Raw genomic sequence first — 57671 nt, forward strand, 5'->3', positions numbered from 1 at the left:
CGACCATATCGTGTCCATCGGGATGGCCGAGGCCGTGGGTTACCGCAACCTGCGCACTTACATGCAGGTGGCCAACCGCTGCCTGCACGACAACGGCTTTTTCCTGCTGCACACCATCGGTCTCAACTTTTCACGCACCTCCCCCGACCCGTTCATCGACAAGTATATTTTCCCCAACTGCCTCATTCCCTCGCTGAAGCAAATGAGCGGCGCCATGGAGAAGCTTTTCGTGGTGGAGGACCTGCATAACTTCGGCCCCTACTACGACCCTACCCTGCTGGCCTGGTTCCGCAACTTCGATCAGAACTGGGACAAGATACAGGGCGAGTATGGCGAACGGTTTTACCGCATGTGGAAATACTACCTGCTCTCCAGCGCCGGCTCTTTCCGTTCGCGCAACAACCAGCTCTGGCAAATTGTGCTCTCCAAAAAAGGCATGCCGGGCGGTTACCAGTCTATCCGGTAGCATCTTCTACTTCAGTTCCATACTTGTCTGAACCACGGCTGCAACGGCTACTGGTTTAGCCGCTTCCTGCGCCTGCCCTTACATTTCGTTTAGGATGATGCCCTGTGCGGTAGCATGGCGTAGCAGCACAGAAAAAGCCTTTTTTCAGCGGCCATCAGCCACTGCAGGAACAGCTAAATATTTATCCCCTAACGTCACAAAATAATACTAAAAATGATTATTTTAGAGCCTAATTTGGCTATGGGAGTTTTGTTGTGATATGTTTCCGGTAGATCAAAAGCTGAAGTCATCATGAAAAAGCATTACCGCTCCGATAAAAGCTGCCTGAACTGCGGCACTACTGTACCTGACAAGTTCTGCCCTAATTGCGGGCAGGAGAACCTGGAGCTGCATGAAGACTTCCTGCATGTGGCTATACACAGCGTGGGGCATTATTTTCACTTCGAGTCGAAGTTCTTCAACAGCATCGTGCCGCTTTTCACGAGGCCAGGCTATCTAACCAAAGAGTACTTTGCTGGCAAACGGGCCTCCCACCTCAACCCGATCAGCATGTACATCTTCATCAGCATCCTCTTCTTTTTTCTTTTTACCGCCAACTCTAATATGGGTAAGAAGGACATCATAGAAGAGAAGACTGCTGCTGAGGCAACGAAAATTACAGAGGCAACCAAACAAGACCTCACCAAGCTGCGGAAAGCGGTAGAGAAAAAGGCGATCACCGGAGAAGTATCCGATAAAGCAGCGACTTATACGTACACCATCCTTGATAATGCTGAGGCGGCTCTTGATACGGGCACAAATGACCACAACGATGCGATAATATTCACCAACCCTGTTGGAAAAAAGGGAGCTCTGGTTGAAAAGTACGACCCGGAGCAGCAAGAGCTGGTTTTAGCTTCAGCCGAAGAAAGTGCCGTGTTGCACTCGCTCGAAGTTAAGGCGAGAGAAGTGGCCGATGACGACTTGAAAGGCCAGCTTTTCATTAACAAGCTGGTGAGTCACCTGCCGAAGATCATGTTTATTCTGCTGCCCCTGTTTGCACTGATCCTGAAACTGGTTAACTACCGTTCCAAAACCAAATATTACGTGGAGCATCTGATTTACTCCATACACGTGCACTCGTTTCTTTTCCTGTTTGTCTCTATCCTGATCCTGATTAGCTGGATTCTGCCGGGCACCGCAGACTGGCTGCAGTTTATCGGGGTGGTAGTGTCGCTGTGGTATATTTACCGCTCCATGCGCAACATATACCAAAGCTCCCGCTGGCGCACGATCTATAAGTTCTTTGTACTGTTCCTGTCTTACGGGGTGCTGCTTGTGGTAAGCGGACTGATCGTGGTGGTGGTGACGCTGTACACGGTGTAGTTGATTCTGACTCTCCGTTCCCACTCCTCTCAACATGAAGAATTTATACCTGCTTTTTGTTCTACTCCTAGCTGGTTGTGTGCCGGAACAAAAATCGGATACCAGGCAAGTAGTCGAAGTAGAAAGCACGGTCAAGACAAAAGCTGAATGCGAAAAATGCCCTGCATCAAACTACGCAGGACCTGAGCCAGATACAGTATTTACCTTCTCCAACGGTAAAAAGCTCCTCATCTGTGGCTATTCCGAGATACTGGATAACAGAAAGGCATACTCTGAATTTATACTTTCCGAGTGCGGAAACGATAGCATCGTTGATTTCTGGGGCGCGGTAGAAGCGTATGAAGTGGAATATGCCTCAGACACGCTGCAGCTTCAAAAAATAGAGCTTCTCGCAGTTGGCGACAATCGTACACTTGTAAAAGAGAAATGGCTTACCGAATACTTCTACTATAAGGAGGACATACTTCAGCGGGAAAAGAAGCTGAATTCTAAAATAGGCTACAGTCAAAGCCAGATTGAGCAGACCTTGCAGGAGTATGAGCATACGCAATGGAAAACACAAAATGGTTCATCAGAAGCGTATACAGAGGAGAAGATGGAACTGGCAAACCGCCTGATGATTGCCGCAGCCTCAGGAAGTGGAAAAGCTGAAAGCTACTTCAAAAAATTCGACAGCGATTTCCAACCAGACGGGGCTTATGCTGAATGGTATCAGCAGATGGCAGACTTACTGGCGTTCGCGAAGAAATACAGAACGCAAGAGTAGGTAAATGCTCAGCCATTGTGTTGCGCAGGAGCAGGGATGTGAAAACTAAAGCACCCTGATACCTTATATAGAACTGCCCTAGCTAAACTTTACTGATCTCCAAACAACTTCCCCTTCGCCCAGTTCACAGCTCCGGAGGCTTTGTCGGCATACTCGTTAATCTCGTTTACCACCTCCCCTACATGATGCTTCTCCCATAAGGTGCCGAAGGTCTTACTGCGAGGCTTTGCGATGTTCAGAAATTTATCGGGTTTGGCCACACTTTTACCTTCATCCAGCCGAAAGCCTTTTACTTCTGTCAGCACGTAGTTTTGCTTGTTCAGGAGCACGTAAAACCGCTTCGCCTCCTCGGGCCGTACCTCGTAGGTGGCCGAGTCGATGTCGGTGTAAAACACCAGCTTTTCCTTCTGCCCGTTTACCTGTATGTGCAAAGAGTTCGGAGTGTACTCCGGCTTCACCGTCCAGAAACCACTCACGAAAACATCACCCACGCGCACGTTTACTTTGCTTGAATTTGCCTTTAGCAAGGGTAGCCCTTTGTAATTGCTTTGCCCCAGTGCCGGCGTTGCCAGTACTGCCAACAGAAGCAGGAAAGCTAGAAATAGGGACTTTTGCGTTTTCATGGCTTGATGATGGGGAATCAGATTCTTCTATAGGCCTTGGCAATCATTACATCGTGAATTTCCCTAATGAGAGGCACAACAGTAACTTGACAGCTTTCGGCACAGCAATTTAATGTTAAACTATTAAATTTTTTAAATATACCACATTAAATTTTGGCTAAACCATGTTTGCGCTATCGCAGAAGCATATGGTGACTAGGTATGGCTGAAGTGGATAAATCTCTTGAAAAGTACTGGCTAAAAAGCTGTCACATCTCAGCTTCGGATTGCTTATCTTTGTTTAATGGAAAATTTTGTAGTATCAGCGCGAAAATACCGTCCGACCACATTCGACAGTGTGGTGGGGCAGCACCATATAACGAATACACTTAAAAACGCTATCAGCAGCAACCACCTGGCACAGGCATTCCTATTCTGCGGGCCGCGCGGCGTGGGCAAAACCACCTGCGCCCGTATCCTGGCCAAAACCATCAACTGCCAGAATATTACCCCGGAGATTGAGGCCTGCAACGTGTGCGAGTCGTGCCGCAGCTTTAACTCCAACAGCTCATTTAATGTGCACGAGCTCGATGCGGCCTCCAACAACTCGGTAGAGGATATCCGTAACCTGGTGGAGCAGGTGCGCTATGCACCGCAAACGGGCAAGTACAAGATCTATATTATAGATGAGGTGCACATGCTCTCGAACCAGGCCTTCAACGCGTTTCTGAAAACGCTGGAGGAGCCGCCTTCCTATGCCATCTTTATACTGGCCACCACCGAGCGGCACAAGATCATCCCAACCATCCTTTCCCGTTGCCAGATATTCGACTTCAACCGGATTCGGATCGAGGACATGGTGCGCCACTTGGGCTCCATCGCCACAAAGGAAAGTATAGCAGCCGAGCCGGATGCACTGCACCTGATCTCGCAGAAAGCCGACGGTGCCCTCCGCGACGCCCTGTCTATCTTCGACCAGATGGTGACGTTCTCGGGCAGCAACGTGACCTATAAGGCCACAGTTGAGAACCTGCACATCCTGGACTACGACTACTATTTCCGCCTGACGGACCACCTGCTCGCGCAGAACCTGTCGGGTTCCCTGCTTTTGTTTGATGAGATACTGAAGAACGGGTTTGATGCCCACAACTTCCTGGTGGGCATTGGCGAGCACTTCCGCAGTTTGCTGGTGTGCAAAGACGCGCAGACGGTGCAGCTGCTGGAGGTGTCGGATAACATCAAGGCCAAGTATGCCGAGCAATCGCAGCAGGCCAGCGTGAGCTTTCTGCTGTCCGGGTTAAACCTGGTAAGCACCTGCGACATGCACTACAAGAGCAGCAAAAACCAGCGCCTGCATGTGGAACTGTGCCTGATGAAGATGGCGCACCTGAATGCCGCGCTCAGCTTTGCACAAGAAGGAGAAACAGCAAAAAAAGCTAAGGTAGCAGCGCCGGCACCCGCCGCTACCGGATCACCCGCAGGTGCCACTTCTTCGCCATCGGCAGCCAAACAACCGCAGCAGGGCGAGGTGCCGTCTGAAAAGATGCAGCCCCCGCATACCCCGGAAACAGTACCATCCGAGCGCCTGCAGCAACCAACACCCGACAGCGTGCCCTCTGAAAAGCTACAGCAGCCGCCCACGCCGCAGGAAGTAACGCCCGATGCGCATATTGCCCCGGCCACGCCGCAAACACCTCCCGGCTCAGGCCCGGAAAAGCCACGCTCAGGAGTGAACCTGCCGCCGCCGAAAAAGCTGGGTAAGCTGCCTAGCTTGAAAGATCTGCAAAACCCGCAGGCCGCCGTAGCCGAAGTGGCCGTAGCCGAGGAGGAAGAAGACGCATATGGTGTAGCCATACCTGTGGACCAGGTCCGCCTGAAGACGGTGTGGCATGCCATTCTGCGCCGTAAAAAGGCAGAGAACATGATGGAGTTCACGCTCCTGAACCGGCAGTACCACGTGAGCGACGAAAACGAAATTGTGCTGCACCTGGAGAACCACGTGATGATGGACCAGTTCACCAGCCTGCGCCCTGCCATACTTGGCGAGCTGAAGCGCGAGTTGGGCAACCGCGGCATAAAGCTGCGGGCGGAGGTTGTGGAGCTGCAGGACGAAGGGCGCAAGCTTTATACTTCGCAGGATAAATTCAACTACCTCGCCGAGAAATACCCGGTGCTCGTCGATTTAAAGCAGCGCTTTGGGCTGGATGCTGATTTTTAATCTAAAAAAATTCCTATATTTAGAGGTATAACCACAAACTCAAAACTATGGCTAGTAAAAGAGGTTCATCTCTGTTGCTGCTTGCGTTGGGCCTTACGTTCACGCAATGTAAAAACGAAACTTATCAAACGCAGTCTTCCCCGGATGCGCCCGCCGCAACCGCCACAGCTCCTGCCCAAAAGGAGTACAAGTATGAAACTGCACCCAACGATCCGCTGAATGCCCGCATCTATACCCTGGACAATGGCCTGAAAGTATACCTGTCGGATTATGAGGAGGCGCCGCGCATTCAGACCTACATTGCTGTTCGGGCGGGCAGCAAAAACGACCCGGCCGATGCCACTGGCCTGGCCCACTACCTGGAGCACATGGTGTTTAAGGGTACCACGGAACTGGGCACAGCCGATTGGCAGAAAGAGCAGGAGGAGCTGGCAAAAATCGAGGCGCTCTACGAGAAGTATAGAAGCACTCAGGACGAGGCTGCCCGCAAGCGCATCTACGCCCAGATTGACTCTGTTTCCGGCGTTGCCGCCACTTATGCCATCGCCAACGAATATGACAAGCTACTGACGGCCCTCGGCGCAAAAGGCACTAACGCCTATACCTGGGTAGACCAGACGGTGTACACCAACGACATCCCGAGCAACCAACTGGAGCGCTGGCTGGAACTGGAAGCTGACCGTTTCCAGGAAATGGTACCGCGCCTGTTCCACACCGAGCTGGAGGCCGTGTACGAAGAGAAAAACCGCACCCTCGATAGCGATGGCCGCAAAGTGGCAGAGGTCATCAACACTGAGTTGTTCCCGACGCACCAGTACGGCACTCAGACAACGATCGGAACAGTGGAGCACCTGAAGAACCCGTCGATCACCGCCATCAAGAATTACTTTGATAAGTATTATGTGCCGAACAACATGGCCATTGCACTGTCCGGCGACATTGACTTTGACCAGACCATCCGCCTGATCGACAAGTTCTGGGGAGGAATCAACCAGGAGCCGGTGCCGAACTTTACCGTAGCACAGGAGCAGCCAATCCAGAAGCCGATTGTGCGTGAGGTGCTGGGCCCGGATGCAGAGAACGTATCCCTGGCCTACCGCACGCCGGGTATCAATACCCGCGAAGCTCTGGTGGTGCAGATGATCAGCCAACTGCTATATAACGGTGCGGCCGGCCTGATCGACCTGAACCTGAACCAGCAGCAGAAGGTGCTGCAGTCGTACGCCTACGACACGCCAATGAAGGACTATGGCACGTTCCGCATGACGGGTATGCCGCGCCAGGGACAGTCGCTGAACCAGGTGCGCGACCTGCTAATCGCTCAGCTCGACATGATCAAGAAGGGGCAGTTTGATGAGAAACTCATGCAGGCCGTGGTGAACAACGACAAGATCAACACCATGAAAGCCTACGAAGACAACGGCAACCGCGCCGACGCCTTTGTAACCGCCTTCATCTATGATATTCCGTGGCAGCAGTACGTGAGCCGCCCGAACGAATATGCCAGCATCACTAAACAAGAGGTAGTAGATGTGGCGAACAAGTATTTCAACAACAACTACGTGCTGGTGTACAAGCGCAACGGCAAAGACCCGAACGCCCAGAAAGTAGAGAAGCCGCAAATTACGCCTGTAGCCGTAAACCGCGATGCGCAGTCTGATTACTATAAGGCTTTTATGGCGAAGGAAGTGGAGCCGCTGCAGCCCGTATTCATCGACTACAGCAAAGACCTGGTGGAGACGAAACTGAAGCAGGACATTCCGCTCATCTACACCAAGAACAAGGACAACGGCCTGTTCCAACTGTACTACATCCTGGACATGGGCACCAACAACGACCAGAAGCTGGGTATGGCGGTAAACTACCTCAAGTACCTGGGCACCGACAAGTATACCGCAGAGGAGCTGCAGAAGCAGTTTTACCAGCTGGGCACTTCATTTGACGTGTTCTCGTCAGGCGACCAGGTGTATGTGAGCTTAACTGGCCTGGATGAAAACTTCGAGCAGGGCCTTAGTTTGTTTGAAAGTGTACTGGCCAACGCCAAGCCAGATCAGAAAGCCTTGAACGACATGGTAGCCGGCACACTGAAGGCACGCCAGGACGCCAAGAAAAACAAAGGCGTGATTCTGCAGCAGGCCATGGTGAACTTTGCCAAGTATGGCCCGAAGAACCCGTTCAACACGGTGCTGAGCGAGAAAGAGCTGAAAGCCGTGAAGCCGCAGGAACTGGTGAGCATCATCAAGAGCATCCCAAGCTACGAGCACCGCGTGCTCTACTATGGTCCACGTGAAACAGATAACCTGATCGCAGCGCTGAACGCCGGGCACAACGTTCCGGCTAAGCTGAAGCCTGTTCCGGCAGAGAAGGTTTACGCCGAGATCGACTTTAAGGAGCCAACAGTGTATTGGGCAGATTACGACATGGTGCAGGCAGAGCTGCTGTTCCTGAGCAAGTCAATTCCTTACAACAAGGATATTGTACCGGTTGTGCGCCTGTACAACGAGTACATGGGTGGCATCGTGTTCCAGGACCTGCGTGAGTCGAAGGCCCTCGCCTACTCTACCTACTCCTACTATGGTACTGCTTCCAAGAAAGACCGCTCCAATTACCTGATGTCTTACATCGGGGCACAGGCCGACAAGTTGGAGGAGGCCATGGCCGGTATGCAGGCACTGCTGACGGAAATGCCGCTGGCGGATGCCAACTTCCAGAATGCCCGCGCCGCGCTGCGCAACAGCATCTCTACGGAGCGCATCACCAAGTCTGGCATTCTGTTCGATTATGAGCGTGCCAAGCGCCTGGGCCTGAACTACGACATCCGCCAGGACGTGTACCAAAGCGCCAACAGCATGACGTTTGACCAACTGAAAGAATTCCAGCAGAAGTATGTGAAGGCCCAGCCACAGGCTATACTTGTTATCGGCTCCAAAGACCGCCTGAACTTTAAGGCACTGGAGAAGTATGGCAAAGTGAAGCAGCTGGACCTGAAGACACTGTTCGGGTACTAGCTTAGATTTTAGACGCTAGTACTTAGATGCCAGACAATTGCAAAAGCGGCAGCCAAAGTATGGCTGCCGCTTTTTTATCGGTATGATTTTCGGTTTAGTCGAAAACTGGAGCAATGAGTGTATCTAAGAAGCTCATTTTTATTACATTAGTACAGGAGCAAATTGTCGCTATAAAATAAAGCTGCATATGGAAAGTATAACCAAACCCATGAAGTACGGCAAAGGCATGATCATGCTTTTGGCAGGTATAATTGCCCTCGCGGCATCCTTTTATTTTGGCGAAGATTCAGAAGCATACGGCTTCCTGATAGGTTTCGGCTACACTACTGCAGCAGGTGGTGTGATAGGTTTGCTATACTCTTATGTGAGGAATCAGAAGCTTAAGAAGCAACAGAGAGTGCAGCCGTGATAACACGCGCTAGTTGTCGCCTTGCTGCTTTTCCTGTTACGAGTTTTCCTGACTCTAAACCTGAGGCACCTATGAGTAACTAAACTTCACAAACAAAAAAGGCTACTCGATCACTCGGGCAGCCCTTCATTTTTAAACTTCCACAGATCAGCTAAAGCAGCTATTCCGTATCAGTGCTGGCAGGATTTGCTTCATCTCCTTTCAGATGTTCATTCAGGAAAGCGAGAATAGCGCTGTAGCCTTCAATCTGGTTTTCCTTCTTCACAAAACCGTGGCCTTCGTCATCGAACACCACATACTCTACGGGTACATTGTTCTTCTTTACGGCCTCAACAATCTCATCCGACTCTACTTTGAGCACGCGAGGGTCGTTGGCGCCCTGAAGCACCATTAACGGCTTCTTGATCTGGTGAGCAAAGAACAGTGGCGATTTGTTGTACAAGGCTGCTGAGTCTGTCTCCGGGTTGCCCAATTCCTTGTAAAGCGCTTCCCTGAACGACTCCCAGTAAGGAGGTATACTTTGAAGCGTGCGGAGCCAGTTGGCTACCCCAAATAGGTTTACCCCTACTGCAAATTCATCCGGCGTAAAGGCAAGGCCAGCCAGCACCATGTAGCCACCGTAACTGCCACCCATAATACCGATCTTATCCGCATCTACGTAACCGGTTGCAGCCAGGTACTCCTTTGCTGCTATACAGTCTTTCAGGTCCACGTCGCCATGCTTCAGGTCATCAGCTGCGAAGAATGTTTTGCCGTAGCCAGAGCTGCCGCGGTTGTTTACCGCCAGCACCGCATACCCGTGATTCACAAGATACTGCATCAGCGGGCTATAGTTCAGGCGCGTTTGCCCACCCGGTCCACCATGAATCCAAAGCACAGCAGGCACTTTGTTATCTGCGCTTGCATTCTTCGGCTTCATCAGCAGGGCAGGTATTTCCAGGCCATCATAAGATTTATACCGGATCACCTCTGTTTTCACCAGATCATCCGGGTTAATCTCCGGGTTCATGGTGTTGGTTAATTGGGTGGTTTTTTCATTGCGGAAGTCGTGTACGAAGAGATTGCTGGATGAAGTAGGGCTATTCACGTAAAAAGCCATCAGGTTCTCATCATCCGAAAAATTTACGCCGGTAATGTCGCCTGTGGGCACGTTCGGCAACTGTACTTGCTTGCCGGTGGCAGCCTCGTACACTTTTATTTCGATACGGGCATCGTTGTTGATAGATGTAACCCTATACTTGCCGTCGCGGGAGAAATATGTATTTGAGATGTCCCAGTTAGCCTTCTCTACATCAGCAATGTTACCTGTGCTGAGGTCATAGCTATTCAGCTCCATGAACTCACCTCCTTCATTCGTCAGGAAGTATAGTTTCTTGTTATCCGGTGTAAATGTCTCTGGCGAATACTTTACATCTTCTGTGTGATTGGTTAGCTTTTTCAGCTGTTTCGTATCTGTGTTGTACAGATACATGTCGTTGCTGTTTGTGTTTATACTTTTCAGCAGGCCGATGTGCTTTTTATCGCGGGAAATAGACACTACATCAAAGCCCTGCTCATTTTGCATCACCAATTTAGGTGTCATGGTTTGCAGGTCCATTTCATACAGGTCAAAATACCTCGGGTCGCGTTTGTTAGAAAGGAAGAAGAAGCTGTTCTGGTCGTGGCTCCAACCTGCAAACGTTGCCTTGGCTTTAGGTTCAGGGGTAAGATCCTTCGTGGTGCCATCGGTGTTGCGCACGAAAAGGTGCGTGATCTCGTCCCCTCCCTTGTCACTGGAGTATAAGATGCGCTCGTCTTTCGGGAAATAAGATATACTATACACCGAATTGTCAGTGGAGGTAGTGAGCTGCCGTGGCTCGCCGCCTGCTACCGGAACCTCAAAGGCATTGAATACACCGGTCTGGTTACTTGAATAAAGAATTTTAGAGTTATCAGGCGCGAAGTCATTTCCTGTGATAGAAGTGGTGTTCATGAACTGCTCAATGGTATAGGTCTGTACCACCGATTCAGCTGTCTGGTTTTCGCCAGACCTATTTTGCTGGCACCCGGCAAGCAGAGTTGCCACAGCAAAGGCAGCAGATGCCCAGGCGTAGATTTTTTTCATGATAGTTTGGTTTTAAGTGCGGTAAGAGCAAGTTAAACTAACGAAATTCTAAGTAGAATCAAATTACAGCTGGCGTACACCCAAAGGGATAGCGCTACAGGTTTATTCTGTTTATGACACTGTCCCCGCGTATAGCCACTTATCTTATGGTGCCATCAAAAAAGGCTGCCCAATTTCTCAGGCAGCCTTCTCTATATTTATACTTTATACTTCGCTTAGAAGTTCGCTAAAGCGTTGTTCAGTGTTTCGCTTGGGCGCATGGCTTTACTAGCCTTTTCGAAATCCGGGTGGTAGTAGCCGCCGATGTCGACAGGCTTGCCTTGGGCGGCAATCTGCTCGTCCACGATCTTCTGCTCGTTCTCGCCCAGTTCCTTCGCCAACTTCGTGAACCTGTCTTTCAGCTCCTGGTCTTTGCTCTGCTCGGCAAGTGCCTCTGCCCAGTAAAGTGCCAGGTAGAAATGGCTGCCACGGTTGTCGATGCCACCCACTTTACGCGATGGAGATTTGTCTTTCTCCAGGAACTCCGCGTTAGCTTTGTTCAGCGCCTCCGCCAGCACCTGTGCCTTCTCATTGCCTGTTTTCTGTGCCAGGTCTTCCAGCGAAACCGCCAAAGCCAGGAACTCACCCAGTGAATCCCAGCGCAGGTAGTTCTCCTCTGTGAACTGTTGCACGTGCTTCGGGGCAGAGCCACCGGCACCTGTTTCAAACAGTCCGCCGCCATCCAGCAACGGAACAATAGAAAGCATCTTAGCGCTGGTGCCTAGTTCCAGAATCGGGAACAGGTCCGTCAGGTAGTCACGCAGCACGTTGCCCGTTACAGAGATGGTGTCTTTGCCCGACTTAGCACGGTCCAGAGTATAGCGCATCGCCTCTACTGGCGACATGATTTTGATCTCAAGTCCATTGGTGTCGTGGTCCTGCAGGTAGCGCTCCACTTTCTTAATCAGGTTGGCGTCGTGCGCTCTTTGCGGATCAAGCCAGAAGATAGCCGGTGTGTTCGTGATTCTGGCTCTTGTAACGGCCAGCTTCACCCAATCCTGGATTGGCAGGTCTTTCGTTTGCGTCATTCTGAAAATGTCACCTTCCTCTACTTTCTGCTCCAGCAACGTGTTGCCTGATGCATCAACTACGCGTACCGTACCGCTTTCCTTCATCTCGAAAGTCTTGTCGTGCGACCCGTACTCCTCGGCCTTCTGGGCCATCAAGCCGATGTTCGGCACAGTACCCATAGTGGTCACATCAAACGCGCCGTTCTCTTTGTGGAAGTTGATTACCTCCTGGTAAATGCCCGCGTAGCTGCGATCCGGGATAATCGCCTTGGTGTCGTGCAGTTTGCCATCAGGTCCCCACATCTGGCCAGACGAGCGAATGGCAGCCGGCATAGAAGCGTCGATGATCACATCGCTTGGCACATGCAGGTTGGTGATGCCTTTGTCGGAGTTCACCATGGCCAGCTTAGGGCCATTCTCATAGGCAGCCTTCAGGTCAGCTTCGATCTCGGAACGCTGATCCTCTGGCAGGCTTTTGATCTTGGCGTATACATCGCCTAAACCGTTATTGGCGTCTACCCCAAGCTTCTGGAAGGTTTCGGCGTGCTTCTCAAACACATCCTTGAAGAAAACGGTAACAGCATGGCCGAACATGATAGGGTCAGACACCTTCATCATGGTTGCCTTCAGGTGCAGCGACAGCAGCACATCGTTATTTTTGGCGTCGGCTATTTCCTTCTCCAGGAACGAGCGCAAGGCTTTGCGACTCATCACTGCCGTGTCAATCACCTCGCCATCCTTCAGCGAAACTTTCTCTTTCAGTGTTCTGTTTGATCCGTCGGCGGCAACGAACTCGATTCTCACATCGCCGGCTTTCTCCACTACAGTTGATTTCTCGCTGCCGTAGAAGTCGCCTTCGCTCATGTGGGCTACGTGCGTTTTGGAGTCTGAGCTCCAGGCACCCATCGAGTGCGGGTTCTTCCTGGCGTACTGCTTTACCGCATCTGCCACGCGGCGATCGGAGTTGCCTTCGCGCAGCACAGGATTCACGGCACTGCCCAGAATTTTGGCATAACGCGTTTTTGCTTCTTTCTCCTCGTCGTTCTTTGGTTCTGCCGGGTAATCCGGGATGTTGTATCCCTGCTCCTGCAGCTCTTTGATGGCAGCGGTTAGCTGTGGAATAGAGGCACTGATGTTGGGCAGTTTGATGATGTTTGCTTCCGCTGTCTTGGCCAGGTCGCCCAGGTAAGCCAGGTCATCGCTTTGCTTCTGCCCGTCAGAGAGTTTCTCGGGGAAAGCAGCCAGGATACGGCCCGCCAGCGAAATGTCCTTTGTTTCTACTTCGATGCCTGCGGCCTTCGTGAACGTCTCCACAATTGGCAGGAAAGATTGCGTTGCCAACGCGGGTGCTTCATCGGTTATGGTGTAAACAATTTTAGCTGTTTTTGTTGTCATGTGCTTTGTTTGATTTAAGGTTATGCCACTTCCTGCCACGGAAGCCGCACATAGTTATAAGAACAAATATAAAGAGTCTTTTTGATATTGGTAGCCAGAATACCGGCTTTCCTAGCATACGTGCTCAGCAACGCGAAAGAGGAACTCAAACGCAAATGGAGTAAAGTATGGCGGTAGTTGTTTTCTGACCAGCGCTTGTATTTACGGCCTGAAACGCTAGCCGGAGAAGCCACACGCCAGACATCAGGCCTCCACTACTCCGCTATAACAGAAGCTAAAGATTACGGCTCCGCACCAACTACTCTTCCTTCTGTACGTTTAGGCAATACAAACCACTAAGCCCCACCCTATGAAAAACATACTTTGGCTCACCCGCCTGTTATCCTTAATCTGCCTGCTGTTCTTTAGTGTTACGTGCTCCATAACACCGGGCACGGCACAGTATAAAGTACTTACATTAGGCAATTCCATTACACAGGGCAACACGGAATTCCCCGGCTACAGGTACCCCCTTTGGAAGATGCTGGTAGACGAAGGCATGGACGTGGAACTGGTAGGCTCCCATGATACAAACGAAGGCGGCGACCCCGCCGTGAAAGGCACTGTGTATAACGGGAAAGTATACACCAACCGCAACGAGGGGCACTGGGGGTGGAGCACTGACGAAATCCTGAACGGTAGAGACATCATGACAGGCAATCTGGCCTCGTGGCTGGAAGACTATACCCCTGACATTGCGTTGATACACCTGGGCACAAACGACATGTTCCGGCAGTGCGGAGGCAACCCAAACTGCTATGAGGAAACAATTAGCGAGCTGCGGGAAGTGGTGCGCGTACTTCGGAATGACAACGCAAACATAAAAATTTTTATGGCCCAGCTCATTCCGGCTGATCCCCAGAAAGTCGGTCCTGCCATAGCCCAAAACATTGAGCGGCTGAATGCGCTTATCCCGGCACTGGTAAACGACTTGAACACGACCCGATCGCCGGTTGTGCTGGTGGATCAGTTTACAGGCTTTAACCCAACTATGGGAGTGGATACACATGACGGCGTGCACCCGAACACCAGTGGAGAGTTGAAAATGGCCAGTAAATGGTTTGCAGCGATCGAACCCAGTATTACGCCTCTGCCTGTAGAACTTTCATCCTTTACCGCCCGCAGCACCTCGCAGGGGTTTGTACAGTTGGCCTGGACTACCGCATCAGAGCAAGACAATGCTTTTTTTGAGGTGCAGCACTCATCGGATGGGACTACGTTTACTGCGCGCTCACAAGTAAAGGGGGCAGGCACTACCGCTACCGCACAGCAGTATACTTACACAGACTCGGTGGCAGCGAACGGCCCTAACTACTACAGGCTAAAGCAGGTGGATACTGACGGCACCAGCAGCTACTCTAAGGTGGTGCAGGTGGAGGTGGCAGAAAAAGCGCAGGCGCTGAAAGTTTATCCTACCAAAAGCAATGGCGCGGCACACGTCACACTTCATTTGCAACACAATGATCCCACGGCAGAAACGGCTGTAGATGTTTATACTTCAGAAGGCAGATTGGTGCACCGGCAGCAGGGGCTGCAAAGCCGGGGCAGCAGCTTGCTTACCCGCATTCCTATTAACCTACTGCATGGCGCCGGACTTTACTTTGTTCGGGTTATGACCGGGGGCAGCGTGTATACATCGAAGTTTATTGTAGAGTAGCGGCCACAGTATCGTCCTAAAGCCCGCTTGTTGCAACTCAATTGATGCAACCAAGTATGGCGCAGTTATTTAATGCTCGACCACACATGGTAAGTATATTTGAGCCAGGTACGGCTTAGTTTACAGAGTTGAAAGCAAACAGAAAAGGAGCGCCGTATAGCACTCCTTTTCTCATTAGGGCTGGTCCTGGTGCAGCGGGTGCTGCTTGCCTCGTTTCAGGTATTTCCTAAACCAGTCAGTTGCCAGCTGTGCCGCCATCTCGAGGGCACCGGGCTCCTCGAACTTATGCGTGGCATCGGGCACGATCTCTACGTCTTTTATAGTGAGTATCTGGTTCTGCGCCTGGATGTTCATTTCAAGCACCGATTCGTCTTTGCCGCCCACAATCATCAACGTTGGCACCTGCAGGTCGGGAAGCACCGCATCCGCCAGATCCGGGCGACCACCGTAGCTCACCACCGCCTGCGCAATTTCAGAGCCCTCCGCCGCAGCGGCACCAATGGCAGCGGCTGCGCCAGTATCGAACCCCATATAGCCGATGCCGAAGTTTTCTGTGCGCGGATCCTGCTGCACCCAATACGTTGTCTGGATGAGGCGCTGGGTCAATCTAACGATGTCGCGCTCGTTTTTAGCATCTTCACCCTCTTCCTCTGTCAGCAAATCAAACAACAGGGTAGCGAAGCCGGAGCGCTGCAGGTGCTCGGCCACAAAGCGGTTCTTCTCGTTCAGCCGTCCATTGCCGCTGGCGTAGGAAAAAATCACCAGCCCCAGGGCATCTTTCGGAATGGCCAGGTCGCCTATAAGCGCAGCATCCTCCATGTCTATGCGGACGCTTTCATTCATTTTATAGTTTGTCATAGCGTGGTAGTATAGTTCGGGCAGCCAAACGGCTGCTCTTTAGGGTACGACCTGCCTTGCCCAAAGTTCGGAAGTACAACTCCGGTAGCCCCTCCTGCCGTACAGCAAAGTATGGCTACCACACATTTTGCCCGCACCGGCAGTTGCCTTTTCCTGCTACTGCTTTGCCTCCTTGCCTCCTGCGGAAACGATGGAAAGCAGGAAGACACAACCCCTCTGACTCAAACAGATGCAATGGAGGCTGTGCAGGAAGAGCCGCTGCGCACAAAAGCGCCAGCCGTAGCCGATACAGCCAATTTTCAGGAGGCGTTCAACCAGTTCTTTAGTGCCCTGCAGGCCGGAGACACAGCCGCGCTAAATAGCTTTGTAGCTGAGAAAGCGGGAGTCTGGCTCATAGAGCAGCCAGGCGCAGTGCCAGCCTATACTCATTTTTCAAGTATACAGGCGGTGAAGCGCAGTTACCGGCAACTGCCCTTCACAAGTATAAACCAGCAGGTACAACAGTGCCAGCTGCAGCAGCGCCAGACGCTCCCCTCATTTGATTGCGCCAACATGGATCAGGGCAGCACCGGCTTTGCGGAGGACGGCTGCTTTTACACAACTGCCACTGAAGACTTCAGGAATACAGACATGTGGAAGTATGCGAGCCTCACAAAAGAGCAGGCGACACAGGTACAGCAACTACAGCAACAGGTGGATGTAACTGTGCTGCACACGGCTAGTTCCTACCGTTTTCACTTCGGCTACCGCAACGGCCGCTGGCACCTCCTGTTCGCCGACCTCCGCGTGCCCTGCAGCGCCTGATTTTAATTTTGAATGACTGAATGATTGAATTTTGAATGTGTGGTTGAGTGAATGGGCAAGTATGGCGAACTACGAAATCTGATGTACAAGTACAGCATTTCCTCCGTACACCATCATAATTCTTAATTCATCATTCATCATTAAAAACCATGGCCTATTACAGAAATTTTGATGCACCCCCACCCGATCCGGTTGTGCTGAAGAAACTGACTGAGCAGCAGAATGAAATGCAGCAGCGTATCATTCTCCAGAAGCCGGATTTCGACCTGAAACTGATTGCCGGCTGCGACTCGTCTTTTATTGGCGAGGATACCATTCTTTCGGCCTTTATACTTCTAAGCTATCCAGACCTGGAGGTGGTGGAGAAAGTATGGCACCATGGGCCGGTAGAACTGCCGTATATTCCCGGATTCCTGGCCTTCCGTGAGGCACCCAACCTACTCAAGGCTTACGAAAAGCTGCAACAGAAACCCGACCTGATCATGGTGGATGGCCACGGCATTTCGCACCCGCGCCGTCTGGGTATTGCCACGCATCTGGGACTGCACCTGAACAAACCTACCATGGGCGTAGCCAAGAAAGTGCTGGTGGGCAAGTATACCGAGCCTGCTGTCACCAAAGGCTCCGTCTCTCCGCTCGTCTATAGAAATGAGGTAATCGCCAACGTGCTCCGAACGAAGGACAAAGTGAAACCCGTTTTCGTATCGCCTGGCCACCTGCTGGATTTGGAATCGGCCACAAGTATAGCCATGGCTTGCGCCATCAAACACAAACTGCCGGAGCCTACGCGGCTGGCGGACCATTATGCAGGAGAGTTCAAGAAGCTTGTCTGAATCAGGATTTTCGGGATGTGTAAGGATGGACAGGATTTTCAGCACGAGTTATTTTAAGGATTTAAATTTTTAGAATTAAATGATGGAGTTGGATGAAGTAACTTATAAAGTAATCGGATGTGCAATGAAGGTGCATAACACTTTGGGAAGTGGCTTTCAGGAGGTGATTTACCAGCGTTGCCTGGCTATTGAACTGCAGCAGGCCGGACTAAATTTTGAGCGGGAGAAAGAGCAGGTAATTTTCTATAGTGGCATGGAGGTCGGTAGCAGGCGGGCAGACTTTATAATCGAGAACAGCATTGTAGTAGAGTTGAAAGCGCTAGTTAATCTTGAGGATATACACCTGGCGCAAGCTAAAACTATACTGTCGCCTACAACTTTCCGATTGGCCTGCTCATCAACTTCGGTGCCCTCAGCCTCCAATACAAAAAGGTGTTTAACAACAGCTACAAATCAATACCATAATCTTAAAACTCTAAATTCAACAATCTCATAAATACTATTAACTCTCACACATCCTTAAATTTTACACCTACAGAAATCCTGCAAATTCTTAAATATCCTGAAAATCCTGATTCAGACATTTTGTCCTAAAATCCCGAATTTTCTCAAAAACAACCTGACATAATTACATAATTCTCATCAAAAAGTACCATTGGAGCGTAAATTGAAGGTATGTCTATTGTAAGTGAAACCAAAGGAAAACAGACGAAGACATGAACTTTAATAACTATACCATCAAAGCGCAGGAGGCCATCCAAAAGGCCACCGAGATAGCAGGCGGCAACCAGCAGCAGGCTATCGAAACTGGGCATATTTTAAAAGCGATTCTCGCTACGGACGAGAACGTGACCAACTTCCTGTTGCAGAAGCTGAACATTAACGGCAACATTCTCAACAGCAAGCTGGACGAAATTGTAGCAGCCTACCCAAAAGTAACCGGAGGCGGCCCGTACCTGGCAAATGATGCCAATGCGGCGCTGCAGAAAGCCACCTCTTTCCTGAAGGAGTTTGGCGATGAGTATGTTGCCATTGAGCACATGCTGCTGGGGCTGCTGGCTGGTCGCGATAAAGTGGCTGGCCTGATGAAGGATGTAGGCTTTAATGAGAAAGACCTCAAAAAAGCCATTAAAGAATTACGCGGTGGCGCGAAAGTAACCGACCAGAACGCTGAGGCCAAGTATAACTCACTGAAGCGTTACGCGAAGGACCTGAACGAATTGGCGCGTGCCGGTAAAATTGACCCGGTAATTGGCCGTGACGAAGAAATTCGCCGCGTGCTCCAGATTCTGAGTCGCCGTACCAAAAACAACCCGGTGTTGCTGGGTGAGCCTGGTGTGGGTAAAACCGCCATCGTGGAAGGCCTGGCGCAACGCATTGTCTCTGGCGACGTGCCCGAGAACCTGAAGTCGAAGACGCTGATGAGCCTGGACATGGGCCTGCTGGTGGCAGGTGCCAAGTATAAAGGTGAATTTGAGGAGCGCCTGAAGGCAGTGATTAAAGAAGTAATTGACGCCGAAGGGGAGATTGTGCTCTTCATCGACGAGATTCATACGTTGATCGGTGCCGGTGCAGGCGGTGAGAGCGCCATGGACGCTGCCAACCTGCTGAAGCCAGCGCTGGCGCGCGGTGAGTTGCATGCTATCGGTGCCACGACGCTGAAGGAATATCAGAAGTATATCGAGAAAGATAAAGCGTTGGAGCGACGTTTCCAGGCCGTGATGGTAGACGAGCCAAACGTACCAGATGCCATTTCCATCCTTCGCGGTATCAAAGACAAGTATGAGCTGCACCACGGCGTGCGCATTAAAGACGATGCGATCATCGCCTCTGTGGAGCTGTCCAACCGCTATATTTCCGATCGCTTTTTGCCAGACAAGGCCATCGACCTGATGGACGAGGCGGCTGCGAAACTACGTATCGAGATTGATTCGCTACCCGTGGAACTGGATGAGATTCAGCGCCGCATCATGCAGCTGGAAATTGAGCGTGAGGCCATCCGCCGTGAAAACGACAAGGACAAGGAGACGGTGCTCTCTAAGGAAATTGCTGACCTGAGTGGCAAGCGCGATGATCTGAAAGCCAAGTGGCAGAACGAAAAGCAGATAATCGAGGGGCTGCAGAAGGAGAAAGAAAACATTGAGCAGTATAAGCTGGAGGCTGAGCAGGCCGAGCGCGCAGGTGACTATGGCCGCGTAGCAGAGTTGCGTTACGGTAAAATTCAGGAAGCCGAGGCACATCTGAAGCAGTTGCAGGAGCAGGTGCGCGAAATGCAGGGCGAGAACCCAATGCTGAAGGAGGAAGTGAATGCCGAGGACATTGCCGAGGTGGTAGCCAAATGGACAGGTATTCCGGTAAGCAAAATGTTGCAGAGCGACCGCGAGAAACTGTTGCACCTGGAACAGGAATTGGGCAAACGCGTAGCTGGTCAGGAAGAGGCAATTGAGGCGATTTCTGATGCCGTACGAAGAAGCCGTGCCGGTATGCAGGACCCACGTCGTCCGATCGGTTCGTTCATCTTCCTGGGTACAACCGGTGTGGGTAAAACAGAGCTTGCCAAGGCGCTGGCCGATTACCTGTTCAACGACGACAACGCCATGGTGCGCATTGATATGAGTGAGTATCAGGAGCGCCACGCGGTGAGCCGCTTGATTGGTGCGCCTCCGGGATACGTGGGATATGATGAAGGTGGCCAGCTGACAGAGGTTATTCGACGAAAGCCGTACTCTGTGGTGCTGCTCGACGAGATAGAGAAAGCGCACCCGGACGTGTTCAACATCCTGCTGCAGGTACTGGATGATGGCCGCCTGACAGACAGCAAAGGCCGTGTGGTGAACTTCAAGAATACTATCATCATCATGACCTCGAACATTGGCTCACACATCATCCAAAGTAATTTCGAGAATATGGATGAGTTTAACCACGACGAGGTGATTGAGCGCACGAAGGATGAAGTTTTCGACCTGCTGAAGAAGTCGGTAAGGCCGGAGTTTCTGAACCGCATCGACGAACTGGTGATGTTCCGTCCGCTGAGCCGTGGCGACATCCGTAAGATTGTGACAATTCAGTTCCGCCACATTCAGGAGCGCCTGGAGGAAACAGGCATTCAACTAATCGCTACGGACGAGGTGCTGGATTACCTGGGTGAGCAAGGTTTTGACCCGCAGTTTGGTGCCCGTCCGCTGAAGCGTGTGCTGCAGCGCCAAATCCTGAACGAGCTTTCGAAGGATATCCTGGCTGGCAGAATCAGCAAGGATTCCGTGGTGGAAGCCACGCTGGAAGATGGTAAAATCCGCTTCATAAACGTGGATGTGGAAATCCCTACGGGAGAGTAAGGAGTATAAAGTTAAAAGTTTAGTTGATGCAAAAGCCTCACCCTTGGTGAGGCTTTTTGTTTAGACTTATTTTGAAATCCTTTATATTTATAGAAAGCCCTGTAAGAATGAAGCATATAAACCAAATTATTCTCACTTATCTGTATAAGAATGACAATGGAGAATTCATAGATGTCACTCCTGCTTTCAAGAGCAAAATACCACCGAAGGAGAAATTAGATAATGCATTTTATAACCTCCAAAAATTTGTTGAAAGGGAGTTCGCAGATGTCATTATATGGAATTTAGGAGATCCTGTGCCTAATCGAGAAGCTGAACCCTTATCTAGAGTGCGTTTAACACAGGAAGGAAGAGATTATTTGAAAGATCAAGCACAGAAAGAAGAAACTTTAAGTTTAAGCAAAGCCTCATTGAAAATTGCAGCTGTTAGTGTCATTGTTGCCATCATTGCAATAGCTGTGGCTTATGCAACTTCAGGTTCATAAATTTGATAGAGGGGCTAGTTATAACATAATCAGTTTCAGTTGCTTCTATACAACACCGTTGGAGGCACACTTGCTTCTTTTCTGCTCATTATCAGTTATGTAATTCCATACTACTGATACTTAAGAAATCTCCCGCGAAGACCTCGCAGTGTGCGCAGCTCCTGCGAGCGTCTGGATGATGGAAAGGCTGTTGCTCCGTAGCGTCAGACGCTCGTGGGACCTTCGGACACCGCAAGGTCTTGTTGAACCTGTACAATTTTACCTCTATACCTCTTTAACCCTGAACTACTTATCTATCCTGTTAAATCTCCACAAGATTATACTTATCGTATATTAAAGTAGTACCTGCCTCCCCTCCCCAGCTTTAAAGGATTTTTTTACGTGCAGCTATACTTATGAAAGCGCTCTGTGTTCTCCTATTCCTCTGTCTGGCTGTTTGCACCGCAAACGCTCAGAACAGCGATGCCAAAATCGATTACCAGGTATGGGTACACGTGAAGGATAATCCGAGACCATTGAAAGGGGCCCTAATAGAGGTGCAGGACTCTGCCATACGAATTGTGCAACGGGTGTACATCCGGAAAAACAGCATTGTTTCTACAAATGCCTCTATGGTTGTGCCTGTTAGTTCTATCAGTAAAATTCAGGTCAGAAAAAAAGGTAAGGTGGCAAGAGGGGTCTTGCTCGGCGCTTTGGGTGGTATGGCAGTAGGCGCAATTGTGGGCTACGCCAGCGGCGATGACACCTGCCCCCCAGGCTCATGGTGCTTATTCCAGCTTTCTGCGGGGGATAAAGCCGTTATAGGCGGTGTAACCGGTATAGGCCCTGGAATGGCACTTGGTGCCCTGGCAAGCAGCGGCAAAAAGACAACCATCATCAATGGCGATCAAACCCTGTATACCAATGCCAGACATCAGCTACAAAGTTTTGTGAACCAACGGCAGTAGCAAATGATTTGAGCTGTAGGGAGTTTTCCAGAATACTCAGCTTCGGGGAGCGCCTGACAAGGAAAGTTTGTTGCTCCGCAGCACCAGCCGCTCGCGAAACCTTCGGACACCGTGAGGTATTTGTTTATTTTTCCTGCACCCACGCCATGGCCTCCTTCTTCTCCGATAGATCAAAGTAGCGTACGCCTTTCTTTTTAACGGGGCTGATAAGGTTGGCGGCCCACTCCTGCCACTTCTTCTCTCCTACCATGGCCACCCTGCCATAATCCAACCCGTGCACCACATCAAACATTCCGTTTTCTATGGCAGCCACAGCATTTACCTCCCCCAGGTCAAGATCTACCATTTCATAGTATAGATGTGCCTCTTTATACTTGCCCATCAGGTCGCGGAGCAGGTTGCGGTACTGGTCGAAGTCGGCAATGCTGAGGGCCTTGCTTACCCGTACAGCCAGTAGGTTATTGTGTGTTTCAGGTAATATCTCTAACATAGGGCATAAATTTTGACTTGAGTTTAAGTGCCAGCACCCGCAGTGGCATACCACCACTATAGGGGAGCACCTGGTTTATACTTACGGAAGCAAAAGCTGCAAAGTGCCAGAACTAAGGCGAATAACAGTACGTTTAACCTGTAGCCGTTGCGCCCAAAACATACCTGCGCGCACCAGTGCTGTCCTTTAACTCCATATACCTCATACCCTTTCCATGAAGCTGTACGTACCACTCCTCGCCCTGCTTATACTTACTACACTTGCCGGCTTTACCTTCAGCAGCCAGCAAAACCATTATTCTATTGTGGGGCAGTGGAAACTGGTGGACATGCAGATCGGCAACAACAAAAAGGCTAAAGCCAGGAGCGGCATTAAGAAGTCTATTGCCCAAAACGAGATGCGGCTGGTGTTTGAGGAGTCGGGGCAGTTTATGATGGCCCTGGATGCAGATGGCAGAGGCCTGCGCGGTGGCTACTACTACGACACCACCAGCCAGGTGCTAAGTATAACGTACGGCGCCCACACCGATACCGCCCTGGTTTCGTGGGAGGGCGCAAACCGCATGGTGCACTCCACCACAGACGGCCAGACCAAAACCATTATGGAGCGGGTAACAGAGTAGCGCTGCATGTTCACCAGCCGCTCTAGGTTACTTGTTCAAACACCTTTTTTGGCTGTACCAGTTTTAATATATTATAATTTCTTTATATTGTAGGACCATGACTTGTTCCTGTTCCTATGAAAATATCCTTTAACACCACCCTGCACTCCTTTTGGCACCGTGTGCTCATCTGGCTCTTCTGCATGGCTGCTGGGTTTGCCATTCCTTTTTTCTTGTTTCCGGATGGGCAGCTAGTGCCTTTTGCCTTAACGCTAATTAGTTTGTTGGCACTGGCCTGGTACTTGTCAGAACGCTTTTGCCGCGGCATTGTGCGCCTTAGCTTAACCGATGCTGGCCTAAGCCGCGCCTGGCTGAAGCAGTTTCCGATGCAGCGCCGACCGAACAGCACAATACAGTGGGGCGAAATAAAAACCTATACCATCATTAGTGGGGAGGAAGAGATCGTGAGCCAGTTAAAGTTAGAACTGCACAAAGGCAGGACCATCACCCTGGCTCATGATACGGCAGACATAAACCAGCATGGCTTTCTGGAGTTCCTGCAAGCGTTTGAAAAAGAGGTGATCATTCACAATAGCCATATTCAACAGCGGCAGCAAATCATGGCCGGCACACCGTTCTTCCAAACCAAAGCCGGCTTGGCCACCGTTTACGCCGTTGCCGCAGTTATACTTGGTACTTCCTTTTTCGTTTATGAAAGCCGTGTTACTTCTAATTATTTTATTCCTTTTATAGCTAGCTACCTGATTTACTGGGTTCACAACCAGGAAAAGAACACGCTACGCAATTGGTTTTAGCCAGTCTTAACAAAAAAGACCAGCTGTACTAGCTGGTCTTTTTTGTGTTTTACTTTTCCTGACGGAACACCAGGTTAACCGGTTTGCTCACTTCCACCTCCTGTCCGGTGGCGGTCAGTTTGCCGGTAGTCTTATCTATTTTAAAGGTAGTAATGCTGTTTGAGCGCTCGTTTGCCACCAGCAGCACACTGCCGCTTGGGTCGATGGCAAAATCGCGGGGCCAATCGCCGCCCGTTGACACGTGTTGCACCAGGGCCAGTTTGCCCGTGTTTTCATCAACTGAATAAACGACAATGCTGTTGTGCCCGCGGTTGGAGCCGTACACATACTTGCCGTCTGCCGACACCTTTACCGCGGCAGGCTGGTTGTTTCCCGTGAAATCTTCGGGTAAGGTAGGCAGTGTTTGTATCTCCGTGAAAGCGCCTGAGTCCGCGTTGTAGGCCAGGGCAGTCATGGTGGAGTTGAGTTCGTGCAGCAGGTACGCGTACTTGCCATTCGGGTGAAAGGCAAGGTGGCGCGGCCCGGATCCGGCCTCCGATGCATAGGCCACAGCTGGCTCGTTCGGAATTAATGTGCTTCCCTCCAGGCGGTAACCGAAAACCTTGTCAGCCCCCAAATCGACGGAATACACAAATTTACCGGAGGGGTCTGGCGCAATGTAATGGGCGTGCGGCGCCTCCTGCCGTTGCTGGTTAGGCCCGGTGCCTGCGTGTTGCAGCACCGAGGCAGCTTCGCCCAGTTGCCCGTTGTCCTTCACGGGGAAAGAAGCCACATTGCCCCCAACGTAGTTTGCCACCAGCACCGTATTTTCATCCACGGCCACATAGCAGGGCGCGCCGCCCTTAGAAGCCACTCTGTTCAGCAAGGAGAGCTCCCCGTTCTGCTGGTTCACCGTGAAGGCACTCACCGCGCCGCCCGGCTGTCCCTCATACTCCTGAGTTTCGTTCACCGCGTATAGGTGCCTTCCTGCCGAGTCCAGTGCCAGATAAGAGGGGTTCTCGCCGCCGCCAAAGCTGTTAACTTTTGTTAACTCACCTGTGCCCGGGTTCAGGCGATACAGGAAAATGCCCGGGGCATCTGCCACCGCATACGTACCGATGTAGACCATAGACGTTGATTCGCTTTCTGTTTCAGTTTCTGATACAACCGCATCAGTTTCCGCCTGCTCCGAGCCTGAGGAGTTACAGGCGGTAAACGCCATGGAAAACCCGGCCAGGGCAAGGGCAGCTATTTTTACAAAGCTGCGGCGGTTATGGTTGTCAACTGTTCTCATTCTTTTTTCTTGCTGATTGGGTGCCGCTTCTATTGGATGGCAAATAAGTATAATACTGAACCCAAAGTAACTATTCTTCTTATATTAGCCTAAGTAAATCCTTACGCGTGCGCAGCAGACCCGTTGCCCGTAAGCCACATACTTTCACTTATGATAAAAAGACGCTTACTCCTTCTGATCCTATCCCTCTTCTTTTTCGGTGCCAGCGCCGCCCAGGTAGATACGCTGGAAATTGCCAGTACAGCCATGGGCAAAACCCTGCGTGCCGGCGTAGTGGTGCCTGACTCCTACAAAAAGAAAAAGAATGGTCCTTACCCGGTTTTATACTTGCTGCACGGCTACAGCGGCGGCTTCAGAGACTGGCTAACCAAAACACCTGACAAAAACCTCGTGTCGGAGCTGGCAGATAAGTATCAAATGATCATCGTAACGCCCGACGGCGGCTACAGCGGCTGGTACCTCGACAGTCCGCTTGATAAAGCCAACCAGTATGAGACGTTCATCACGAAGGAGCTGGTGCAGCAGGTGGAGGGAAAATACCGCACGCTGCAGGATAAGAACAGCCGCTTTATCTCTGGCTTAAGTATGGGCGGGCACGGTGCTTTATATTTGTCTGCCCGCCACCCGGAGTTGTACCTGGCTGCCGGAAGCATGAGCGGCGCCGTAGACCTTTCTGCCATCGAGGGCGACATACTTACCACAGGCATAGCGCCGCTGCTGGGCCCGAAAGCAGAGAATATAGCGCGCTATAATGCAAGCTCGATAGTGTACCTGGTGCCACAGCTAAAAGCCAGCGGGGTAAAGCTCATCATCGATTGTGGCGTGAATGATTTCCTGATAGAGGCTAACCGCGAACTGCACCGCCGCCTGGTTTACGAAAAAGTACCGCACGATTACATGGAGCGCCCCGGCGCCCACACCTGGCCTTACTGGGGCAATGCGCTGGAGTATCACCTGCTGTTTTTCCAGAAGGCACGGGCAGCGGCTATGGCGGGGAGTTGATGATTGGTGTAAATGTGTTTAATCTTTTAGAGTGGTGTGTTTTGCTGCGGCTATATTTAGCGGCTGTTCAACTATCCCAAGCCATACTTCACATATTGGCGCAAGTCTTTAGACTTGTGTCTTGCTTTGATATTGATCTTGCAACTCGACTGGTTTGAAAAGCCATACTTGTTAGGCGGCGGCTATACTTGTTGCAGCCATCTTGCATAGCGGCTATACTTGCTACACTACCTGGCGCAAGCGTCCGCTTGTGCCGTCGATTGCTCCTGCTATACTTGCATAGTTTCTGTTAGCCGCATCTCCGAACAGGCTATCTTTCCTTGCTCCTGTTCACCCTACAGCTCCCAAATACCTACTGTTCCACTTCCTGCTTTGGAGCGCTCACGGCTGGGGTAGGGGCCCTATATAAGCAGGGCCCCGTCTTGGGGGTAGGGGCCCTCGATAAGGGTATCGCGCTGGGACCTTTTCTTTGCTCACTTCGCGTTGCAATCCCGCTCTCGCGGGACCGAAAAACTCCAAAGGCGCTCTTTTCGAGGGCCCCTACCCCCACCCAAGGACTGGAATCAGTTTAAATGGCCACTGCTAACGGAGCTTCGGCCAAGTCCCCCTTTGAAGGGGGTAGGGGGATGTTTCAGTACTGCTGATAATTCCCCTCCTCGGAGGGGTTAAGGGGTGGGTTCACCAGAATATCCTAAACCACAGCGCTTATACCTGAGGATCGGCAGTTACAAACTGCCCCTCCTTGGACAAGGAGGGGTTGGGGGTGGTTTGATACAGTACAGCAGCAGCACTCCCAACCCTGTTTTTAGGGGAGGGCTGGGGAGGGGTTACTCCTGCTGATTCACTACTCTTCACTTCGTCGACCTACAGACCATGTTCGTCTAATAAATGTTGCAACATCCGCTAAACTGAGCACCCTCCATCCTGCTGCTTTGCAAATGCGCCTGTTCCTGCTTAATTTGCAACTTAGCTCATACTATCATACTTCACGTTACGCTGTGCCATCTGTTTTCTCCACGTACATCGAATTAGGCTTCCATCATATTTTTGATTTCAAAGCCTATGACCACATGCTGTTTCTGCTGGCGCTGAGTGCCATCTATACATTAAACGACTGGCAAAAAGTGATTGCACTGGTCACCTGCTTCACCATTGGGCACAGCATTACGCTGGCACTGGCCACGTTCAAGATCATCCAGTTCGATTCCGCTCTGATTGAGTTCCTGATTCCCGTAACCATACTGCTTACCTGCATCACCAACTTTTTCAAGCTGAAAGGCGCTGCCGCCAAACAAGCCACTATCCTTTCGCTGCACAACCTGATGGCTCTTTTCTTCGGACTGATCCATGGCATGGGTTTCTCAAACTTTCTGCGCCAGATGCTGGGCCGTAACGGCAATATCTGGCAGCAGTTGCTGGCCTTCAACATCGGCATTGAGCTGGGGCAGCTGCTGATTGTAGGCATCATTCTTGTTGCTAGCTTCGTGGCTATGAACCTGTTCCATGCCAAAAAGCGCGACTGGATTATGGTTCTTTCGAGTGCCGCGGCAGGTGTTTCCCTGATTTTGATGATGGAAACAAATATTTTTTAGCGATTGCACACTATCTTTATAAATCTATACTTCAAATCTTAACCGATCTACCTTAACCACAACATAATGAGAAACCTAATTGCAGGGTTGGCGATGGTAAGCTTAGTGGCAGGCCCCCTGGCGGCGCTGGCACAGGATACCAAATTCGGCCAACTGGGCCAGGAATTGCCCACACCAAATACCTATCGCTCAGCTTCGGGCGCACCCGGACACCAGTACTGGCAGCAGCGCGCCGACTATAACATTAAAGTAGAACTGGACGATACGAACCAGTCGATCACAGGCTCCGAAACCATCAACTACACCAACAACTCTCCCGATGTGCTGACGTACCTGTGGGTGCAGCTGGACCAGAACATCTTTGAGCCAAACTCCATGAGTAACCTGACCCGTACAGCTGAGCTGAACGAAAAGGTGCCGCTTCGCGCCGTGGAGTACATGACGCGCGAAGAGTTTGATGGTGGCTTCAAGATCAGCAAAGTAACCGACCGCAACGGCAAGCCGCTGAAGTACACCATCAACAACACCATGATGCGTGTCGATTTGCCTTCGCCCCTGAAGCCAAACCAGAACTTTGCCTTCAACATCGACTGGAAGCACAACATCAACAACCAGAAAACACTGGGTGGCCGCTCAGGCTACGAGTATTTCCCGGGTGATGACAACTACCTGTACGAGATGGCCCAGTGGTTCCCGCGCATGGCTGTTTACGACGACGTAAATGGCTGGCAGCACAAGCAGTTTCTGGGCAGCGGTGAGTTTGCCCTGCCTTTCGGCGACTACAAAGTGAGCATCACCGTTCCTGCCGACCACGTAGTGGCCGGTACCGGCGAGCTGCAGAATGCTAGCCAGGTACTTTCTTCCACGCACCAGAAGCGCTGGGCACAGGCCGCCAAGAGCGATAAGCCGGTGGTAATCGTGACTCAGGAAGAGGCAACGCAGGCTGAGAAGAACAAAGCCAAAAATAAGAAAACATGGGTGTTCGCTGCCGATAACGTGCGCGACTTTGCCTGGGCCAGCTCCCGTAAATTCATCTGGGATGCGATGAACGTGAAAGTGGGCGGCAAAAACGTGCTGGCTATGTCTTACTACCCGAAAGAGGGTAACCCGCTGTGGGGCCAGTACTCTACTGAGGCCGTAGCCCATACGCTGGAAACCTACTCTAAGCGCACCATAGATTACCCTTACCCGGTGGCTATCTCGGTACACGGCCCGGTAGGCGGCATGGAGTACCCGATGATCTCCTTTAACGGCTACCGTCCTGAGCCGGATGGCACCTACTCAGACCGTACCAAGTATGGCTTGATCTCTGTGATCATTCACGAAGTGGGCCACAACTTCTTCCCGATGATTGTGAACTCGGATGAGCGCCAGTGGACGTGGATGGATGAGGGCCTGAACACCTTTATGCAGTACCTGTCGGAGCAGGAGTGGGAGCGCAGCTATCCGTCGCGCCGCGGAGAGCCACGGGATATTGTGGAGTACATGAAGAGCGCCAAAAACACGCAGGTGCCGATTATGACCAACTCAGAATCAGTGCTGCAGTTCGGGCCGAACGCCTATGGCAAACCAGCCACTGCCCTGAATGTTCTACGTGAAACAGTAATGGGCCGCGAGCTGTTCGACTACGCCTTTAAGGAGTACGCCAAGCGCTGGGCTTTCAAGCACCCGATGCCAGCCGACTTCTTCCGCACCATGGAAGATGCCTCTGGCGTGGACCTGGATTGGTTCTGGAGAGGCTGGTTCTACACCACCGACCACACCGACATTGCCTTGACAGACGTGAAATGGTATACGATTGACTCGCAGGACCCGGCTTTTGTGAACGCACAGCTGCGTGAGCAGCAAAACCAGGCACCACAGACCTTGTCGCAGCAGCGCAACCTGAAAGATATTAAGAAGACGCGCGTAGACGACAGGCCAGAGCTGAAGGATTTCTACAACAGCTACGACCCGCTGGCAACTACTGCAGCCGACGAGCAGGCATACCGCCAGTTCATGAGCAAGCTCTCGCCGGAGCAGAAGGAGACCCTTAATTCCGGGATGAACTTTTACGAGGTGAGCTTTGCTAACGAAGGTGGGTTAGTAATGCCGCTGATCGTGCGCATGAACTTTGAGGACGGCACAGAGGAAGTAGTGAACATCCCTGCCGAAATTTGGCGCTACAATAACGACGAGATTACAAAGGTATTCATCACTAAGAAGCCGGTAGTAAGCTTCGAATTGGACCCGTACCAGGAAACTGCTGACACGGACCTGTCGGACAACCAGTTCCCACGCCGTGCCGCGCCTTCTCGCTTTGAGATCTTCCAGCAGAAGAACAATGGCCAGAACCCGATGCAGAAAGAACGTGCCACCAGTAACCGCACTACTCCTGCTGGCAACGGTCAGTAATAGTTTTATACTTACTAAAACAAAAGCGCCCTCCGGAACTGTATCCGGAGGGCGCTTTTGTTTTTATTTAAGGCTACCGTTCCTGCAGACACTCGCAGGAGCTGCGCACGCGACGAGGCCTTTGCAGAGATCCCCTCACCTGGCAGGAGAGGGCTAGGGTGAGGTGGAGTGTTAGCCTATAGGACTGCCTTTTCTAAGAGCAAAATACCCCTCACGCTAGCCCTCTCCCCAAGGGGCGAGGGAACTTTGGCCATAGCACTTAACAAGCAGTCACCACTGTTTCAACAAAATGCCTAGCATCTAAAATCTAACTACTAAAGTTTAAGTTACTCCTCGCCATACTTGTTGATGAACTTGCGCTTGGCCCTGTCGCCTTTCCGAACAAATGGACGGATAATGAGGCGGGTGCCGTTCTCATAGGTGAAGAATTTATAGACCCAGTTGCTTAGCACCACCAGCTTGTTGCGGAAGCCCACCAGCGCCATCACATGCACGAACAGCCAGATGGCCCAGGCGAAGAACCCGCCGAAGTGCAGGTTTCCGGGCAGATCAGCCACGGCGCGGTTACGGCCGATGATGGCCAGCGAGCCCTTGTCTTTGTACTTGAATGGCTCCAGTGGCTCTTTCCGCAGGATGCGCTTCAGGTTTTTAGACAGTAGCTTGCCTTGCTGAATGGCTGGCTGCGCCACGCCCGGGTGCCCTTTCGGAAAATCCGGTGTTTTCATGAAAGCAATGTCGCCGATGGCAAATACATTATCATAGCCCAGCACCTGGCTGTAGTCGTTTACCAGGATGCGGCCACGCTCCACCGATGTTTCTGGCAGGCCCGGAATCAAGGCGCCTGCCACTCCGGCAGCCCAGATAAGCGTATTGGTCCGGATCTGCTCTCCGCTTTTAAAGGTGGCCGTCTCCCCGTCATAGGATTCCACCAACGTGTTCAGGCGCATCTCCACACCTAACTCCTTCAGGTATTTGTGCGTTTTCTCGCTTGCTTCCGCCGACATGGGTGGCAGCACGCGGTCCATGCCCTCCACCAGAATAATGTTCATCTGGTTAAAGTCAAGCCCGGGGTAGTCGGTGGGCAGCACGTGGCGCTTCATCTCTGCCAGGGCACCCGCCAGTTCCACTCCCGTCGGACCACCGCCCACAATTACAAAGTTCATCAGGCTACGGCGCGTCTCTGGGTTTTTCGACATGCTGGCCTGCTCAAAGCACTGCAGCATCTGGCTGCGCAAATTCAGCGCCTCCGGCACCTGCTTCAGCGGGAACGAGAACTTCTTGATCTGGTCGTTGCCGAAGTAGTTGGGTTTGGTGCCTGTGGCAATCACGAGGTAATCGTAGGAAATATCGCCGATGATGGTAGACACGATCCTGCCTTCGGGGTTGATGTTGGTTACCTTTACCAACCGGAAGTGGAAGTCCTCGTAATCGTCGGAGCCGAACATCTTGCGGAGCGGCTCTGCAATGGAATCAGGCTCCAGACCGGCAGTAGCCACCTGGTAAAGCAGGGGCCAAAAACCGTGGTAGTTCTGTTTATCAAACATAATTACCTGGAAATCTTTACCCGAAAGCTTTTTGGCCAGGTTTATTCCCCCGAAACCGCCTCCGATGATAATGACGCGCGGCTTGGTGGTATCAGGTATATTTAAGGAGAGTTGATCTGGTTCAAGCATAGTTTATGAGCTGTTTTGGGAATTGAGATAGCCTGCGGAAGCGGCACTGCACTCCGTCGGCGTACCTGCGTGGCAGCGTACGCGTGTGGCTACACTGGAAAATAACGCATTGCACGGTTGTTAGTTACCAATATAGCCCCGGCGCGTTAAATCACGGCCACAAATAGCCCTTTACCTGTTGCTGTACCAGCAGCAGGCAATACCTATACTAGTTTACTTGGGGAATTTAGTTTCCGCTTTTCTGCTTAAAATCGCCGTTCAGCAGCGACCTGAGCAATCCCGGAATGGCCATCATGTTAATCTGGGAGGGATACATGTAGCGCTGCTGCTGTTGCTGCATCTGCTGTTGTTGCCAGAACCGGAAGTTCTGCGCATCAGACATAGGCGTTATCCGGGCCATCTCGTCGAGCACCCGCGGGTCCAGGTTTTTGGTGATGATGGCGTTGCCCTTGTCCGGCAGCCGCACGTTGGCCACGGCCTCCTTAAAGTCGCGCTCCGTCGGCCACGGGAACACATCCACCGTCGGGAGTTCGGTTGGGTCTTCCTCCATCTGCATAATCACCGAGTAGCTCTGGTTCTCGAAGTTCCTGGGGATGATGAGGTACTGTGTTTTAAAACCCAGGGCGCTGAAAAGCACGCTGTCGCCGGCCAGCACCGGCATGGAGAAATAACCAAACTGGTTGGTGTAGGTGCCGCGATTTGTTTTGGGTACATACACACCTGCCCCGGTTACGCCGTACAGGCTATCGCCGGTGGCCACAAAGCCGGACAGTTGCACCACCCGCTGCTTGCTTTGCGCCTGCGCCTGGTCTGGCAGCAGCAAAAGCAGCAGGGCCAGCAGCGGCAGAAACAGCCATTTCAGTGTATTGGGGGAAGGCGTAAAATACGGTTTGGCAGCAAACGTCATAAGGTACAATTATACTTATTTATCTTTTATAATAGCAGCTTTTGCCTAATTTTGTTCAGACCGCCCACTATTAACCCATGAGACTTAAACACTTTAGCCTGACCTTTGGGCAACAGGTGCTAAAGGCACTGGCCGACGAATCCCGGCTTCGCATCCTCCACCTGATCCTGCACAACAAAGAGATGTGCACCTCTGACCTGGAGCAGGTGCTCGACTTTACGCAAACAAAAACATCGCGCCACCTCTCCTACCTGCGCAACGCCGGGCTGGTCATCAACCGCAAAACCGACCAGTGGGTGTACTATGCCATAAAAGACGAGGCAGCTGACTTTGTGACGCAGATACTCAACTACATGGAGCGCGATACTGTGCTGCAAAAAGACAGGGAAGTATACAACATCCTCTACTCCAACCGGGAGCTGGCGGCGAACAAACAGCAAACCCGCCGCTGGCCGGCCCCGTAACGGCACTTTATACTTAACTCAAATACAGCGCTTTTAGTATTCGCCTGCTTGTCCGCAGTTGCCACTCCTTTAAAACAACGCCGCCGCTCGCGCGTTGTATCCTTATCTAATCCTGAAATCAAGGCAAATGAAAACATATACCCACATCCTCTTCGACCTAGACCACACCCTTTGGGACTTTGAGAAGAACTCCGAAGAGACGCTTTATACTTTATACGAGCAGTTCGGGCTTGGCAAGCACGGCAGGTTCGACTGCAACTCCTTTTACAACAAGTATAAATTTATCAACACCCGCCTCTGGGACCTTTATAATAAAGGAAAGATCACCCAGAAAGAGCTGCGCGAAGACCGCTTCACCAAAACGCTTATAGGCCTGGGGCTGGCAGAGCATGAGCTGCCGCAGGGCATATCGGAGGCCTACACTTCCATGTGCCCCACCAAGACAGCCGTGTTTCCGCATACCTACGAGGTGCTGGAGTACCTGCAGCCCAAGTATGGCCTGCACATCGTAACCAACGGCTTTAAGGAGGTGCAGCACATCAAAATGAGCTCATCTAAGCTACACGACTATTTTAAGGAGGTGATTACCTCGGAGTGCTGCGGCTACAAAAAGCCTGACCGCCGCATGTTTGAGCACCTGCTGGATAAGCTGGAGATAAAGCCGGAAAACTGCCTGATGATCGGCGACAACTACGAGTGCGATGTGGAGGGTGCCCGTGCCGCCGGCATCGACCAGGTATACTTTAACCCGGAAAAGATAAAGGCCCGGAAGCACCCTCGGCCCACGCACGAAATCAGTTGCCTTAGTGAGCTGAAGCAGCTGCTGTAGTGCCTGTTCTTTACCCGGCAACAAGTATAAACCAGCGTTATGAGAGGCCAGTCCCCTGATGCGGCAAAATCAAAATATAAGCCTTACCTTTGTTAAGGAGCCCTCCTAAGAGGTAACTGAGTTAGAAAATCATTCTGAATCTGTAACTATAAAAAAATGGCAACCGGATTTTTCAAAGTACCAACACCTGTTAACGAGCCTGTAAAATCTTACGCCCCGGGCTCACCGGAGCGCGAGGAATTGCAGCGTACCTATAAAGCGCTGAAGTCGCAGCAACTGGATGTACCCATGTACATTGGCGGCGACAAAGTATACACTGATAACAAGCAGCCGATGCTGCAGCCACACGACCACCAGCACCTGCTGGGCCATTTCAGCTATGGCGACGCGTCGCACGTGGAACAAGCGATAAACGCGGCTTTGGCTGCGCACGAGGCCTGGGCAAACATGCGCTGGGAGCACCGCGCCAGCATTTTCCTGAAAGCTGCCGAACTGCTGGCTGGCCCCTGGAGAGCCAGACTGAACGCCGCCACCATGCTGGGCCAGTCAAAGAACGCCTACCAGGCCGAGATTGACTCTGCCTGCGAGCTGATCGACTTCCTGCGCTTTAACGTGCAGTACATGACAGAAATTTACCAGATGCAGCCGGAATCTTCTCCGGGCGTTTGGAACCGCATGGAGCACCGCCCGCTGGAAGGTTTTGTTTTTGCGCTGACGCCGTTCAATTTCACAGCCATTGCCGGTAACCTGCCTGCTTCTGCCGCTATGATGGGTAACGTGGTGGTGTGGAAGCCAGCCAACACTCAGGTGTATGCTGCGCACATGATCATGGAGCTGTTCCGCGAGGCTGGCCTGCCTGATGGCGTGATCAACCTGGTGTATGTGGATGGCCCGGAGGCGGGTGAAGTGATCTTCAAACACCCTGACTTTGCAGGTATTCACTTTACAGGCAGCACAGGCGTCTTCCAGAACATCTGGAAAACCATCGGCACCAACATCCACAAGTATAAAACATACCCGCGCATAGTGGGCGAAACAGGCGGCAAGGACTTTATACTTGCACACAAGTCGGCTGATGCAAAGGCGCTGGCCACGGCTATTACGCGTGGCGCGTTTGAGTACCAGGGCCAGAAATGTTCTGCTGCCTCACGCGCCTACATCCCGAGCAACCTGTGGGAAGAGGTGAAAGGCTATGTGATTGAGGACCTGAAGACGTTCAAAATGGGCGCTCCTGAGGATTTCTCCAACTTCATCAATGCGGTGATCGACGAGAAGTCGTTTGACAAGATCGCCAAGTACATTGAGGACGCCAAGAACAGCAATGAGGTGGAAATCATCGCGGGCGGCAACTACGACAAGTCGAAAGGCTACTTCATTGAGCCAACCGTGCTGCTATCGCACAACCCGACGTACATCACCATGTGCGAGGAGATCTTCGGGCCGGTTATTTCGCTGTATGTGTATGACGAGAACAACTTCGAGGATACGGTGGAACTGGTAAACAGCACCTCTCCTTACGCCCTGACCGGAGCCATCCTGAGCCAGGACCGTTACGTGATTGAGTATGCCATGAACAAGCTAAGCAACGCAGCCGGTAACTTCTACATCAACGACAAGCCAACAGGCGCCGTGGTTGGGCAGCAGCCATTCGGTGGTTCGCGTGCCTCCGGTACAAACGACAAGGCCGGCTCTATGCTGAACCTGCTCCGTTGGGTATCGCCGCGCTCGATCAAGGAAACCTTCGTGCCGCCGGTAGATTACCGCTACCCGTTCCTGGGCGAAGACAAGTAAGGAAAACTTGTAAAAGCATTCCTGTAACAGAGGCCACGTTCCGCAAGGGGCGTGGCCTTTTTGCTTGTAACAATGTATGAACACAGGTCAGAAACAACATGGACAGCAAAATATCATTCTCTTGTGTTTGTGCCTGCCTGGCCGCACATTTTACAAGCACTTTATACTTTTGATTGTTGCTGATTTATACCTAATTTTGCTGTCTAATTTAAGAGAGCACTATATAGTTATGGAACCAACTGTAAATCAGTACATACCATCCGACTACTTGCCCATCCTGATACAGTTTGCCGCGGCGTTGGGCTTTGTGATTTTTGCGCTTACGCTTACCCACCTGCTCGGCCCTAAAAGAGAGAGCGAAGTAAAGGGTGCCGCCTGGGAAAGTGGTATTGAGTCTGTGGGCGATGCGCGTACGCCTATCTCCTACAAGTATTTCATGACGGCCATCCTATTCGTGCTGTTCGACGTGGAAATTATCTTTATGTACCCATGGGCGGTTAACTTCAAAACCTTTGGCCTGGAGGGATTTCTGCAGATGCTGGTGTTCATCTCCCTGCTCATGGCAGGTTTCTTCTACGTGATCAAAAAAGGCATCCTGGATTGGGAATAAGGCATTAAACTTTTACAAGCGCATTTGTGTTGCATTTACGGGCGACGCACTGCCTGCATGTAAAAACAAACTATCCTTGAAATGAGCGATTCAAATAACGATATTAAGCTAGTAGACGCGCCAGACGGTATTTCCGGTGCAGGTTTCTTTGCCACATCATTCGAGAAGGTAATCGGTTTGGCCCGCAAGCACTCGCTTTGGCCTTTGCCTTTCGCCACCTCTTGCTGTGGTATCGAGTACATGGCCACCATGGGCTCCAATTACGATATTTCCCGCTTCGGTTCGGAGCGCCCAAGCTTCTCCCCACGCCAGGCAGACATTCTGATGGTGATGGGTACGATTGCCAAGAAAATGGGCCCTGTGGTAAAGCAGGTATACGAGCAGATGGCCGAGCCACGCTGGGTGATCGCGGTGGGAGCCTGTGCATCTTCCGGTGGTATTTTTGATACGTACTCTGTGCTGCAGGGTATTGACCGCGTGGTGCCGGTGGACGTGTACGTACCAGGTTGCCCGCCTCGCCCAGAGCAGATTCTGGACGGCTTGATGCGCGTGCAGGACCTGGCAGAAAACGAATCGCTGCGCCGCCGTAACTCTCCGGAGTACCAGGCATTGCTGGCCTCTTACAACATTAAATAAGCAAATGGAGCTTACGAACGAAAACGTACTCGGCAAAATCATCAGTAAGTTTGGGGAAGAGAACATCTGGGACGCTTTTAGCCCGGATGGCATCATGACGATCACCACGAACCGTGCATCGATCATCGAGCTGATCCAGTACCTGCGCGAAGACAAGGAGCTGGACATCAGTTTCCTGACTACGATGTGCGGTATCCACTATCCTGATTTCAAAGATAAAGAACTGTGCGTGATGTACCAGTTGCACAGCCTGCGCCATAACTACCGCATCCGCATCAAGGTGTTTATGCCTGCGACCGATGCCGTTATGCCCACGCTGACGAACCTGTACTCCGCCGCGAACTGGATGGAGCGGGAGACTTTCGACTTCTACGGCGTGCAGTTTACGGGCCACCCAAACCTGACGCGCATCCTGAACATTGAGGAGATGGAGTACCACCCGATGCTGAAGCAGTACCCACTGGAAGACCAGACGCGGGAAGACAAGATAGATACCTTTTTCGGACGTTAAGCCAGTTTGGCTGCCGGCACTTACCAATTGCGCGGCAAACAACCTAAGAAACTAAAAATGGCTACTGAACATAAAACCGCCGAGCTTACCGAGCTGGAGCAGTTCCGCAAAGACAACGGACTTGCCCTGCGCGACGAGCCGCAACTTACCACGCTGAACCTGGGCCCGACACACCCGGCAACGCATGGCATTTTCCAGAACATCCTGCAGATGGATGGGGAGAAGATTATGGACGCTGTGCCTACGATCGGCTACATTCACCGTGCCTTCGAGAAAATAGCAGAGCGACGTCCGTTCTACCAGATCACGCCGCTCACCGACCGCATGAACTACTGCTCGTCTCCCATTAATAACATGGGATACCACATGACGGTAGAGAAATTGCTCGGCATTACCGTACCGAAGCGTGCGCAGTACATCCGTGTGATCATGATGGAACTGGCCCGTATCTCCGACCACCTGATCTGTAACTCAATCCTGGGCGTGGATTCCGGTGCCTTTACGGGCTTCCTGTACGTGATGCAGGAGCGTGAGCACATCTATGATATTTACGAGGAAGTATGCGGTGCCCGTCTGACGACGAACATGGGCCGCATCGGGGGTATGGAGCGCGACTTGTCGCCGAAAGCCCTGCACCTGATCGACGAGTTCCTGAAGCGCTTTCCGAAAGTATGGGCAGAGTTTGAGAAAATGTTCACCCGCAACCGCATCTTTATCGACCGCACCACTGGTGTGGGTCCTATTTCAGCAGAGCGAGCGCTTAATTACGGCTTTACAGGCCCGAACCTGCGTGCTGCTGGTGTTGATTATGATGTGCGTGTGATGAACCCGTACTCGTCTTACGAAGACTTCGAATTCGAAATTCCGGTAGGCTCTAACGGCGATACGTATGATCGCTTCCTGGTGCGCAACGAGGAAGTATGGCAGAGTTTAAAGATCATTGAGCAGGCTTATAAAAACCTGCCAGAGGGATCTTACCACGCCGATGCTCCGCATTACTACCTGCCTCCGAAGAAGGAAGTATACACCAGCATGGAAGCGCTGATCTATCACTTTAAAATTGTGATGGGCGAGATTGACGCACCGGTTGGTGAAGTATACCACAGCGTGGAAGGCGGCAACGGCGAATTGGGCTTCTACCTCATCAGCGACGGTGGCAGAACGCCTTACCGCCTGCATTTCCGCCGCCCTTGCTTTATCTATTACCAGGCCTACACCGAGATGATCAAAGGCGGCCAGCTGGCTGACGCGATCCTGACCCTGAGTAGCCTGAACGTGATTGCTGGCGAGCTGGACGCTTAAACATTTATCATATACCATTCAACATTAATCCATACTTAAGGATTAGTGACAAATAAAAATGGCAGAGACACTAAACGAAGTAACGTTTTCTGACGCGGCGATGGCCGAGATACAGCGCTACATCAGCCACTACCCAGAGGGTCGACAGAAATCTGCGCTACTACCTATCCTGCATATCGCGCAGGCTGAGTTTGGCGGTTGGGTAAGCCCGGAGGTAATGGACAAGGTTGCACAGATCCTGGACATTCAGCCAATTGAAGTATACGAGGTAGCTACTTTCTATACCATGTTCAACCTGAAGCCGGTGGGCAAGCACGTGCTGGAAGTATGCCGCACAGGCCCTTGCTGCCTGCGCGGTGCCGACCAGCTCATCGAAACCCTGAAGCAAAAGCTGAACATTGAGGAAGGCGAAACATCGGCCGACGGCATGTTTACGCTGAAGCCGGTGGAGTGCCTTGCCTCGTGCGGAACAGGCCCGATGCTGCAGGTGCGTGAAGTATTTTACGAGAACATCGATAGCGAGCAGCGTGTGGATGAGTTCCTGGAGATGATGCGCAGCAAGGAGCACGAAACGCCAACCTGGGCACAGTAACATAGACATTGTGACAAAAGACCGGTAGACGAAAGACTTTTTTGACGAAAGACTTTTTTAGAGTCACTCTTTTGTCCTTTGTCACAAAATCCTTTGTCAATTAAACAGCTATACATCCTGCTACAATGGGACTGAAAATATTAACTGAACATATCAACGTACCCGGCATCGAAACGCTGGAAGTGTATCGTAAGCACGGCGGCTACAAATCTGTAGAGAAGGCCCTGAAAACGATGTCTCCGGAAGAGGTGGTGGAAGAGGTAAAGACCTCCGGCCTGCGTGGCCGTGGTGGTGCCGGCTTCCCGACGGGTATGAAATGGAGCTTTCTGGCCAAGCCGGAAGGTGTGCCGCGTTACCTGGTGTGCAACGCCGACGAATCAGAGCCGGGCACTTTCAAGGACCGCTGGTTCATGGAGAAAAACCCGCACGCACTGGTAGAAGGTATGATCACCTCCAGCTACGCATTGGGAGCCAATACTTCTTATATCTACATCCGCGGCGAGTTGATGTTTGTACTGCGCATCCTGGAGAAAGCTATCGCTGAGGCGTATGCTGCCGGTTTGCTGGGCAAAAACATATTCGGCTCAGGTTACGACCTGGACCTGCACGTAGCTCCGGGTGGTGGTGCTTATATCTGCGGTGAGGAAACTGCCTTGCTGGAGTCTTTGGAAGGCAAGCGTGGCAACCCGCGCAACAAGCCGCCATTCCCGGCGGTGAAAGGCCTTTTCCAAAGCCCAACGGTGGTGAATAACGTGGAAACAATCGCCTCTGTTCCCTGGATCGTGAACAACACGGGTGCCGAGTATGCAAAAATAGGTATCGGCCGTAGCACGGGTACGAAGCTGATCTCTGCCAGCGGCAACATCAACAAGCCGGGTGTGTACGAGATTGACCTGGGTGTGCCGGTAGAGGAGTTTATTTACTCTGATGAGTATTGCGGCGGCATCTGGAAAGGCAAGCAACTGAAAGCGGTGGTACCGGGCGGATCTTCCGTGCCGATTCTGCCTGCGGAGTTAATCCTGAAAACAGCAGCCGGTGAGCAGCGCCTCATGAGCTACGAGTCTTTATCAGACGGTGGTTTTGTGAGTGGCTCTATGCTAGGTTCCGGTGCCTTTATCGTGTTTGACGAAGACCAGTGCATCGTGCGCAACACGTGGAACTACTCCCGCTTCTATCACCACGAGTCATGCGGCCAGTGTAGCCCATGCCGCGAGGGTACGGGCTGGATGGAGAAAGTGCTGCACCGCATTGAGTACGGCCACGGCCATCCGCAGGACATCGACCTACTGGTAAGCGTTGCCAAGCAGATTGAGGGTAACACCATTTGCCCACTGGGCGATGCAGCCGCATGGCCGGTAGCCGCCGCTATCCGCCACTTCCGCGACGAGTTTGAATGGCACATCAAACACCCGCGAGAGGCAACAGCCCCGGGAGCGGTGTACAGAGGCCAGCTAGACGCGGTAACAGCGTAGTTTTAGACTTAAGAATCAAGACGTAAGACACAAGACTTTAGGCCTTCAAAGGCAGCTTTGATCTATCGTCTTCATTTATGCCATCTTCTTTATGTCATCTTTGAAAGATCTTAGTGGCGGAGCGCGACGGCAGTTGCGACTAGCAAACAAGGTCCTTTCAGTATGACAAATGAAGAAGGTTAATCAATATATAAGTATAGCTTAAATCGTTTGCTGTTCTGCTTTCATCGAAAAACGAACAACAAATAACGAACAACGATATCTAAAATGGCTAAAGTAACAATTGACGGCATAGAGATAGAGGTAGAAGACGGAACTACCATTCTCCAGGCTGCAAGAAAAATCGGAGGCGACATCGTCCCTCCTGCCATGTGTTATTATACTCCATTGAAAGGCAGCGGCGGCAAGTGCCGTGTGTGCCTGGTAAAAGTAACGCAAGGCTCCGCCAAAGACACACGCCCGATGCCAAAGCTGGTTGCCTCGTGCATCACGCAGGTGCAGGACGGCATGGTCGTGGAAAACACCACTAACGAAGAAGTGCTGAATGCCCGCAAAGGCATTGTGGAAATGCTGCTGATCAACCACCCACTGGATTGCCCTATTTGCGACCAGGCCGGTGAGTGCAGCCTGCAGGACCTGTCATACGAGCATGGCGTGAGTGCCGTCCGTTACGAAGAACAGCGCCGTACCTTTAACAAAGTAGACATTGGACCATACATACAACTGCACATGACGCGCTGCATCCTGTGCTACCGTTGCGTGTACACGGCAGATCAGATCACGCCTGAGCGCGTGCACGGTGTGCTGGGTCGTGGCGATGCTGCGGAGATCGGTACCTATATTGAGAACGTGGTGGGCAATGAGTTCTCGGGCAACGTGATTGATGTATGCCCGGTGGGCGCGTTGACAGACAAAACCTGGCGCTTTAAGAACCGCGTGTGGTTTACCAAACCGCTTGATGCGCACCGCGACTGCCCTACCTGCTCAGGTAAGGTAACGCTTTGGGCGCGTGGCGAGGAGGTGCTCCGCGTAACGGCTCGCAAAGACCAGTACAACGAGGTGGAAGAGTTTATCTGCAATACCTGCCGCTTCGACAAGAAAGAGATGAAAGACTGGACGATTGAAGGCCCGCGCCACATCGAAAGTAATTCTGTAATTTCGGCCAACCATTACGAACTGCCGGTGATTAACGTGCCGATCGTACCGAACTTACCATCATCTACCAAGAAAAACCTGCCGCAGGAATAACATATGGAGTCTGTAGACCTAGTATACAAGGGAATTTACATCCTGGCGATTTTTGGAGTAACGTTGTTGATAGCGACCTATTCCACCTACTTTGAGCGTAAAATAGCCGCTTTCATTCAGGACCGCGTTGGGCCTAACCGCGCTGGTCCTGCCGGTTTGCTGCAGCCGCTGGCCGACGCCGGTAAACTATTCTTCAAAGAAGACTTTATACCTGCAAAGTCAAGCAAGGCGCTATTTATACTCGGCCCAGGCATTGCGATGCTGGTGGCTACCATGTCCAGCGCTGTGATTCCATTTGGCGATGTGCTGTTGATTGACGGCCGTGAGCTCTGGCTACAGGCGATTGAGGTAAATATAGGTGTGCTGTATGTGTTCGGTGTGGTATCGCTGGGCGTGTATGGTCTGATGATCGGTGGATGGGCGTCTAACAACAAGTTCTCGCTGCTGGGTGCTATTCGTGCCGCATCGCAGAACATCAGCTACGAACTGGCTATGGGCCTTTCGCTGATAGCTATCCTGATGATGACGGGCTCCCTTTCACTGCGCGAGATCGCGGCGCAGCAGGCAGGTTTTAACTGGAACATCTGGTACCAACCGCTGGGATTCATCATCTTTTTGGTGTGTGCCTTTGCAGAGTGTAACCGTACGCCTTTTGACTTACCTGAGAGTGAGGCCGAATTGATCGGTGGTTACCACACAGAGTATGGCTCCATGAAACTGGGGATGTACCTGTTTGCAGAGTATATCAACATCTTTGTGGCATCTGCTGTGATGGCTACCTTATACTTTGGCGCCTACAACTTCCCGTTCATGTTTGAGTTGGAAGCCTGGTTGGTAGAAGCTACTGACAGTGTGGTGACAGCAAACAACATCGTAACGATGCTTGGCGTGGGCGCTATGTTCACGAAAATCTTCCTGTTCATCTTCTTCTTCATGTGGGTACGCTGGACGCTTCCGCGCTTCCGCTATGACCAACTAATGAAGCTGGGCTGGCAGATTCTGATCCCGCTGGCGATTCTAAACATCCTGCTGACAGGTGGCGGAATTCTGCTGAAAGACTATTTATTCTAAACTATAGTACCGAAATTTGAATGTTGCTGGCAAGTTACCTGTTATAGGGGAAATAGCTTTGCAACACGCATAATCGACATATAAATGGAACCACTATCCAATAGAAGAAAGAATATAGAGAAACTGCCGATGACATTCGCGGAGCGCGCGTATTTGCCTGCTATCGCCCAGGGACTCGGCATTACCTTAAAACACTTCTTCAAAAAGAAAGCGACCGTACAGTACCCGGAGCAAACCCGCGAGCGCAGCGAGCACTGGCGCGGCCTGCACGTGCTGAAGCGCGACGAGAACGGCGCAGAGCGCTGCACGGCCTGTGGTCTGTGCGCCGTGGCCTGCCCTGCCGAAGCCATCACCATGACGGCTGGCGAGCGAAAAGCCGGCGAGGAAGGACTGTACCGGGAGGAGAAGTATGCGGTAACATACGAGGTGAACATGCTGCGTTGCATTTTCTGCGGCCTTTGTGAAGAAGCGTGCCCGAAAGCGGCCATCTTCCTGCAGGACGATAAAATTGCCCCGGCCCGTTACGAGCGCGACGAGTTTATCTACGGCAAAGACCGCTTAGTTGAGCCTCTTAAAACCACTGAAACAAAATAACCCGATGACCGAGAGTCTTTTCTTCTTTCTTGCTTCGCTGACACTGCTTTGCGCCCTGATGGTGGTGATCTCCAAAAACCCGGTGCACAGCGTCCTGTTTTTGATCATTACGTTCTTTACCATCTCCGGCCATTATATCCTGCTCAACGCGCAGTTCCTGGCTGCGGTAAACATTATTGTGTACGCCGGGGCAATCATGGTGCTTTTCCTGTTCGTGATCATGTTCCTGAACATGAGTAAGGACTCTGAGAAAAGTGTTAAGACCTCCACCCTAAGCAAGTTTGCTGGTACCATTGCCGGTGGTTTGCTGTTCGTTATACTTATCGCTGCCCTGAAAGACACTAGTGTTATGGGCTATGATGCGGCTGTGTATGACTCGCAGGTGGGCATGGTGGAGAACCTTGGCTTTGTGCTGTACACGCAGTACCTGCTGCCATTTGAGCTCGCTTCGGTGCTGTTCCTGGTGGCCATGGTGGGCGCCGTGATGCTGGGTAAGAAAGAAAAAGGCGAAGCGCACTTCTAGCGTTCATCGTTATACTTAAAACAAAAGAGCCTGCTTTCATGAAAGCAGGCTCTTTTGTTTTATAAGGTTACTGCACCTGCAGTTGCACCTCCAGCAACTCGGAGTGTCCCAAGTCATCATCCGACACCACTACCACCTCATACTGCCCCTGCTCCTCTCCTGCCAGCACCACCAGCGACTCAGCCTTACCCAGGTAAGGAGAACCATCCGAGTTCTGAATCAGAACCGTTGGTACATTTAACGGGTTGTTTGAATCCGTGGCATACGGCAGCGCGTTCAGGTCGATTACCCCAATGTAGCTGCCCAGTACTTCGCCGTCTTCGATGGCGTTTGGTGTATCCTCGACGGAGGCGGTGAAAAAAAGGCGGTCCCCTGACGCATAAGCGCCAGAAAAGCTGGCTTTGTTCTGCCCCATAGCAGGCAAGGTAAAGTGGTATACCGCAGCGGCAGGAATCTCGGCACCTTCCATCACAAAACGCTTGAAAGCATCCGCATCCAGGCGAATCAGCACATTCGCGCCTCCCCCGGCAGGGCGCTGCAGCAGGTACACATAGGTTTTGTCGAGTGCCAGCCCTTCCAGATTCAGTTCTCCTTCCGTCTCCAGTTTCAGCACATGCTTCAGAAAAGTATAAAACCGGCTCATGTCCAGTTCCCGCACCGCGTTCCCTTCGGACAGGTTCACCAGAAAGCCCCTGTTCCGCGCTTCGCTGGCGCCGGAGCCCAGCAAAAGCAGCATTTCGTCACGGCCATAGGTAAAATGCGCCATACTTTCCAGGTCGGGTTTGGAGGCTTTGGGAATGCGGCCGGAGGAAAATTCTGCTGTATCGAACAGCGCGTGCTGCTCCAGCAACTGAAACTGCTCATTCAACTTGTACAGAAAGGGCGAATCATCTCCCATTATATAATAACTGTCCTGCACCCGTTCCACCCCCGAGGCGGATGGGATGTTCTGGTAAAAGTACTTGCGCTGTGTGGTGGCGGTTAGGTTCAGTGTTTTCATGCGTTCCAGGGCTGGGGCTGCGGTATCCGAAGTTTCAGGTACGTCTGTTTTGCAGGAGGGCAACAGAAACAACAGGCAGGCAAAGCATAGCAGGTAAGGATATTTCATGGTTTATGTAGCGTTCCATCCTAGCTACGCAAGGCTGGCTCAAAAGTATAAACGGGCAAGTTGGTGGCAGCAGGAAGCTTAGAGTGCCAAGGCCGCAAAAAAAGCCATTTTAAGCACAAAAAAGCATAAGTTGGGTACCAGTTGCCCCTGAATAAGAATAGGAAATATGTTATGGTTTTTAAGAAAATGGGGATAACTTTGCGTCTTGATTTTTGGACTTAAAGTAAAAGCGTAATTCGTTCAGCCCAACAAAATGAACAATATACCTGAGGTCATCAGAACCGTTCCTTTAGAATACTACCTCTTTTTTAGTGCGGCCTTATTTGTAATCGGTGTTATTGGAGTGCTCACGCGCCGCAATGCCATCGTTATTTTCATGTGCATCGAGCTGATGCTGAATGCTGTGAACCTGCTGCTCACTGCCCTTTCCGCTTACCGCGCGGATGCCAATGCACAGGTTTTCGTGTTCTTCATCATGGCCGTAGCGGCCGCCGAAGTATGCGTGGGACTGGCCATTATTGTGATGACCTACCGCAACATCCGCTCTACTGATGTACAACTGCTGAACTACCTGAAGTGGTAGCAGCCCTCCCAAAATCGACTAGCCTAAAAAACTTATACTGATGCAAGAGATTGTAATGCCGCTTAACAACCAGGGAATGGCACTGCTCTGTTTGCTTGTTCCGTTGCTGCCGCTTGCCGGCTTTATCATCAACGGACTGGGCAACCGCACGATCCCAAAGGGCCTGGTAAGCTTTATTGGCTGCAGCACTGTGCTGGCCTCTTTCCTGATCACCGCATATATTTTCCTCGACTTTACCGCAAACGGAAGCCGCGCCTATACTGTTGATTTCTATGACTGGATATCGGTAGGCAGCATGCAAATCGGTTTCTCGTTCCTGATTGACCAGCTCACGCTTTTCATGATGCTGATGGTAACGGGAATCGGCTTCTTCATCCACCTGTACTCGGCCGGCTACATGAGCCACGACGAGAACTTCGGGAAGTTCTTTTCCTTCATCAACCTGTTCATGTTCTCCATGCTGCTGCTGGTGATGGGCTCTAACTACGTGATGATGTTCGTGGGCTGGGAAGGCGTGGGCCTTTGCTCTTACCTGCTGATTGGCTTCTGGAACAAGAACACCAACTACAACAACGCCGCCAAGAAAGCCTTCGTGATGAACCGCATCGGTGACCTAGGTTTCCTGCTGGGCATTTTCCTGATCTTCATGACCTTTGGTTCTGTGTCTTACCCTCAGGTTTTTGCGGAGGCTGCAGGCTACACAGGTGGTATCGATTCTACCGTGATGATTGCCATTACGCTGCTCCTTTTTGTAGGTGCGATGGGTAAAAGCGCGCAGCTGCCGCTGTTTACCTGGCTGCCAGATGCGATGGCGGGTCCTACGCCTGTTTCGGCCCTGATACACGCGGCAACCATGGTAACGGCCGGTATTTATATGGTGGTTCGCTCAAACGTATTATACGCACTGGCTCCTACCACCATGGAAATCATTGCCATTGTTGGTGTAGCCACGGCAGTGCTGGCGGCTACCATCGGTCTGGCGCAAAATGATATCAAGAAAGTGCTGGCTTACTCCACCGTATCGCAGCTGGGTTACATGTTCCTGGCGCTGGGTGTGATGGCCTTCTCCTCTTCGCTGTTCCACGTACTCACGCACGCATTCTTCAAGGCGCTGCTGTTCCTGGGTGCCGGTTCTGTGATTCACGCCATGAGCAACGAGCAGGACATTCGCAGCATGGGTGGCCTCCGCAAGTACTTGCCTATCACATTTGTTACTTTCCTGATCGGTACGCTGGCCATTGCCGGTATTCCTCCTTTCGCGGGCTTCTTCTCTAAAGATGAGCTGCTGGCGCATGTGTGGGAATACAACAAAGTGCTGTGGGCACTGGGCATGCTGGCCTCTTTCATGACCTCGTTCTACATGTTCCGCCTGGTGTTCCTGACCTTCTTCGGTACGTTCCGGGGCACAGTAGAGCAGAAGAGCCACCTGCACGAGTCACCGATCTCTATGACGCTGCCGCTTATCGTGCTGGCGATACTTTCAACCGTGGGTGGTTTCTTGGGGATTCCGGCCGTGTTCGGTGAGAACAGCCATGTACTGCAGAACTACCTGGCTCCTATTTATACTTACGCCCGCGTAGCAAACGCCGCCGCTGTAGAACCGCTTCACCTGGACCACGCCACCGAATGGATGCTGATGGGCTTATCCGTGGGTGTGGCCGTAATCGCTGCCATCATTGCCTATGTCATGTACGTGAGCAAGAAAACAGTTCCTGCCACAGAGGGGACCAAGCTTGCCCCGCTGCATAACCTGGTGTACCACAAATACTACATTGACGAGTTATACAATGCCATCATTGTTCGCCCGATCATGTGGCTGTCGGGTGTTTTCCACCGCGTGCTGGATGTGGTGGTAGTGGATGGCATTGTGAACAGCTTTGGCAGGCTGACCATGCTAAGCGGCCGTACGCTTCGGTTTGCGCAGAGCGGTGCTATTGGTTTTTACCTGCTCGTGATGGTGTGCAGCATCGTGCTGATTCTATTTTTAAACTTCTTTATCGGATAAGGTTCCTAGCAGATGATCATTACAGCTCTATTACTTTTCTGGCCTGCCTTAGCCGCACTTATCGTGTTGCTCATAAAAGGACAGGGTGCTAAGAAAGTGGCTTTTGTAGCAGCGCTCGTTGAGTTTGCACTTGCATTGGTGGCCCTGACTAGCTTCAACACGGAACTTGGCACCACACAGCTTGCCCTTAGCACGCCATGGGTAGCAAGCGCCGGCATTAACTTCAGCATCGGCATGGATGGTATCAGCCTGCTGATGGTGTTGCTGACTACCTTCCTGGTGCCGCTCATCATTCTTTCCGCTTTCAAGCACGATTACAAGAACCCGAACGCTTTCTACGCCCTTATCCTGTTTATGCAAACTGGCTTGATCGGTGTATTTGTGGCGCTTGATGCATTCGTATTCTACTTCTTCTGGGAAGTAGCCTTGATTCCGATCTACTTTATCGCTGCTGTTTGGGGCGGGGCGAACAGAATTCGTATTACGTTCAAGTTCTTTGTGTACACCATCTTCGGATCGCTGTTCATGCTGGCTGCGTTTGTGTATTTATACTTGCAGACGCCGGGCACACACTCATCCGATGTAAACGCGTTCTACCAGTTGGCGCTTTCCAGCGAGTCACAAAGCTGGATCTTCTGGTTCCTGTTTATCGCCTTCGCCATTAAAATGCCGGTGTTCCCGTTCCACACCTGGCAGCCCGACACCTATACCGAGTCGCCCCCTCAGGCTACGATGCTGCTTTCAGGCATCATGCTGAAGATGGGAATTTACGGTGTGCTGCGGTGGTTGCTTCCGGTGGTGCCATTAGGAGTAAGCCAGTGGGATGAGCTGGTACTTGTACTTTCTATCATCGGTATAGTATACGCCTCCATCATCGCCATCCGCCAAAGCGATCTGAAGCGCCTGATCGCCTACTCCTCTATCGCCCACGTGGGACTGATTGCGGCGGGTATCTTCACGCTGAACGAGCAGGGCCTGCAAGGTGGCGTTATTCAAATGCTAAGCCACGGTATTAATGTGGTAGGCCTGTTCTTTATCATCGACATTATTTTCAGCCGCACACAGACACGCGAGATCATTGGTCTGGGAGGTATCACGCAAAACGCGAAAATGCTTTCCATCTTCTTCATGATCCTGCTGCTGGGCTCGGTGGCACTGCCGCTTACAAACGGCTTTGTTGGTGAGTTCCTACTGCTTTCCGGTGTGTTTCAGTACAACCCATGGTTTGGCGCTGTGGCTGGCTTAACGATTATACTTGGTGCGGTGTACATGCTGCGCATGTTTCAGGGTGTGATGTTCGGCACCAAATCGGAGCTGACGCAGCACTTTACAGACCTGACGCTGAACGAGAAGGCCGTACTGATTCCGCTGGTGGTGATGGTGTTCTGGATCGGTTTATTCCCGAATACTTTCCTGAGCATTTCAGAGCCCGCGGTAAATAACCTGCTGACCATCATTAACCGCTAGGCAGCTAAAGAGAAACGTTTTTACAGAAATACGACGACATGACTTCGATCATACTTCTATCTGTTTTCGGCATCATAAACCTCTTTGTAGGATTTATGAAATCAAAGAAGGTCTTACTGCCCCTGTCGCTACTGTTTTTAGTGGTGGTGTTTGGCGTAAACCTGCTGAGCTGGAACGATACGCAGAGCTACTTCAACAACATGCTCACCATCGATAATTACGCGGTGGCGTTTACAGGCGTGATGGTGCTTTCCACGCTCCTGCTTTTGCCTTTCTCCCAGCGCTACGTAGACAAGGAAGATGCGAACCTGGCAGAGTATTATACCCTGCTGCTTTTCGCGCTGGTGGGCTCTATCATGATGGTGGGTTACGAGAACCTGCTCATGCTTTTTATTGGTGTTGAGATTCTATCCATTGCGATGTACGTACTGGCCGGCAGCGACAAGTCGAGCCTGCGCTCGAACGAAGCCGCGCTGAAGTACTTCCTCATGGGCTCCTTCTTTACCGGCATCATGCTGTTCGGTATTGTGATGATTTACGGTGCAACGGGTACTTTTAACGTTGCCGAAATTGGCGCTGTGGAAGTGGCCGCTGATGGCTTAATGAGCACTATGTTTATACTTGGCATGCTGCTGCTGATCATCGGTATCTCGTTCAAAATCTCTGCCGCCCCTTTTCACTTCTGGGCTCCTGACGTGTACGACGGTACCCCAACCTTCTTCACAGCCTTCATGTCGACAGTAGTGAAAACGGCTGGTGTGGCTGCCTTTTACAAGCTGATGGTGGCCGCTTTCGCCGCTGCTTACATCACCTGGTTCCCAACGCTAATCGCCATTACGGTGCTGACGCTGATTGTTGGTAACGTGGGCGCCGTAGTACAGACAAGTATGAAGCGCATGCTGGCTTACTCCAGTATCTCGCACGCCGGTTATATGCTGATGGCGCTGATTGCTTTCAACCAACTGTCTGATTCCTCTATCCTGTTCTACTCTGTAGCCTATGCGTCGGCAACTATCGCTGCCTTCGGCGTACTGAAAATGGTACAGGATCAGCGCGGCAGTGCAGCATACGAGGCATTCAACGGCTTGGGCAAAACAAACCCGCTGCTTGCCTTCGCCATGACTGTGTCCATGCTTTCGTTGGCTGGTATTCCGCTCACGGCAGGATTCTTCGGTAAGTTCTTCGTGTTTACTTCAGTGCTGCAGAACCCTGACTTGCTGTGGCTGGTTGTTTTGGCTGTGATTCTGGCTGCTGTTGGTATCTACTACTACTTCCGGGTAGTGATTGCGATGTACATGCACCCTGCTGAAAACCGTGAAGTAATACAGGTAGGTAGCTTTACCTCCTTCACTCTTATCTTCATCACCATCCTGACTATTCTACTGGGCATAGCGCCTGCCCTGGTAAGCGACTTACTCTAGCATAACTACACTTCACAGGAACAGCGGCTGCCTTGCAAAAGGCAGCCGCTGTTGTTTTATAGATCAATCTCGTGGATCAGCAAAGACTTTGCGATATCCAAAGGTTACGCGAGTGTCCGGCTACAAAGCTACTCCACCAGACGCACGCAGGAGCTGCGCACGCTGCGAGGTCTTACCTACACTGCGCCTGCTCAAAAGACCTCGCGGTGTCTTTAGACCCGCGAGCGTCTGTAGGATCAGCTGTTCCGATTTCCTCCCATCCCGCAAATCCTAGAAATCCTGATTCGGATAACAGGTGCACGATTGGAAAGGTCGCGACCTGTCCCTACAAACTAATATCAAACGGTATTGCCATGCATTTACCCATCCAAGTATAAAAACTGTAGCACCAGTCATTCCCGCTACACAACCCCCAATCAACACCACTTATCCACATATCCACACTACTATAAGCAAAGCAGCCTAAAATGGTGGATAAAGGGCACTTTTATACTTCAATCCACACAGTTATCCACATTTTAAACAACAGCATGTATGAAATGTGGATGAAAAACAAAGGCCTGCCGCTGAAATCAGCGGCAGGCCTTCTATAGCTTGTGGAAAAACGACTGTTACCCTTTCGGAAGGTTTTTCATGTTTATGTGTAACTCATCGAGCTGCGCTTCAGAGATTGGGGCTGGTGCATCAATCATCACATCACGGCCGGAGTTATTCTTCGGGAAGGCGATGTAGTCACGGATAGAGTCGGAGCCACCGAACAGGGAGCACAGGCGGTCGAAGCCAAAGGCGATGCCACCGTGCGGCGGCGCCCCGTACTCAAACGCGTTCATCAGGAAGCCAAACTGAGCCTCTGCCTCTTCTTTGGTGAAGCCCAGTAAGCTGAACATTTGCGACTGCAGGGTGCGGTCGTAGATACGGATAGAACCGCCGCCTACTTCCACGCCATTAATTACCATGTCGTAGGCATTGGCACGAATAGCACCCGGGTTGCTCTCGATCAGGTGCAGGTCCTCCGGCTTTGGCGACGTGAACGGGTGGTGCATCGCGTGGTAACGCTGCGCCTCCTCGTCCCACTCCAGCAGTGGGAAATCAACCACCCATAGCGGAGAGAATACATTTTTATCGCGTAGGCCTAGGCGTGTGCCCATTTCCAGGCGCAGTTCATTTAACGCTTTGCGTGTTTTATCTGCTCCACCGGCAAGTATAAGTATAAGATCGCCTGGCTTTGCATTCAAAGCGTTTGCCCACTCCTGCAGGTCTTCAGGAGAGTAGAATTTATCAACAGATGATTTCACGCTGCCGTCTTCGTTTACGCGGGCGTAAACCAGACCAGTGGCGCCAATCTGCGGACGCTTCACAAAATCTATTAGTTCGTCGAGTTGCTTGCGGGTGTAGGAGGCGGCACCTTCAGCACAGATACCAACTACCAGTTCGGCGTCGTCAAATACTTTAAAGCCTTTGTTTTTTACCAATGGGTTCAGCTCCACAAACTGCATTCCGAAGCGCGTATCCGGCTTATCAGAACCGTAAAGGCGCATGGCATCTGCGTAGGTCATACGCGGCAGCTTCTCAATGTTCACGTCCTTCACCTGCGCAAACAGGTGCTTGATAAACCCTTCGAAGGTGTTCAGGATATCCTCCTGCTGCACAAACGACATTTCGCAGTCAATTTGCGTGAACTCCGGTTGGCGGTCAGCACGCAAATCCTCGTCACGGAAGCACTTCACGATCTGGAAATATTTATCGAAGCCCGACACCATCAGCAGCTGTTTAAAGGTCTGCGGCGACTGTGGCAGGGCATAAAACTCACCTGCGTTCATACGGCTCGGAACCACAAAATCGCGGGCACCTTCCGGCGTAGATTTGATCAGGTAAGGCGTTTCTACTTCGATGAAGTTCAGGCCATCCAGGTAGTTTCGGGTTTCGCGCATCATGCGGTGGCGCAACTCCAAGTTGCGACGAACAGGCGTGCGGCGCAGGTCCAGGTAACGGTAGCGCATGCGCAGGTCGTCTCCGCCGTCTGTCTCATCCTCAATCAGGAAAGGCGGCAGTTTAGCCGGGTTCAGTACCTCTATCTTAGTTACCTGCAGCTCGATGTCGCCGGTAGGTATTTTATCGTTTTTAGAATGACGCTCAATGACTTTACCAGTGGCTTGAATCACGAACTCACGGCCCAGGCTGCGGGCCTGCTGCATCAGTTCAGTGGCGGTGATGCCTTCGTCAAGAGACAGCTGTGTGATGCCGTACCGGTCGCGCAAATCAATCCACAGCATGCCGCCCTTGTCGCGGAGGCGCTGCACCCAACCGGTTAAAATTACCTCTTCGCCAACATTGGCCAGGCGAAGCTCGCCACAAGTATGAGTTCGGAACATAGTATGATGTACTTCTATAGTTTGATACAAAGGTAATAATCTTGCGCCGCGTTTGCTCCCTGGCGCTGAAAGAACTTACTCCAGCAGGTCACGTGCCGCAGCCACGTTGTCTACTTGAATGGCGTCCGGCTGCATGTTGATCATCTTGGCGATGCGGGAGCGGGACTTCCCGCCGAACAGCGCTACCTGCAGTCCCAAAGCTTTCGCCTGCTGCACCTGCGCTTCGCTCACGTTGCGTCCGTTGGCGCAAATACCCTGCAATTTATACTTCTGAATTGTCTGCAGCGCCTCGTCGAACGAGCCGCCGGTGTCCAGCATGAGCTGCGCCTGTGGCTCTACCTCACGAAAGGCCATCAGGAAATCAGGATTGGGCGAGATAAACACCAGCTGCTGCACCGGGTAGTTATACTTGCGGAGCATCGCCAGCAGCGTTTGGGCATAGTTTAGATGACGCTCCGGCTTCTGGTTGCGCAGGTCCAGGTGCAGGTACGGCAGTTCCGGATAAGTAGCAAAACGTTGCAGCATGGCTTCTAACGTGATGATCTCCTCGTCCTGGAAAAGATCGTAGCCGAAGCCGCCAGTATACTTCAACCCAATTACCTCATTAGCCGACAAATCATCTATAAAGCCCGTCGCGGCGGTACTGCTCTCCAGCGTTGGATCGTGGTACAGCACCGGCACCCCGTCCTGCGTCAGCTGCACGTCCACCTCCACGCCATCTGCGCTGTGCTCCTCCACCGCCTGCAAAATAGAGGCCATACTATTGGAAGGCAGCGGGTTGAACGGATTAAAGGGCGACATGAAGCCGGAACCGGCATGGCCAATCACCTGCACATCGGTATGCACTATCTTGTCGTGCCGGTACAGCAGCCAGCCACCGAGAGCCAGGCCAAACAGCACAAATGCCAGCACCGCGAGTTTTACCTTGCGCGGCACCTGCCGCTTCGACATGTGGTGTACAGTAGCCAATTGTAAAATTTATGATTAAACAACGAAGGTAACACAGAATCTTTATAAATACTCTTAATTTTGCGATCGCACAAACACAGCCAGATGTCCGGAACTCCGAAAACAACCTTCACCAAAATATTCACGGCAGACGCCGCCACGCTGGGTCAGCCGCAGGAGCGTTACCTTATTCCGCTTTCCACTGTTCTGCTAATTGCGCTAGCCATACGCTTGATAGCTGCTTTTTTCTCCAAGGGCTTTGCTTTCAGCGACGATCATTTTGACGTGATCACCATTGCCCAGGGATGGCTGGACGGGTTCCCGCTGTGGCTGAACGAGCCGATGCCGCCGCGCCACAGCATGCTCTACGTGCTGCTGCATTATGCGCTGTTTTACGTGATGGAGGCAATGGGCATTTTCAGCCCGGAGGTGAAGATGACGGTAGTGCGCCTGATCCACGCGGTTTATTCGCTGCTGGTAGTATACTTTGGCTATAAGTTAACAGAGCGGTTATCGAACAGGGCCAACGCGCGGCTGGTGGGCCTGATGCTGGCGCTGATGTGGTTTATGCCCTTCATGAGCGTGCGCAACCTGGTGGAGATGGTGTGTATTCCACCTTACCTGGCTGCCTTTTACCTGATGGTGCGCGAAGATCAATCGGAGCGGAAACGCGTGATGCCTTACTTTTGGGCAGGTGTACTGTTCGCGCTGGCATTCGTGTTCCGCTACCATACGGTGCTGTTCGGCGCGGGTGCCGGCCTGGTGCTGCTTTACAAGCGCCAGTGGCGCAAGGCCATAGCCGTTCTGGTTGGATTTGCCGTAGCCGCCTTCCTGATCCAGGGCACAATCGATATCATCTTCTTCGATTACCCTTTCCACTCCATTGTAGCTTACTTCCTGTATAATACCGAGCATGCCTATGGCTACAGCACGGGACCCGTTTACCGCTTTGCCCTAACCATACTTGGCTTCCTGGTGCCGCCGGTGAGCGCGTTCCTGGTGGTGGGTTATTCGCGCACGGCAAAGCTGGCACCGAAGCTTTTCTGGGGTGGTTTGATCTTTTTCGTGGCGCACTCGCTGTTCCCCAACAAGCAGGAGCGCTTTATACTTCCATTGCTCCCCCTCATCATGGTGCTCGGCGTGATCGGATGGCAGAGCTTTGTGCGCCAGTCGGCTTTCTGGAACAAGCGCCGCAAACTGCTGGCTGCCTGCTGGGGCTTTTTCTGGGTGCTGAACCTGCTGGCTACCGTGGGCATGGCTTTTACCTATACCAAGAAAAGCCGCGTGGCGCCGCTGGTATACTTATCAGACAAGCCTGACGTGGATGGCGTGGTGCTGGAGTTCGGAAACCACAGCGTCAAAACTCCTCCCCTCTTTTACCTCGGCCGCCCCAGCGTGGTGTATGATAAGTATGTAATCGATGAGGACATGGTGTGGGAAGAATACCTGCAGGGGCAAAAGCAATTGCCGGAAAACTTTGTGATGGTGTATACCCTGAACGAAGACAAGACCCAGCAGGAGTTCAACGAAGAAATAACGGCATCGCCCTACAAAGCAGATTATGTAGCAGTTATCGGTACCGATGACATGGAAGAGCGCATGGCCCGCCTCCACGAATTCTACCCCAACCTCAAGTTAGATCATACTATCTCTCCTTCCCTCTATGATAGGGTGCTGCACCTGCTCAACCCGCGTGTGCATAAGAATGAGGTGGTGCAGATTTATGAAGTGAAAGAGTAGAGGAAATTGTTTTGATGGGTGTACTGGCGCAAGTCTTTGGACTTGTGTCCTGGTATGATGTTGAGTTTGTAACTCTACTGGCTTGAAAAGCCACACTTTCATAGTTGCTGCTTATTACAACTAGAAACAAGCTATTTTTTCTAGCCACTGCTGATCCTCTAGCTCCCAAATACCTACTGTTCCACCTCTGGCTTTGGAGCGCTCACGGCCGCGGGGCCCTGTCCTCGGGCATCGCGCTGGAACCTTTTCTTTGCTCGCTGCGCTTTGCAATCCCGCTAGCGCGGGACCGAAAAACTCCATAGGCGCTCAACCCAAGGACTGGAATCGGTTCAGATGCCGATGGCTCATGCTATGCAACGAAGGCTAAGTCCCCCTTTGAAGGGGGCAGGGGGATGTTCCTGCTACTACAGGAACTCCCTTCCTTAAATAAGGAGGGGTTAGGGGTGGATTATTCAGAGCAACCCAAGCTACCGCGTTTATAGTTGCAGAATCTAGCACTCCCTCCCCTGTTTTTTGGAAAGGGCTGGGGAGGAATTATCGCACATACTTTAACTTCGCCTGAAACAACACTACTTATCATCAACCTCCTCCAGTATGGCTTTCAATTCTTTGGTTCTGTTCTGCGTCAGTTCTGTTTTGCAGGTATACAGCATCAGGGGCATCATGGAGCCACCTTCGTAGAACTGCTCGTACAGGCCGCAATGGCTGTCTCTTACCACCAGCCAACTCTGCTGCGCCATTACCAACAGTGTCTTTGCCTCTGCACTTAATTTTGGTATGATCGCGTTGTACACGTCGTTCAGCGCCTTATCTGCCTGCTGGTAGGCTTCGGCGGCACAACGGTTCATTTCCAGTTGCGTCTGCGCATTTCCACAGTCTACCACTGCCTTCGTCTGAGCGCATGCCGGCACACTTATACTTAACAGCAGGATTACAAGGAAGTTATACTTCATACAGGCCTACCGCGTGAACGTGTAAATATAATTGAGGGAAAAATTCCAGAAGAAAACGAGCACGATGGCGCAGAACTTGGCCACGTAAAAGTTAAGCCTGCTCCGCTCAGTGAGCAGGTAGATAATGAAGTTATTCAGCAGCAACCCTACCAGTGCCACCACCAGGAACTTACCGTACTGCATGCCTATTTCCGGGTCGGCGCTGTTGAAGGTCCAGATGCGGTTGAGGTAGTAATTGCTGGCGCTGGCCAGCAGAAAGCCTAAGCTGTTGGCCACGTACTTGTTCCAGCGCAGCTTCTCCTTGGCCAGGTACGTCACCCCAAAGTCAAGCAGCAGGCCGGAAA

General features: G+C 51.7%; 49 protein-coding genes (2 of these 49 running past the window's edge). 36 read left to right on the plus strand and 13 right to left on the minus strand.

Annotated features, from left to right (window positions below; genetic code table 11):
- From cfa to A0W33_RS05240, 3 genes are all read left to right on the plus strand, one after another.
- Nucleotides 1-466 carry the 3' portion of a cyclopropane fatty acyl phospholipid synthase gene (cfa, locus tag A0W33_RS05230; protein WP_068837185.1) on the plus strand. 656 nt of this gene lie to the left of the window's left edge, so only the last 466 of its 1122 coding nucleotides appear in the window; its start codon lies off the left edge, out of view; it ends in the stop codon at nucleotides 464-466.
- 291 nt (nucleotides 467-757) lie between these two features.
- Nucleotides 758-1831: a DUF3667 domain-containing protein gene (locus A0W33_RS05235; protein WP_068837186.1), complete on the plus strand. Its 1074-nt coding sequence runs from the start codon at nucleotides 758-760 to the stop codon at nucleotides 1829-1831.
- 34 nt (nucleotides 1832-1865) lie between these two features.
- The gene (locus A0W33_RS05240) at nucleotides 1866-2597 is read left to right on the plus strand and encodes a hypothetical protein (RefSeq protein ID WP_068837187.1); all 732 of its coding nucleotides are present in this window, start codon (nucleotides 1866-1868) and stop codon (nucleotides 2595-2597) included.
- An 89-nt stretch (nucleotides 2598-2686) separates the two neighbouring features.
- Here A0W33_RS05240 and A0W33_RS05245 read toward each other — a convergent pair whose 3' ends face one another.
- Nucleotides 2687-3220 (minus strand): hypothetical protein, encoded by a 534-nt coding sequence (locus tag A0W33_RS05245; protein ID WP_068837188.1) that lies wholly within the window; start codon nucleotides 3218-3220, stop codon nucleotides 2687-2689.
- A 283-nt stretch (nucleotides 3221-3503) separates the two neighbouring features.
- Here A0W33_RS05245 and A0W33_RS05250 point away from each other — a divergent pair, with 283 nt between their 5' ends.
- From A0W33_RS05250 to A0W33_RS05260, 3 genes are all read left to right on the plus strand, one after another.
- Nucleotides 3504-5417 carry a DNA polymerase III subunit gamma/tau gene (locus A0W33_RS05250; protein ID WP_068837189.1) on the plus strand — a complete coding sequence of 638 codons (1914 nt, stop codon included), beginning with the start codon at nucleotides 3504-3506 and terminating at the stop codon, nucleotides 5415-5417.
- 47 nt (nucleotides 5418-5464) lie between these two features.
- Entirely contained in the window at nucleotides 5465-8425 is a 2961-nt protein-coding gene (locus A0W33_RS05255) for a M16 family metallopeptidase (RefSeq protein ID WP_068837190.1), read from the plus strand.
- A gap of 187 nt (nucleotides 8426-8612) precedes the next feature.
- Entirely contained in the window at nucleotides 8613-8834 is a 222-nt protein-coding gene (locus tag A0W33_RS05260) for a hypothetical protein (RefSeq protein WP_068837191.1), read from the plus strand.
- 160 nt (nucleotides 8835-8994) lie between these two features.
- On the opposite strand, the gene A0W33_RS05265 is transcribed toward A0W33_RS05260, so the two are convergent.
- Entirely contained in the window at nucleotides 8995-10938 is a 1944-nt protein-coding gene (locus tag A0W33_RS05265) for a S9 family peptidase (RefSeq protein ID WP_082815135.1), read from the minus strand.
- A 215-nt stretch (nucleotides 10939-11153) separates the two neighbouring features.
- A complete protein-coding gene (locus A0W33_RS05270; RefSeq protein WP_068837192.1) occupies nucleotides 11154-13382 on the minus strand; it encodes an NADP-dependent isocitrate dehydrogenase in 2229 nt (742 codons plus the stop codon).
- Nucleotides 13383-13731: 349 nt separating this feature from the next.
- Here A0W33_RS05270 and A0W33_RS05275 point away from each other — a divergent pair, with 349 nt between their 5' ends.
- Nucleotides 13732-15078 carry a GDSL-type esterase/lipase family protein gene (locus A0W33_RS05275; protein WP_068837193.1) on the plus strand — a complete coding sequence of 449 codons (1347 nt, stop codon included), beginning with the start codon at nucleotides 13732-13734 and terminating at the stop codon, nucleotides 15076-15078.
- Between the two features lie 174 nt (nucleotides 15079-15252).
- Here A0W33_RS05275 and A0W33_RS05280 read toward each other — a convergent pair whose 3' ends face one another.
- Entirely contained in the window at nucleotides 15253-15936 is a 684-nt protein-coding gene (locus A0W33_RS05280) for a dienelactone hydrolase family protein (RefSeq protein WP_068837194.1), read from the minus strand.
- A 111-nt stretch (nucleotides 15937-16047) separates the two neighbouring features.
- Between A0W33_RS05280 and A0W33_RS05285 the strand changes: the two genes are divergently transcribed.
- The 6 genes from A0W33_RS05285 (at nucleotide 16048) to A0W33_RS05310 (ending at nucleotide 22340) form a co-directional block, all read left to right on the plus strand.
- On the plus strand, nucleotides 16048-16740 hold the full coding sequence (locus A0W33_RS05285; protein WP_068837195.1) for a hypothetical protein: 693 nt from the start codon (nucleotides 16048-16050) through the stop codon (nucleotides 16738-16740).
- Between the two features lie 149 nt (nucleotides 16741-16889).
- Nucleotides 16890-17573: a deoxyribonuclease V gene (gene nfi, locus A0W33_RS05290; protein ID WP_068837196.1), complete on the plus strand. Its 684-nt coding sequence runs from the start codon at nucleotides 16890-16892 to the stop codon at nucleotides 17571-17573.
- Between the two features lie 79 nt (nucleotides 17574-17652).
- The gene (locus A0W33_RS05295; protein WP_308428485.1) at nucleotides 17653-18069 is read left to right on the plus strand and encodes a GxxExxY protein; all 417 of its coding nucleotides are present in this window, start codon (nucleotides 17653-17655) and stop codon (nucleotides 18067-18069) included.
- Nucleotides 18070-18289: 220 nt separating this feature from the next.
- The gene (clpB, locus tag A0W33_RS05300; RefSeq protein ID WP_068837197.1) at nucleotides 18290-20908 is read left to right on the plus strand and encodes an ATP-dependent chaperone ClpB; all 2619 of its coding nucleotides are present in this window, start codon (nucleotides 18290-18292) and stop codon (nucleotides 20906-20908) included.
- A gap of 107 nt (nucleotides 20909-21015) precedes the next feature.
- Nucleotides 21016-21393, plus strand: a complete 378-nt coding sequence (locus A0W33_RS05305) for a hypothetical protein (protein ID WP_068837198.1) — start codon at nucleotides 21016-21018, stop codon at nucleotides 21391-21393.
- Between the two features lie 395 nt (nucleotides 21394-21788).
- Nucleotides 21789-22340, plus strand: coding sequence for a thiamine pyrophosphate-dependent enzyme (locus A0W33_RS05310; RefSeq protein WP_068837199.1), 552 nt, complete (start codon nucleotides 21789-21791; stop codon nucleotides 22338-22340).
- Between the two features lie 124 nt (nucleotides 22341-22464).
- Here the strand turns inward: A0W33_RS05310 and A0W33_RS05315 are convergent, their stop codons facing one another.
- Nucleotides 22465-22830 carry a SpoIIAA family protein gene (locus A0W33_RS05315; RefSeq protein ID WP_068837200.1) on the minus strand — a complete coding sequence of 122 codons (366 nt, stop codon included), beginning with the start codon at nucleotides 22828-22830 and terminating at the stop codon, nucleotides 22465-22467.
- 214 nt (nucleotides 22831-23044) lie between these two features.
- On the opposite strand from A0W33_RS05315, the gene A0W33_RS05320 reads away from it, so the two are divergent.
- Both A0W33_RS05320 and A0W33_RS05325 read left to right on the plus strand, forming a co-directional pair.
- The gene (locus A0W33_RS05320) at nucleotides 23045-23452 is read left to right on the plus strand and encodes a hypothetical protein (protein ID WP_068837201.1); all 408 of its coding nucleotides are present in this window, start codon (nucleotides 23045-23047) and stop codon (nucleotides 23450-23452) included.
- Nucleotides 23453-23568: 116 nt separating this feature from the next.
- Complete coding sequence (locus A0W33_RS05325; protein WP_068837202.1) at nucleotides 23569-24246, plus strand: hypothetical protein; 678 nt, start codon at nucleotides 23569-23571, stop codon at nucleotides 24244-24246.
- 49 nt (nucleotides 24247-24295) lie between these two features.
- Here the strand turns inward: A0W33_RS05325 and A0W33_RS05330 are convergent, their stop codons facing one another.
- Complete coding sequence (locus A0W33_RS05330; RefSeq protein WP_082815136.1) at nucleotides 24296-25519, minus strand: lactonase family protein; 1224 nt, start codon at nucleotides 25517-25519, stop codon at nucleotides 24296-24298.
- 150 nt (nucleotides 25520-25669) lie between these two features.
- Between A0W33_RS05330 and A0W33_RS05335 the strand changes: the two genes are divergently transcribed.
- From A0W33_RS05335 to A0W33_RS05345, 3 genes are all read left to right on the plus strand, one after another.
- The gene (locus tag A0W33_RS05335) at nucleotides 25670-26521 is read left to right on the plus strand and encodes an alpha/beta hydrolase (protein WP_068837203.1); all 852 of its coding nucleotides are present in this window, start codon (nucleotides 25670-25672) and stop codon (nucleotides 26519-26521) included.
- Nucleotides 26522-27519: 998 nt separating this feature from the next.
- Nucleotides 27520-28113 carry a HupE/UreJ family protein gene (locus tag A0W33_RS05340; RefSeq protein ID WP_068839948.1) on the plus strand — a complete coding sequence of 198 codons (594 nt, stop codon included), beginning with the start codon at nucleotides 27520-27522 and terminating at the stop codon, nucleotides 28111-28113.
- Between the two features lie 66 nt (nucleotides 28114-28179).
- Nucleotides 28180-30507 carry a M1 family metallopeptidase gene (locus A0W33_RS05345; RefSeq protein WP_068837204.1) on the plus strand — a complete coding sequence of 776 codons (2328 nt, stop codon included), beginning with the start codon at nucleotides 28180-28182 and terminating at the stop codon, nucleotides 30505-30507.
- 326 nt (nucleotides 30508-30833) lie between these two features.
- Here the strand turns inward: A0W33_RS05345 and A0W33_RS05350 are convergent, their stop codons facing one another.
- Both A0W33_RS05350 and A0W33_RS05355 read right to left on the minus strand, forming a co-directional pair.
- Nucleotides 30834-32180, minus strand: a complete 1347-nt coding sequence (locus A0W33_RS05350) for an NAD(P)/FAD-dependent oxidoreductase (RefSeq protein WP_068837205.1) — start codon at nucleotides 32178-32180, stop codon at nucleotides 30834-30836.
- A 226-nt stretch (nucleotides 32181-32406) separates the two neighbouring features.
- On the minus strand, nucleotides 32407-33087 hold the full coding sequence (locus tag A0W33_RS05355) for a carboxypeptidase-like regulatory domain-containing protein (protein ID WP_068837206.1): 681 nt from the start codon (nucleotides 33085-33087) through the stop codon (nucleotides 32407-32409).
- Between the two features lie 77 nt (nucleotides 33088-33164).
- Here A0W33_RS05355 and A0W33_RS05360 point away from each other — a divergent pair, with 77 nt between their 5' ends.
- The 13 genes from A0W33_RS05360 (at nucleotide 33165) to A0W33_RS05420 (ending at nucleotide 44730) form a co-directional block, all read left to right on the plus strand.
- On the plus strand, nucleotides 33165-33551 hold the full coding sequence (locus A0W33_RS05360; RefSeq protein WP_068837207.1) for an ArsR/SmtB family transcription factor: 387 nt from the start codon (nucleotides 33165-33167) through the stop codon (nucleotides 33549-33551).
- 127 nt (nucleotides 33552-33678) lie between these two features.
- Complete coding sequence (locus A0W33_RS05365; protein WP_068837208.1) at nucleotides 33679-34380, plus strand: YjjG family noncanonical pyrimidine nucleotidase; 702 nt, start codon at nucleotides 33679-33681, stop codon at nucleotides 34378-34380.
- A 156-nt stretch (nucleotides 34381-34536) separates the two neighbouring features.
- Nucleotides 34537-36171: an L-glutamate gamma-semialdehyde dehydrogenase gene (pruA, locus tag A0W33_RS05370; protein WP_068837209.1), complete on the plus strand. Its 1635-nt coding sequence runs from the start codon at nucleotides 34537-34539 to the stop codon at nucleotides 36169-36171.
- A 229-nt stretch (nucleotides 36172-36400) separates the two neighbouring features.
- Nucleotides 36401-36781, plus strand: a complete 381-nt coding sequence (locus A0W33_RS05375; protein WP_068837210.1) for an NADH-quinone oxidoreductase subunit A — start codon at nucleotides 36401-36403, stop codon at nucleotides 36779-36781.
- 81 nt (nucleotides 36782-36862) lie between these two features.
- The gene (locus A0W33_RS05380; RefSeq protein WP_068837211.1) at nucleotides 36863-37417 is read left to right on the plus strand and encodes an NADH-quinone oxidoreductase subunit B; all 555 of its coding nucleotides are present in this window, start codon (nucleotides 36863-36865) and stop codon (nucleotides 37415-37417) included.
- A gap of 4 nt (nucleotides 37418-37421) precedes the next feature.
- Nucleotides 37422-37928 (plus strand): NADH-quinone oxidoreductase subunit C, encoded by a 507-nt coding sequence (locus A0W33_RS05385; protein WP_068837212.1) that lies wholly within the window; start codon nucleotides 37422-37424, stop codon nucleotides 37926-37928.
- 57 nt (nucleotides 37929-37985) lie between these two features.
- Nucleotides 37986-39230, plus strand: coding sequence for an NADH dehydrogenase (quinone) subunit D (gene nuoD / locus A0W33_RS05390; protein WP_068839949.1), 1245 nt, complete (start codon nucleotides 37986-37988; stop codon nucleotides 39228-39230).
- A 58-nt stretch (nucleotides 39231-39288) separates the two neighbouring features.
- Nucleotides 39289-39822: an NADH-quinone oxidoreductase subunit NuoE family protein gene (locus A0W33_RS05395; RefSeq protein ID WP_068837213.1), complete on the plus strand. Its 534-nt coding sequence runs from the start codon at nucleotides 39289-39291 to the stop codon at nucleotides 39820-39822.
- 125 nt (nucleotides 39823-39947) lie between these two features.
- Nucleotides 39948-41294: an NADH-quinone oxidoreductase subunit NuoF gene (gene nuoF / locus A0W33_RS05400; RefSeq protein WP_068837214.1), complete on the plus strand. Its 1347-nt coding sequence runs from the start codon at nucleotides 39948-39950 to the stop codon at nucleotides 41292-41294.
- Nucleotides 41295-41561: 267 nt separating this feature from the next.
- Nucleotides 41562-42542 (plus strand): 2Fe-2S iron-sulfur cluster-binding protein, encoded by a 981-nt coding sequence (locus A0W33_RS05405; protein WP_068837215.1) that lies wholly within the window; start codon nucleotides 41562-41564, stop codon nucleotides 42540-42542.
- Nucleotides 42543-42545: 3 nt separating this feature from the next.
- Nucleotides 42546-43613 carry an NADH-quinone oxidoreductase subunit NuoH gene (gene nuoH, locus A0W33_RS05410; protein WP_068837216.1) on the plus strand — a complete coding sequence of 356 codons (1068 nt, stop codon included), beginning with the start codon at nucleotides 42546-42548 and terminating at the stop codon, nucleotides 43611-43613.
- A gap of 84 nt (nucleotides 43614-43697) precedes the next feature.
- A complete protein-coding gene (locus A0W33_RS05415) occupies nucleotides 43698-44207 on the plus strand; it encodes a NuoI/complex I 23 kDa subunit family protein (protein WP_068837217.1) in 510 nt (169 codons plus the stop codon).
- A 4-nt stretch (nucleotides 44208-44211) separates the two neighbouring features.
- Nucleotides 44212-44730 carry an NADH-quinone oxidoreductase subunit J family protein gene (locus A0W33_RS05420; RefSeq protein ID WP_068837218.1) on the plus strand — a complete coding sequence of 173 codons (519 nt, stop codon included), beginning with the start codon at nucleotides 44212-44214 and terminating at the stop codon, nucleotides 44728-44730.
- A 67-nt stretch (nucleotides 44731-44797) separates the two neighbouring features.
- Here A0W33_RS05420 and A0W33_RS05425 read toward each other — a convergent pair whose 3' ends face one another.
- A complete protein-coding gene (locus A0W33_RS05425; protein WP_082815138.1) occupies nucleotides 44798-45838 on the minus strand; it encodes a DUF6929 family protein in 1041 nt (346 codons plus the stop codon).
- Between the two features lie 253 nt (nucleotides 45839-46091).
- Here A0W33_RS05425 and nuoK point away from each other — a divergent pair, with 253 nt between their 5' ends.
- Genes nuoK through A0W33_RS05445 form a run of 4 tightly spaced genes read left to right on the plus strand, consistent with a single transcriptional unit; the run spans nucleotide 46092 to nucleotide 51314 of the window.
- Entirely contained in the window at nucleotides 46092-46421 is a 330-nt protein-coding gene (gene nuoK, locus A0W33_RS05430) for an NADH-quinone oxidoreductase subunit NuoK (protein WP_068837219.1), read from the plus strand.
- Nucleotides 46422-46461: 40 nt separating this feature from the next.
- Nucleotides 46462-48426, plus strand: coding sequence for an NADH-quinone oxidoreductase subunit L (gene nuoL, locus A0W33_RS05435; protein WP_082815139.1), 1965 nt, complete (start codon nucleotides 46462-46464; stop codon nucleotides 48424-48426).
- 15 nt (nucleotides 48427-48441) lie between these two features.
- Complete coding sequence (locus A0W33_RS05440; RefSeq protein ID WP_068839952.1) at nucleotides 48442-49893, plus strand: complex I subunit 4 family protein; 1452 nt, start codon at nucleotides 48442-48444, stop codon at nucleotides 49891-49893.
- 38 nt (nucleotides 49894-49931) lie between these two features.
- The gene (locus A0W33_RS05445) at nucleotides 49932-51314 is read left to right on the plus strand and encodes an NADH-quinone oxidoreductase subunit N (protein ID WP_068837220.1); all 1383 of its coding nucleotides are present in this window, start codon (nucleotides 49932-49934) and stop codon (nucleotides 51312-51314) included.
- A gap of 611 nt (nucleotides 51315-51925) precedes the next feature.
- Here the strand turns inward: A0W33_RS05445 and aspS are convergent.
- Together aspS and A0W33_RS05455 are read right to left on the minus strand one after the other, a co-directional pair.
- On the minus strand, nucleotides 51926-53686 hold the full coding sequence (gene aspS, locus A0W33_RS05450) for an aspartate--tRNA ligase (protein WP_068837221.1): 1761 nt from the start codon (nucleotides 53684-53686) through the stop codon (nucleotides 51926-51928).
- A 75-nt stretch (nucleotides 53687-53761) separates the two neighbouring features.
- Complete coding sequence (locus A0W33_RS05455; RefSeq protein WP_139237211.1) at nucleotides 53762-54655, minus strand: glycerophosphodiester phosphodiesterase; 894 nt, start codon at nucleotides 54653-54655, stop codon at nucleotides 53762-53764.
- Nucleotides 54656-54739: 84 nt separating this feature from the next.
- On the opposite strand from A0W33_RS05455, the gene A0W33_RS05460 reads away from it, so the two are divergent.
- Nucleotides 54740-56374 carry a glycosyltransferase family 39 protein gene (locus A0W33_RS05460; RefSeq protein WP_068837223.1) on the plus strand — a complete coding sequence of 545 codons (1635 nt, stop codon included), beginning with the start codon at nucleotides 54740-54742 and terminating at the stop codon, nucleotides 56372-56374.
- A gap of 569 nt (nucleotides 56375-56943) precedes the next feature.
- Here the strand turns inward: A0W33_RS05460 and A0W33_RS05465 are convergent.
- Together A0W33_RS05465 and A0W33_RS05470 are read right to left on the minus strand one after the other, a co-directional pair.
- A complete protein-coding gene (locus tag A0W33_RS05465; protein ID WP_068837224.1) occupies nucleotides 56944-57327 on the minus strand; it encodes a lysozyme inhibitor LprI family protein in 384 nt (127 codons plus the stop codon).
- A 6-nt stretch (nucleotides 57328-57333) separates the two neighbouring features.
- On the minus strand, nucleotides 57334-57671 hold the 3' portion of the coding sequence (locus A0W33_RS05470) for a GtrA family protein (RefSeq protein ID WP_068837225.1). It continues 58 nt past the right edge of the window; 338 of the gene's 396 nt are visible here — the last part of the coding sequence; its start codon lies beyond the right edge, outside the window — the gene reads right to left on this strand; it ends in the stop codon at nucleotides 57334-57336.

This window comes from Pontibacter akesuensis (assembly GCF_001611675.1).
GTDB classification, from domain to species: Bacteria; Bacteroidota; Bacteroidia; order Cytophagales; family Hymenobacteraceae; genus Pontibacter; species Pontibacter akesuensis.

Excerpts from the sequence above, each read along its gene's own strand:
- A0W33_RS05235 (WP_068837186.1), top strand. The coding sequence starts at position 758 with ATGAAAAAGCATTACCGCTCCGATAAAAGCTGCCTGAACTGCGGCACT.
- A0W33_RS05240 (WP_068837187.1), top strand. The coding sequence starts at position 1,866 with ATGAAGAATTTATACCTGCTTTTTGTTCTACTCCTAGCTGGTTGTGTG.
- A0W33_RS05245 (WP_068837188.1), bottom strand. The coding sequence starts at position 3,220 with ATGAAAACGCAAAAGTCCCTATTTCTAGCTTTCCTGCTTCTGTTGGCA.
- A0W33_RS05250 (WP_068837189.1), top strand. The coding sequence starts at position 3,504 with ATGGAAAATTTTGTAGTATCAGCGCGAAAATACCGTCCGACCACATTC.
- A0W33_RS05255 (WP_068837190.1), top strand. The coding sequence starts at position 5,465 with ATGGCTAGTAAAAGAGGTTCATCTCTGTTGCTGCTTGCGTTGGGCCTT.
- A0W33_RS05260 (WP_068837191.1), top strand. The coding sequence starts at position 8,613 with ATGGAAAGTATAACCAAACCCATGAAGTACGGCAAAGGCATGATCATG.
- A0W33_RS05265 (WP_082815135.1), bottom strand. The coding sequence starts at position 10,938 with ATGAAAAAAATCTACGCCTGGGCATCTGCTGCCTTTGCTGTGGCAACT.
- A0W33_RS05270 (WP_068837192.1), bottom strand. The coding sequence starts at position 13,382 with ATGACAACAAAAACAGCTAAAATTGTTTACACCATAACCGATGAAGCA.
- A0W33_RS05275 (WP_068837193.1), top strand. The coding sequence starts at position 13,732 with ATGAAAAACATACTTTGGCTCACCCGCCTGTTATCCTTAATCTGCCTG.
- A0W33_RS05280 (WP_068837194.1), bottom strand. The coding sequence starts at position 15,936 with ATGACAAACTATAAAATGAATGAAAGCGTCCGCATAGACATGGAGGAT.
- A0W33_RS05285 (WP_068837195.1), top strand. The coding sequence starts at position 16,048 with ATGGCTACCACACATTTTGCCCGCACCGGCAGTTGCCTTTTCCTGCTA.
- nfi (WP_068837196.1), top strand. The coding sequence starts at position 16,890 with ATGGCCTATTACAGAAATTTTGATGCACCCCCACCCGATCCGGTTGTG.
- A0W33_RS05295 (WP_308428485.1), top strand. The coding sequence starts at position 17,653 with ATGATGGAGTTGGATGAAGTAACTTATAAAGTAATCGGATGTGCAATG.
- clpB (WP_068837197.1), top strand. The coding sequence starts at position 18,290 with ATGAACTTTAATAACTATACCATCAAAGCGCAGGAGGCCATCCAAAAG.
- A0W33_RS05305 (WP_068837198.1), top strand. The coding sequence starts at position 21,016 with ATGAAGCATATAAACCAAATTATTCTCACTTATCTGTATAAGAATGAC.
- A0W33_RS05310 (WP_068837199.1), top strand. The coding sequence starts at position 21,789 with ATGAAAGCGCTCTGTGTTCTCCTATTCCTCTGTCTGGCTGTTTGCACC.
- A0W33_RS05315 (WP_068837200.1), bottom strand. The coding sequence starts at position 22,830 with ATGTTAGAGATATTACCTGAAACACACAATAACCTACTGGCTGTACGG.
- A0W33_RS05320 (WP_068837201.1), top strand. The coding sequence starts at position 23,045 with ATGAAGCTGTACGTACCACTCCTCGCCCTGCTTATACTTACTACACTT.
- A0W33_RS05325 (WP_068837202.1), top strand. The coding sequence starts at position 23,569 with ATGAAAATATCCTTTAACACCACCCTGCACTCCTTTTGGCACCGTGTG.
- A0W33_RS05330 (WP_082815136.1), bottom strand. The coding sequence starts at position 25,519 with ATGAGAACAGTTGACAACCATAACCGCCGCAGCTTTGTAAAAATAGCT.
- A0W33_RS05335 (WP_068837203.1), top strand. The coding sequence starts at position 25,670 with ATGATAAAAAGACGCTTACTCCTTCTGATCCTATCCCTCTTCTTTTTC.
- A0W33_RS05345 (WP_068837204.1), top strand. The coding sequence starts at position 28,180 with ATGAGAAACCTAATTGCAGGGTTGGCGATGGTAAGCTTAGTGGCAGGC.
- A0W33_RS05350 (WP_068837205.1), bottom strand. The coding sequence starts at position 32,180 with ATGCTTGAACCAGATCAACTCTCCTTAAATATACCTGATACCACCAAG.
- A0W33_RS05355 (WP_068837206.1), bottom strand. The coding sequence starts at position 33,087 with ATGACGTTTGCTGCCAAACCGTATTTTACGCCTTCCCCCAATACACTG.
- A0W33_RS05360 (WP_068837207.1), top strand. The coding sequence starts at position 33,165 with ATGAGACTTAAACACTTTAGCCTGACCTTTGGGCAACAGGTGCTAAAG.
- A0W33_RS05365 (WP_068837208.1), top strand. The coding sequence starts at position 33,679 with ATGAAAACATATACCCACATCCTCTTCGACCTAGACCACACCCTTTGG.
- pruA (WP_068837209.1), top strand. The coding sequence starts at position 34,537 with ATGGCAACCGGATTTTTCAAAGTACCAACACCTGTTAACGAGCCTGTA.
- A0W33_RS05375 (WP_068837210.1), top strand. The coding sequence starts at position 36,401 with ATGGAACCAACTGTAAATCAGTACATACCATCCGACTACTTGCCCATC.
- A0W33_RS05380 (WP_068837211.1), top strand. The coding sequence starts at position 36,863 with ATGAGCGATTCAAATAACGATATTAAGCTAGTAGACGCGCCAGACGGT.
- A0W33_RS05385 (WP_068837212.1), top strand. The coding sequence starts at position 37,422 with ATGGAGCTTACGAACGAAAACGTACTCGGCAAAATCATCAGTAAGTTT.
- nuoD (WP_068839949.1), top strand. The coding sequence starts at position 37,986 with ATGGCTACTGAACATAAAACCGCCGAGCTTACCGAGCTGGAGCAGTTC.
- A0W33_RS05395 (WP_068837213.1), top strand. The coding sequence starts at position 39,289 with ATGGCAGAGACACTAAACGAAGTAACGTTTTCTGACGCGGCGATGGCC.
- nuoF (WP_068837214.1), top strand. The coding sequence starts at position 39,948 with ATGGGACTGAAAATATTAACTGAACATATCAACGTACCCGGCATCGAA.
- A0W33_RS05405 (WP_068837215.1), top strand. The coding sequence starts at position 41,562 with ATGGCTAAAGTAACAATTGACGGCATAGAGATAGAGGTAGAAGACGGA.
- nuoH (WP_068837216.1), top strand. The coding sequence starts at position 42,546 with ATGGAGTCTGTAGACCTAGTATACAAGGGAATTTACATCCTGGCGATT.
- A0W33_RS05415 (WP_068837217.1), top strand. The coding sequence starts at position 43,698 with ATGGAACCACTATCCAATAGAAGAAAGAATATAGAGAAACTGCCGATG.
- A0W33_RS05420 (WP_068837218.1), top strand. The coding sequence starts at position 44,212 with ATGACCGAGAGTCTTTTCTTCTTTCTTGCTTCGCTGACACTGCTTTGC.
- A0W33_RS05425 (WP_082815138.1), bottom strand. The coding sequence starts at position 45,838 with ATGAAATATCCTTACCTGCTATGCTTTGCCTGCCTGTTGTTTCTGTTG.
- nuoK (WP_068837219.1), top strand. The coding sequence starts at position 46,092 with ATGAACAATATACCTGAGGTCATCAGAACCGTTCCTTTAGAATACTAC.
- nuoL (WP_082815139.1), top strand. The coding sequence starts at position 46,462 with ATGCAAGAGATTGTAATGCCGCTTAACAACCAGGGAATGGCACTGCTC.
- A0W33_RS05445 (WP_068837220.1), top strand. The coding sequence starts at position 49,932 with ATGACTTCGATCATACTTCTATCTGTTTTCGGCATCATAAACCTCTTT.
- aspS (WP_068837221.1), bottom strand. The coding sequence starts at position 53,686 with ATGTTCCGAACTCATACTTGTGGCGAGCTTCGCCTGGCCAATGTTGGC.
- A0W33_RS05460 (WP_068837223.1), top strand. The coding sequence starts at position 54,740 with ATGTCCGGAACTCCGAAAACAACCTTCACCAAAATATTCACGGCAGAC.
- A0W33_RS05465 (WP_068837224.1), bottom strand. The coding sequence starts at position 57,327 with ATGAAGTATAACTTCCTTGTAATCCTGCTGTTAAGTATAAGTGTGCCG.